Source organism: Xenorhabdus griffiniae, from assembly GCF_037265215.1.
Taxonomy (GTDB): domain Bacteria; phylum Pseudomonadota; class Gammaproteobacteria; order Enterobacterales; family Enterobacteriaceae; genus Xenorhabdus; species Xenorhabdus griffiniae.
Map to the genome: position 1 here is coordinate 4,211,065 of NZ_CP147737.1, position 57,671 is coordinate 4,268,735.

At 42.8% G+C, this 57,671-nt stretch carries 47 protein-coding genes, 1 tRNA gene and 7 pseudogenes (2 of these 55 only partly in view); 17 read left to right on the top strand and 38 right to left on the bottom strand.

Going from position 1 to position 57,671, the window contains the following annotated elements:
* The 8 genes from cas3 to WDV75_RS19220 all read right to left on the bottom strand — a co-directional run.
* Positions 1-1,107: the beginning of a CRISPR-associated helicase/endonuclease Cas3 gene (gene cas3, locus WDV75_RS19185; protein ID WP_273558497.1), read on the bottom strand. Its footprint begins 1,578 nt before the window's first position; only the first 1,107 of its 2,685 coding nucleotides appear in the window; its start codon is at positions 1,105-1,107; its stop codon lies beyond the left edge, outside the window.
* A gap of 305 nt (positions 1,108-1,412) precedes the next feature.
* Positions 1,413-2,057 carry a bifunctional 4-hydroxy-2-oxoglutarate aldolase/2-dehydro-3-deoxy-phosphogluconate aldolase gene (locus WDV75_RS19190; protein WP_273558499.1) on the bottom strand — a complete coding sequence of 215 codons (645 nt, stop codon included), beginning with the start codon at positions 2,055-2,057 and terminating at the stop codon, positions 1,413-1,415.
* Positions 2,023-3,033, bottom strand: coding sequence for a sugar kinase (locus tag WDV75_RS19195; protein ID WP_273558501.1), 1,011 nt, complete (start codon positions 3,031-3,033; stop codon positions 2,023-2,025). The genes WDV75_RS19190 and WDV75_RS19195 overlap by 35 nt, the downstream gene beginning before the upstream one ends.
* A gap of 3 nt (positions 3,034-3,036) precedes the next feature.
* A complete protein-coding gene (gene uxaC, locus WDV75_RS19200) occupies positions 3,037-4,470 on the bottom strand; it encodes a glucuronate isomerase (protein ID WP_273558503.1) in 1,434 nt (477 codons plus the stop codon).
* A 17-nt stretch (positions 4,471-4,487) separates the two neighbouring features.
* Positions 4,488-5,951, bottom strand: coding sequence for a fructuronate reductase (locus WDV75_RS19205; protein WP_273558505.1), 1,464 nt, complete (start codon positions 5,949-5,951; stop codon positions 4,488-4,490).
* A gap of 66 nt (positions 5,952-6,017) precedes the next feature.
* Positions 6,018-7,202, bottom strand: coding sequence for a mannonate dehydratase (gene uxuA / locus WDV75_RS19210; RefSeq protein WP_273558507.1), 1,185 nt, complete (start codon positions 7,200-7,202; stop codon positions 6,018-6,020).
* A gap of 8 nt (positions 7,203-7,210) precedes the next feature.
* A complete protein-coding gene (locus WDV75_RS19215) occupies positions 7,211-8,515 on the bottom strand; it encodes a TRAP transporter large permease (RefSeq protein WP_273558509.1) in 1,305 nt (434 codons plus the stop codon).
* 24 nt (positions 8,516-8,539) lie between these two features.
* The gene (locus WDV75_RS19220) at positions 8,540-9,046 is read right to left on the bottom strand and encodes a TRAP transporter small permease (RefSeq protein ID WP_273558511.1); all 507 of its coding nucleotides are present in this window, start codon (positions 9,044-9,046) and stop codon (positions 8,540-8,542) included.
* 261 nt (positions 9,047-9,307) lie between these two features.
* Here WDV75_RS19220 and WDV75_RS19225 point away from each other — a divergent pair, with 261 nt between their 5' ends.
* The 3 genes and pseudogenes from WDV75_RS19225 to WDV75_RS19235 form a co-directional block, all read left to right on the top strand.
* Positions 9,308-10,291 carry a TRAP transporter substrate-binding protein gene (locus WDV75_RS19225; RefSeq protein WP_273558513.1) on the top strand — a complete coding sequence of 328 codons (984 nt, stop codon included), beginning with the start codon at positions 9,308-9,310 and terminating at the stop codon, positions 10,289-10,291.
* Positions 10,292-10,411: 120 nt separating this feature from the next.
* The gene (locus WDV75_RS19230; protein WP_273558515.1) at positions 10,412-11,161 is read left to right on the top strand and encodes an FCD domain-containing protein; all 750 of its coding nucleotides are present in this window, start codon (positions 10,412-10,414) and stop codon (positions 11,159-11,161) included.
* Positions 11,162-11,474: 313 nt separating this feature from the next.
* Positions 11,475-11,618, top strand: a pseudogene (locus tag WDV75_RS19235) (IS1 family transposase); the annotation flags it as partial.
* Positions 11,619-11,746: 128 nt separating this feature from the next.
* Here WDV75_RS19235 and WDV75_RS19240 read toward each other — a convergent pair.
* Together WDV75_RS19240 and WDV75_RS19245 are read right to left on the bottom strand one after the other, a co-directional pair.
* The gene (locus WDV75_RS19240) at positions 11,747-12,274 is read right to left on the bottom strand and encodes a GTPase (protein ID WP_189760355.1); all 528 of its coding nucleotides are present in this window, start codon (positions 12,272-12,274) and stop codon (positions 11,747-11,749) included.
* 267 nt (positions 12,275-12,541) lie between these two features.
* Positions 12,542-13,438 carry a WYL domain-containing protein gene (locus WDV75_RS19245; RefSeq protein WP_273558517.1) on the bottom strand — a complete coding sequence of 299 codons (897 nt, stop codon included), beginning with the start codon at positions 13,436-13,438 and terminating at the stop codon, positions 12,542-12,544.
* Between the two features lie 523 nt (positions 13,439-13,961).
* On the opposite strand from WDV75_RS19245, the gene WDV75_RS19250 reads away from it, so the two are divergent.
* The 6 genes and pseudogenes from WDV75_RS19250 (at position 13,962) to WDV75_RS19275 (ending at position 20,658) form a co-directional block, all read left to right on the top strand.
* Entirely contained in the window at positions 13,962-14,240 is a 279-nt protein-coding gene (locus WDV75_RS19250) for a DUF3375 family protein (RefSeq protein WP_273558519.1), read from the top strand.
* Positions 14,240-15,457 (top strand): DUF3375 family protein, encoded by a 1,218-nt coding sequence (locus tag WDV75_RS19255; protein ID WP_337927170.1) that lies wholly within the window; start codon positions 14,240-14,242, stop codon positions 15,455-15,457. The genes WDV75_RS19250 and WDV75_RS19255 overlap by 1 nt, the downstream gene beginning before the upstream one ends.
* Positions 15,458-15,462: 5 nt before the next feature.
* On the top strand, positions 15,463-16,227 hold the full coding sequence (locus tag WDV75_RS19260; RefSeq protein WP_273558520.1) for a DUF4194 domain-containing protein: 765 nt from the start codon (positions 15,463-15,465) through the stop codon (positions 16,225-16,227).
* A 17-nt stretch (positions 16,228-16,244) separates the two neighbouring features.
* Positions 16,245-16,379: pseudogene (locus WDV75_RS19265) on the top strand (ATP-binding protein); the annotation flags it as partial.
* 1,734 nt (positions 16,380-18,113) lie between these two features.
* Positions 18,114-19,508 carry an SbcC/MukB-like Walker B domain-containing protein gene (locus WDV75_RS19270; protein ID WP_420497506.1) on the top strand — a complete coding sequence of 465 codons (1,395 nt, stop codon included), beginning with the start codon at positions 18,114-18,116 and terminating at the stop codon, positions 19,506-19,508.
* Between the two features lie 4 nt (positions 19,509-19,512).
* Positions 19,513-20,658, top strand: a complete 1,146-nt coding sequence (locus tag WDV75_RS19275) for a Wadjet anti-phage system protein JetD domain-containing protein (protein ID WP_273558524.1) — start codon at positions 19,513-19,515, stop codon at positions 20,656-20,658.
* Positions 20,659-20,950: 292 nt separating this feature from the next.
* On the opposite strand, the gene WDV75_RS19280 is transcribed toward WDV75_RS19275, so the two are convergent.
* The 19 genes and pseudogenes from WDV75_RS19280 to WDV75_RS19360 form a co-directional block, all read right to left on the bottom strand.
* Positions 20,951-21,490 carry a YopT-type cysteine protease domain-containing protein gene (locus tag WDV75_RS19280; RefSeq protein ID WP_273558526.1) on the bottom strand — a complete coding sequence of 180 codons (540 nt, stop codon included), beginning with the start codon at positions 21,488-21,490 and terminating at the stop codon, positions 20,951-20,953.
* A gap of 705 nt (positions 21,491-22,195) precedes the next feature.
* Entirely contained in the window at positions 22,196-23,008 is an 813-nt protein-coding gene (locus tag WDV75_RS19285) for a hypothetical protein (RefSeq protein ID WP_273558528.1), read from the bottom strand.
* Positions 22,998-23,423 carry a hypothetical protein gene (locus tag WDV75_RS19290; RefSeq protein WP_273558530.1) on the bottom strand — a complete coding sequence of 142 codons (426 nt, stop codon included), beginning with the start codon at positions 23,421-23,423 and terminating at the stop codon, positions 22,998-23,000. The genes WDV75_RS19285 and WDV75_RS19290 overlap by 11 nt, the downstream gene beginning before the upstream one ends.
* A 153-nt stretch (positions 23,424-23,576) precedes the next feature.
* Positions 23,577-23,799, bottom strand: a pseudogene (locus WDV75_RS19295) (hypothetical protein); the annotation flags it as partial.
* A gap of 10 nt (positions 23,800-23,809) precedes the next feature.
* The gene (locus WDV75_RS19300; protein ID WP_338860325.1) at positions 23,810-25,075 is read right to left on the bottom strand and encodes an IS4 family transposase; all 1,266 of its coding nucleotides are present in this window, start codon (positions 25,073-25,075) and stop codon (positions 23,810-23,812) included.
* A gap of 360 nt (positions 25,076-25,435) precedes the next feature.
* A pseudogene (locus WDV75_RS22230) lies at positions 25,436-25,773 on the bottom strand (restriction endonuclease subunit M); the annotation flags it as partial.
* 112 nt (positions 25,774-25,885) lie between these two features.
* Positions 25,886-26,203, bottom strand: a pseudogene (locus tag WDV75_RS19305) (TA system toxin CbtA family protein).
* A 195-nt stretch (positions 26,204-26,398) separates the two neighbouring features.
* Positions 26,399-28,066, bottom strand: a complete 1,668-nt coding sequence (locus WDV75_RS19310; protein ID WP_273571000.1) for a hypothetical protein — start codon at positions 28,064-28,066, stop codon at positions 26,399-26,401.
* A gap of 48 nt (positions 28,067-28,114) precedes the next feature.
* Positions 28,115-29,212 (bottom strand): DUF4297 domain-containing protein, encoded by a 1,098-nt coding sequence (locus WDV75_RS19315; protein WP_273570999.1) that lies wholly within the window; start codon positions 29,210-29,212, stop codon positions 28,115-28,117.
* A gap of 153 nt (positions 29,213-29,365) precedes the next feature.
* A pseudogene (locus tag WDV75_RS19320) lies at positions 29,366-30,398 on the bottom strand (tyrosine-type recombinase/integrase); the annotation flags it as partial.
* A 700-nt stretch (positions 30,399-31,098) separates the two neighbouring features.
* The gene (locus WDV75_RS19325; RefSeq protein ID WP_338860326.1) at positions 31,099-31,386 is read right to left on the bottom strand and encodes a hypothetical protein; all 288 of its coding nucleotides are present in this window, start codon (positions 31,384-31,386) and stop codon (positions 31,099-31,101) included.
* A 56-nt stretch (positions 31,387-31,442) separates the two neighbouring features.
* Positions 31,443-31,742: a hypothetical protein gene (locus tag WDV75_RS19330; protein ID WP_273570997.1), complete on the bottom strand. Its 300-nt coding sequence runs from the start codon at positions 31,740-31,742 to the stop codon at positions 31,443-31,445.
* A gap of 234 nt (positions 31,743-31,976) precedes the next feature.
* Positions 31,977-32,339, bottom strand: coding sequence for a DUF7079 family protein (locus WDV75_RS19335; protein WP_273570996.1), 363 nt, complete (start codon positions 32,337-32,339; stop codon positions 31,977-31,979).
* Positions 32,324-33,103: a hypothetical protein gene (locus WDV75_RS19340; protein WP_273570995.1), complete on the bottom strand. Its 780-nt coding sequence runs from the start codon at positions 33,101-33,103 to the stop codon at positions 32,324-32,326. Before WDV75_RS19340 ends, WDV75_RS19335 begins: the two co-directional genes overlap by 16 nt.
* A gap of 4 nt (positions 33,104-33,107) precedes the next feature.
* Positions 33,108-33,662 (bottom strand): PAAR domain-containing protein, encoded by a 555-nt coding sequence (locus WDV75_RS19345; RefSeq protein WP_337927180.1) that lies wholly within the window; start codon positions 33,660-33,662, stop codon positions 33,108-33,110.
* 586 nt (positions 33,663-34,248) lie between these two features.
* Positions 34,249-35,471: pseudogene (locus WDV75_RS22235) on the bottom strand (DNA primase family protein); the annotation flags it as partial.
* A gap of 27 nt (positions 35,472-35,498) precedes the next feature.
* Complete coding sequence (locus WDV75_RS22240) at positions 35,499-36,548, bottom strand: toprim domain-containing protein (protein WP_420497546.1); 1,050 nt, start codon at positions 36,546-36,548, stop codon at positions 35,499-35,501.
* Positions 36,549-36,683: 135 nt separating this feature from the next.
* Positions 36,684-37,958 (bottom strand): tyrosine-type recombinase/integrase, encoded by a 1,275-nt coding sequence (locus WDV75_RS19355; protein WP_273570994.1) that lies wholly within the window; start codon positions 37,956-37,958, stop codon positions 36,684-36,686.
* Positions 37,959-38,122: 164 nt separating this feature from the next.
* A tRNA-Leu gene (locus tag WDV75_RS19360) sits at positions 38,123-38,207 on the bottom strand.
* Between the two features lie 386 nt (positions 38,208-38,593).
* Between WDV75_RS19360 and ampH the strand changes: the two genes are divergently transcribed.
* The gene (ampH, locus tag WDV75_RS19365) at positions 38,594-39,799 is read left to right on the top strand and encodes a D-alanyl-D-alanine-carboxypeptidase/endopeptidase AmpH (RefSeq protein WP_273570993.1); all 1,206 of its coding nucleotides are present in this window, start codon (positions 38,594-38,596) and stop codon (positions 39,797-39,799) included.
* A 68-nt stretch (positions 39,800-39,867) separates the two neighbouring features.
* Here the strand turns inward: ampH and lptG are convergent, their stop codons facing one another.
* Positions 39,868-40,944 (bottom strand): LPS export ABC transporter permease LptG, encoded by a 1,077-nt coding sequence (gene lptG, locus WDV75_RS19370; RefSeq protein WP_273570992.1) that lies wholly within the window; start codon positions 40,942-40,944, stop codon positions 39,868-39,870.
* Positions 40,944-42,041, bottom strand: coding sequence for an LPS export ABC transporter permease LptF (gene lptF / locus WDV75_RS19375; protein ID WP_189759780.1), 1,098 nt, complete (start codon positions 42,039-42,041; stop codon positions 40,944-40,946). The genes lptG and lptF overlap by 1 nt, the downstream gene beginning before the upstream one ends.
* A gap of 280 nt (positions 42,042-42,321) precedes the next feature.
* On the opposite strand from lptF, the gene pepA reads away from it, so the two are divergent.
* From pepA to WDV75_RS19390, 3 genes are all read left to right on the top strand, one after another.
* The gene (gene pepA, locus WDV75_RS19380) at positions 42,322-43,830 is read left to right on the top strand and encodes a leucyl aminopeptidase (RefSeq protein ID WP_273570991.1); all 1,509 of its coding nucleotides are present in this window, start codon (positions 42,322-42,324) and stop codon (positions 43,828-43,830) included.
* Positions 43,831-43,911: 81 nt separating this feature from the next.
* The gene (locus WDV75_RS19385; protein WP_189759778.1) at positions 43,912-44,373 is read left to right on the top strand and encodes a DNA polymerase III subunit chi; all 462 of its coding nucleotides are present in this window, start codon (positions 43,912-43,914) and stop codon (positions 44,371-44,373) included.
* Between the two features lie 13 nt (positions 44,374-44,386).
* Entirely contained in the window at positions 44,387-47,284 is a 2,898-nt protein-coding gene (locus tag WDV75_RS19390; protein WP_273570990.1) for a valine--tRNA ligase, read from the top strand.
* Between the two features lie 74 nt (positions 47,285-47,358).
* On the opposite strand, the gene WDV75_RS19395 is transcribed toward WDV75_RS19390, so the two are convergent.
* The 7 genes from WDV75_RS19395 to WDV75_RS19425 all read right to left on the bottom strand — a co-directional run bounded on the left by WDV75_RS19395 (position 47,359) and on the right by WDV75_RS19425 (position 54,510).
* Positions 47,359-49,557, bottom strand: coding sequence for a peptidase domain-containing ABC transporter (locus tag WDV75_RS19395; protein WP_273570989.1), 2,199 nt, complete (start codon positions 49,555-49,557; stop codon positions 47,359-47,361).
* Positions 49,529-50,800, bottom strand: coding sequence for an HlyD family secretion protein (locus WDV75_RS19400; protein ID WP_273570988.1), 1,272 nt, complete (start codon positions 50,798-50,800; stop codon positions 49,529-49,531). The genes WDV75_RS19395 and WDV75_RS19400 overlap by 29 nt, the downstream gene beginning before the upstream one ends.
* Positions 50,781-51,683 carry a hypothetical protein gene (locus WDV75_RS19405; RefSeq protein WP_273570987.1) on the bottom strand — a complete coding sequence of 301 codons (903 nt, stop codon included), beginning with the start codon at positions 51,681-51,683 and terminating at the stop codon, positions 50,781-50,783. The genes WDV75_RS19400 and WDV75_RS19405 overlap by 20 nt, the downstream gene beginning before the upstream one ends.
* A 17-nt stretch (positions 51,684-51,700) precedes the next feature.
* Positions 51,701-52,879 (bottom strand): cyclophane-forming radical SAM/SPASM peptide maturase XyeB, encoded by a 1,179-nt coding sequence (xyeB, locus tag WDV75_RS19410; protein ID WP_273570986.1) that lies wholly within the window; start codon positions 52,877-52,879, stop codon positions 51,701-51,703.
* Positions 52,880-52,946: 67 nt separating this feature from the next.
* On the bottom strand, positions 52,947-53,102 hold the full coding sequence (gene xyeA, locus WDV75_RS19415) for a XyeA family cyclophane-containing RiPP triceptide (RefSeq protein WP_273570985.1): 156 nt from the start codon (positions 53,100-53,102) through the stop codon (positions 52,947-52,949).
* A 371-nt stretch (positions 53,103-53,473) separates the two neighbouring features.
* Complete coding sequence (locus tag WDV75_RS19420) at positions 53,474-53,809, bottom strand: AzlD domain-containing protein (protein ID WP_273570984.1); 336 nt, start codon at positions 53,807-53,809, stop codon at positions 53,474-53,476.
* A complete protein-coding gene (locus WDV75_RS19425) occupies positions 53,806-54,510 on the bottom strand; it encodes an AzlC family ABC transporter permease (RefSeq protein WP_273570983.1) in 705 nt (234 codons plus the stop codon). The genes WDV75_RS19420 and WDV75_RS19425 overlap by 4 nt, the downstream gene beginning before the upstream one ends.
* 213 nt (positions 54,511-54,723) lie before the next feature.
* On the opposite strand from WDV75_RS19425, the gene WDV75_RS19430 reads away from it, so the two are divergent.
* The 4 genes from WDV75_RS19430 to WDV75_RS19445 all read left to right on the top strand — a co-directional run.
* Positions 54,724-55,491, top strand: a complete 768-nt coding sequence (locus tag WDV75_RS19430) for an amino acid ABC transporter substrate-binding protein (protein WP_273570982.1) — start codon at positions 54,724-54,726, stop codon at positions 55,489-55,491.
* A gap of 163 nt (positions 55,492-55,654) precedes the next feature.
* Positions 55,655-56,362 (top strand): amino acid ABC transporter permease, encoded by a 708-nt coding sequence (locus WDV75_RS19435; protein ID WP_273570981.1) that lies wholly within the window; start codon positions 55,655-55,657, stop codon positions 56,360-56,362.
* Positions 56,340-57,104 (top strand): amino acid ABC transporter ATP-binding protein, encoded by a 765-nt coding sequence (locus tag WDV75_RS19440; protein WP_273570980.1) that lies wholly within the window; start codon positions 56,340-56,342, stop codon positions 57,102-57,104. Before WDV75_RS19435 ends, WDV75_RS19440 begins: the two co-directional genes overlap by 23 nt.
* A gap of 37 nt (positions 57,105-57,141) precedes the next feature.
* On the top strand, positions 57,142-57,671 hold the 5' portion of the coding sequence (locus WDV75_RS19445) for an amino acid ABC transporter substrate-binding protein (protein ID WP_273570979.1). 244 nt of this gene lie beyond the right edge of the window; only the first 530 of its 774 coding nucleotides appear in the window; its start codon is at positions 57,142-57,144; its stop codon lies off the right edge, out of view.

Sequence of the window (57,671 nt, forward strand, 5' to 3'; positions counted from 1 at the left end):
GGCAGTAAAGATTATTTTTGCTAACTTGTTCATACGTTCCAACATCTCGTTAGCCGTAGCCTGGGTCGGTAATGCAAAGATAATGCTATCGGCCAGATTATGCTCCAGCAATCGCCAGGCATAAGCGAGGGCAGCTTCCGTCTTACCGGAGCCTGTGGATGCTTCGATCAATGTTAGCCCAGGAGCAACAGGAAGATTATCAACCAGAGTCTGTACTTGCCGAGGCTGATAACCAGAATCAAGCAATGCCTGTACTGAAGCCCCCTGTTTTACCTGACCTATTAATCCACTATGTGTCACTACACGCATAGCGTCTTCTTGGTAACGTTGCTCGAAGTAAGCCCGTAACTCTGCCACATCAGAAACAGCCGCCGCACGGTAGTTAAAAGTATCTTCGGTTGACCTAGAGCCTAGCCAGTCCGCTATAGAACAAAACCCAGCCATCAAAACGGAACAGTCAGGTGGCGTATCTTGTAATGAAAGTCCAACAGGCGCTAAAAACAATTCCGCTGCAACATCTAACCAAGCGAGCCGGGCTTGTTTATCACGATCTTCATGGTGGTGTAATGAAAATAATAATGAGTAGACATCATCACGTTGGATCACACTCTTTTTTTGTTTGATAGTACCATGATGACCAAATACGGCTTCTACCCAGGGGAGCCAATCTTGGTAAGGCTGTGTTTCTGGCTCAGAAAACCCATCGTCATCTTCAGATGATTCTGGCTGATGATCCTTAATAAACCAGTAAAGCCCAGAAGCACCATGATCGTAACCTTTACAGTCATTGATTGAAGGCAGGAGGGATTGTTTATCTTCTGGGTTTAAAAACAGCCAAATTTGGGATGACTTACATTGAAAGCGGATTTCAAATTTACCCAGATCATGCAGTGCAACAAAAAAGAGCACCCACGCTCTTATTTCTCGCTCACTTCTGTCTTGATGGATACAAAACAGGCGCCTTAACCCTGGGCTATGATCCCACCAGTACGCAGCTACACTGACCACATCCAGACTGTGGAAAGGTAACAGATGATATTCAACACTTTCTGTATATTTTCGCTTCCGTGCTTTTCCCCAATATCGAAATATTATCGTAATATTCATATTTATTTATACCAATCTAACTTCAGGATGCGTGTGATTTCTCCCCGCAAAGTGGGGGAGAAATCAAGCTTCATACAGTGTTGTAAATTGCAACTTGAAGTTTAATGCGTATAAATGTTATTAAACCACCCTTTAGAGATTAAATGATTATCTTTAATATGCTAATAAATCAAAAAATAATGAAATATTATTATCTTAAAAGTTGTCCATTATCATAAAAATCTAAGAAATTGTGACATTAATCACAAAGCAGATAATGATGTGGTCCCTTTCGATGACTAACACATTAAGTCATAAAGGGTTATCTATTGTGAAATGGATATTCCCTTAGCAAGCTCCACCGCTTCCCTCACCAATCTACCAACCTCCTTCCAGTCCTTACCTCGAATCAACTGTGGGCTGACCATCCAGGAACCACCACATGCCACAATTTGTGGGACAGCAAGATAATCGAGAATATTCTTCACGCTGATCCCACCGGTTGGCATGACTTGCAACTGTGGGTACGGTGCAAGTAGTGCTTTAATCATCGCAATGCCACCAGAAGGCTCAGCCGGGAAGAATTTGACAAAATCGGTGCCTAATTCCAGCGCTTGTTCAATAGTACTGGGATTATTCACGCCAGGAATGATAGGAATACCAATTTGCTGACATGCTTGTACAGTGTTTGGATTAAGCCCTGGTGAGACGACAAACTCTGCCCCCGCGGCTTTTGCCTGACGAACATGTTCACGATGAAGCACGGTTCCTGCACCGATCAACATATCTGGCCGCTCAGCCTTCAGTAGACTGATCGCTTCGGCGGCACTCTCGGTACGAAACGTGATTTCAGCCACAGGCAGGCCGTTGTCTGCTAATGCATGACCAAGGGGAATGATATCTCTGGCCTCTTCAATAGCTATCACAGGCACAATTTTAATCTGACGCAGACGCGCCATTATCTCTTGCATTATCATTCTCTCCGATTTCGTTCGAATTAAAAAAACGGGCGGTAACTGGCTGTGTCGCTGTCTGCGGAATAATCGCACCTTTATGCTGGATCACAACCCTTGCGAGCTGATGCCCCATTAATGCTGAATCATAAATGGATTTCCCATTTAACAGCCCCGCGATAAAACCCGCATTAAATGCATCGCCTGCCGAAGTGGTATCAACGACAGGTGTAACAGGTTGAGTCTCAATATGTTGCGTGGCATCGCAGCCGCTTGAGTCACGATAAAAACAGCCCCGTTCACCCGCTTTGATAATGGCTTGTTTAACCCCCATTCTTTTCAGGCGGTTAAAGCTTTCCTCAATTGATGAATCTCCCCAGAGACGCGCTTCATCATCGTCAGTGACTAACGCGATATCAGTGATGGCATACATTTGCTGATAACACTCACGGGCTTGTTTTTCGTTTTCCCATAAAGCGGGACGATAATTACTGTCAAAGAAAATCAATTTCCCTTCAGCAGCCAACTGGTTCAAATCAATGAGCAGCAATTGACGATCATGCTCAGGCAAAATCGCCAGGCTGATCCCACTGAGATAGAGTACGTCCATATTCTGCAATTGCTGGCGCAAGAAAGGATAATCAGGATGGCGCCAGAGATAACGCGCCGCCGAGTTATTGCGCCAGTAAAGAAACGTGCGCTCACCTTTTTCATCAAGTTGGATTAGGTATAAACCGGGCTGATGGGTGTTATCACTTAACACGAGCGAAGTATTAATGCCCTCTTGCTGCCAGCGTGAGATCATGCCTTCGCTCAAAGGATCTGTACCCATCGCTGTGACAAAATGGACATCAAGTATATCGCCGCCAGCGCGAGCCAGATAAACTGCACTATTTAGCACATCACCGCCATAGCTTTGTGTCATGGCACCAAATGGAATGCCATTTAGCTCAACCATGCATTCGCCAATCAGGGCAATTTTCCGCATCTGCATTCTTTAATCCTTTATAGCCTGAAAATAACGTTCTGCATTATTAAAGCAGATGTCCTGGACTATCTGCCCCAGCATCTTCTCATCATGGGGGATTTCACCATTTTCGACCCAATTTCCCAGCATATTGCAGAGAATTCGCCGAAAATATTCATGACGGGTATAAGATAAGAAACTGCGTGAATCTGTCAGCATACCGACAAACTGACTCAATAAACCTAATTGGGAAAGTTGCTCCAATTGACGCTGCATACCGTCCTTTTGATCGTTGAACCACCAGCCCGATCCAAATTGGATCTTACCCCGAATACTTTTATCACCCTGATCCCCGCCCTGAAAATTGCCAGTCATAGTTGCGATCACTTCGTTATCTCGGGGATTTAAGCAATACAGAATGGTCTTCGGTAATTCATCTGTTTTATCCATCTCATCCAGCAAGCGAGATAATGGGTAAGCGATAGGGTTATCCCCAATGGAATCAAAGCCGCTGTCTGCCCCTAACCGCTTAAACATACGCGTGTTGGTATTGCGTAAGGCGCCAATATGCAGTTGCATGACCCATCCACGTTTTGCGTACTGTTTACCTAACCAAACCAGTAGCGCTGTCGTAAATTGTGCTATTTCTAATTCACTGAGTAATTGCCCTTGTCTGCGCTTTTGCAAAATGATGTCTAACACTTTTTCGTCAGGTATCGGCGCATAACGCAACTGTTCAATACCATGATCCGATGCCACACAACCGTGCTCTTGAAAGTGTTCAAGTCGGCGCTCTAATGCCTGCAATAAATCAGCAAAACACCCGATCGCGACATCTGCGACTTCTCCTAATCGTTCGAGATAGTCACAAAAACCCGATAACTCAATTTTGCAGACTTTGTCTGGACGCCAGCTTGGTAATACTTCGATGGTAAAATCTTTATCTTTGGCAATCTGTTGATGATATTCGAGAGAATCGATGGGATCATCCGTTGTTCCTGCCATGCGTACCTGCATTTGCTGCATAATGCCACGGGCAGAAAATTCATCTTGTGAGAGTTTCTCGTTCGCTTCATGCCAAATAGCCTCAGCAGTATCAGGCGCAAATAGTTTTCCGCTAATACCAAAAGGGCGCCGCAATTCCAGATGAGTCCAGTGATAAAGTGGATTGCCAATCGTCAGAGGAACCGTTTCCGCCCATGCGAGGTATTTTCCATAATCACTGCTTTCAGCACCGGTAATTCGTGCCTCTTCAATCCCTGCCGCACGCATCGCGCGCCATTTATAATGATCGCCCTCTAACCAAATTTGACCAAGATTGTGGAAACGGCGGTTTTGCGCTATCTCTTTGGGATTGAGATGACAGTGATAGTCATAAATAGGCATCAACGCCGCGTAATCATGATAAAGGCGGCGGGCAACGTCATTATTTAACAGGAAATCTTCACACATAAAGGTTTTCATGGGATTTTCCTCTATGGTCAAAGGGCCGCGACCGCTTGGCGGGCGCCAACATTGAGTAAGTTTTGGTAGGCTTTGGTGACGTTATCGACAAATTCACGGTTGTTGACCAGTTTCTTGCCAAAGATCGATTCAATTGCCAGTAATTCTTTCACCACCTCGACCGACTGACCATATTTGGCAAAAATCGTCACAAAGGTTTCTTTTAATGGATCACGCACATCAATGGGTTGGCCTTGTTCATCCACGCCGCTGATATAACGCATCCAACCCGCTACACCAAGCGCTAAATGGCGATAATCACTTCCCCGCAAAAGATGCCATTCAATGGAATCAATCATGCGCTGCGGCAATTTCTGGCTGCCATCCATCGCAATTTGCCAGGTCTGGTGTTTTAACGCTGGGTTAATGAATCGTTCGAGCAATTTATCCGCATAGGCCATCAGGTCGATATCTTCTGGCATTGATAGCGTTGGGGCTTGTTCATTTAACATCAGTGCATACACCGCCCGACGATAATCAGCATTTGTCATGGTATCGGAGATATGCGCATAGCCACCTAAATACCCCAGGTAGGCCAAAAATGAATGAGCGCCATTTAACATACGCAATTTCATCATTTCAAAGGGCACCACATCGTCCACAAATTGCGCACCGGCCAGATCCCAATTTGGGCGCCCATTGACAAAGTTATCTTCAATCACCCATTGACGAAAAGGTTCGCAGGCAATAGCACACGGATCGGCAACACCCAGCTGTTGGGCAATTTCAGTTAACGTTTCTGGAGTGGCGGCCGGCACGATGCGATCTACCATCGTACAGGGAAATGTCACCTGGTTTTCTATCCATTGCGCCAATTTTTCGTCCTGCAAACGCGCCAGACCTAATACAGCCTCACGGGCAACTTGTCCATTTTCCCGCACGTTATCACACGACAAAATCGTCACAGCGGGTAGGTTTCGTTCAAAACGCAATCTTAGCGCCGCCGTAATATAGCCGATAGCTGATCTTGGCACCGCGGGATTAGCAATATCTTTAATAATCAACTCATTATTTGGATCTAACCGCCCTGTCACGGCATCGGTACAATAACCTTTTTCCGTGATTGTCAAAGAGATGATGGCAACATCAGGATCAGCCATTTTTTCGATAATCGCCTGAACGCCATCAATTAATGGGTGCATACCTTCTTTCATCGAACCAATAATTTTTAATCTGATTTCTTCCTGCCCTTTTTCTGCAACGGTATAGCGCATAGATTGTTTTTTCAGATTTTCAATCAGTGAAGCATCATTTAGCATCAAATTAACTTCACAAAATCCCCAATCACTGTCTGTCTGTTCTAATACGTAATGTGTATAAAGCGCCTGATGCGCCCGATGAAATGCACCGCAGCCTAAATGCACCATACGGGAAGTCAGACGTTCGGTTGTCCAACCAGGGTATGGGACAGAAGTTATCGCATTGACAAGATTTTTTTCCATAATGGACTCACCAATAAGCGGTAGTGGGTGATATTCATCCACCACCATGTAGGGTTAGCTCAGAAATTATTTTTGGTAAAATGCGCGATGAATACCCAACTCAAGGCCACGAATTTCAGCCAGCCCTTTCAGGCGGCCGATTGCCGAATAGCCAGGGTTCGTTTTCTTTTTCAAATCATCAAGTATTTGATGACCATGATCAGGCCGCATGGGAATCAGGTGATTTTCACCCGCCGCCAACCGACGGTGTTCTTCTTCCGCAACCGCTTTGATCACTTCATACATATCCACATCACCCGCAAGATGTGCCGCTTCATGGAACGTGGATGGGTTTTCTTCACGCACGGTTGAGCGCAAGTGGAGAAAATAGATACGGGAACCAAATAATTTGATCATCTTTACCAAATCATTATCCGCCCGCACACCGTAAGATCCGGTGCACATCGTATAGCCATTGGCATTGCTGTCTACCGTTTCAGCTATCCAACGCATATCTTCTAGCGTAGAAACAATGCGTGGTAGGCCTAAGATCTCACGCGGTGGATCATCAGGATGAACCGCCATGTTGATACCGTACTCTTCCGCTACCGGAATGATCTTTTGCAGGAAATAAGCAAAGTGCTCACGTAATTTTTCCTTATCAATTCCTGTATAACGTTTCAGGTGTTGGCGAAATTGTTCCAAGCTATAGCCTTCCTCAGCGCCAGGAAGGCCAGCAATAATCGTATCTGTCAGTTGTTGTTTTTCTTCTTCTGTCATTGCAGCGAAGCGTGATTGTGCTTGCACAATTTCATCTGCGGAATAATCTTTTTCTGCACCACAACGTTGCAAGATGTGGATATCAAAAACAGCAAATTCGATTTGATCAAAGCGCAGCGCTTTTGATCCATCAGGCAATTCATACGCGAGATCTGTCCGTGTCCAATCCAGAACCGGCATAAAGTTGTAGCATACTGTTTTAATCCCGCAGACAGCGAGGTTACGCAAGGTTTGTTGATAGTTTTCGATCCACCGATCGTATTCCCCAGTATACGTTTTGATATCTTCATGAATGGGAACACTTTCTACCACTGTCCATTCAAGTTGATTAGCTTCAATCAGTGCCTTACGTTGCGCTATCTCTTCGACAGGCCAGATTTCGCCGTTGGGAATGTGGTGCAACGCCGTCACAATCCCAGTTGCTCCCGCCTGACGGATATCCGCTAATGAAACAGGATCTTCCGGCCCATACCAACGCCAGGTTTGTTTCATAACTCCCCCTATAACTTATTCAAGACTAATTCAGGTAACCACAAACTTAGTTGCGGCAGGTATGTCACCAGCGCTAATGCCGAAATCAGCGCAATGTACATCGGCAACAGCGGTTTCAGTACCTTATCGATACTCACCTCCCCCACAGAACACCCCACAAATAACGCGCTGCCTACAGGAGGAGTACAAATCCCAATCGCCAGATTAAATGTCATGATGATGCCAAAATGCACAGGATCGATACCCATGCTCGTCGCAACGGGTAAGAAAATCGGCGTGAAGATCAAAACGGCAGGTGTCATATCCATAAAGACCCCCACTATCAGCAGGATGATATTGATGACTAGCAAGATGGTCAGTGGATTATCAGAAACCGCCATCAACGCATCGGCAATTAGATAGGGTAGATCAGCATTGGCCATCGCCCAGGACATACCCATTGATACGCCAATCAGTAGCAAAACAATAGATGTGGTAATAGCTGAATCAAGAATAATTTTGGGCAGTTGTTTGAGACTCACTTCACGATAAATCACCACTGCGAGAATAAAACTGTAGAGAACAGCAATGGCTGAGGCTTCTGTCGCCGTGAAGATCCCCGCAATAATACCGCCCATAATGACCACAATGAGCATTAATGAGGGTATCGCTTGCCACGCTGTAACAAAAAATGCGCGCCACGTTGGCCGAGGTGCAACAGGATAGCGCTTCCTCTTGGCAATAATGGCAGACACAAACATGAGTGAAATACCCATAATAATGCCTGGGATATAACCCGCTAAGAACAAGGCAGCAATAGATGTTCCCCCTGAAACCAACGAATACACAATCAAGGTATTACTGGGTGGGATCAGCAAACCAGAAGGACAAGAAGCGATGTTCACAGCAGCAGATAAGTTAGGATCATATCCTTCTTTTCGCTGCATCGGTGCCATTGTTCCCCCAACCGCAGCAGCGGATGCCACTGCCGAACCTGAAATTGCCCCAAACAGCATGTTCGCCATGATATTGACGTGCATTAATGATCCCGGCAAACGGCCGCCAATCATTTTGGCCAGATTGATCAAACGGGCAGCTATCCCACCTTGGTTCATAATATTTCCGGCCAGAATAAAGAACGGGATCGCCAATAGAGAGAAGTTATCGACTCCCGCAGCCATACGTTGTGCAACAACCGTGATCGCGGATTCCAGCGGCAATGTCATCGTAATAGCAACTAACGAAGATAAGCCGATTGCAAAAGAAACGGGAACACTCAATGCCAGCAATATTGCAAATGTGCCAAAGAGTGCGGCAATGATATACCAATCCATACTCTAACCCCTTATCTCCACAAGTTAATCATTCTCAGGCACCACGGGTGGTTGACCAGAAAAATGTTGAATAATCGAGATCACATCAACGGACGCATAGAAAATCATCAATATTCCGCTAATCGGCAGACACAAATAGATGTACCCCATTTTCCAGCCTAATACGGGGGTGATTTGGCCATTTTCCAAGGTCGATGAAACCAGCAGGCCGCCACCATAAAGCAGCACAATGGCAGAAAATAAAATAATGGCTGCCTGAATAATCAGGTTGATAACGCTTTTCTTGACTCCGGTTAATTTCATCATCAGCAGATCGATAGCAAGATGCCGATGCTGTCCGGTTGTGTAGGCAGCACCAATTAAGGCGACCCACATAAACAGATAACGTGCTAATTCATCTGTTTCTGTGCTTGGTGTACCTAAGACATAACGTGAAATGACTTGCCATGACACGCATAAAACCAGAAAGGCCAGCAGGCAGATGGTAAAAAATGCCAAACTTTTATTGGTCATCGCCAGAAGGTTTTTCATTTATCCGATCCCCATCATTTTGGTTTACCAATTAAAGCCCGTCCAAAAATGAGAATCTATACTGATCGTACTAAAAACCCTGAAATAACTTCCGAAAGAGAGTGAGGCAGATCACAAACCCAAAAGGTCAACCAATATCGACGTTTTTTGCGAGTAAGATCGACCAATTGAATTTTGCCCTTTGCCCAGTCAATAAAATCTGATTATGGTTTGCCCACAAGAAAATAACAAAAACCGACCCTCACCTCTGGAGAACCAAACATGCAGAACAATAAACGACAGGTTTCAGGCATAGCGGCTGGCATCATATTGATGATAGGGGCATCTCAGGCTTTCGCCGTGACAACGCTGAAACTTAGCCATAACCAGAACCGGGCTCATGCAGTCCATCAGGCCATGACCCAGTTTGCTAACGAAGTGAAAGAAAAAACCAATGGGGAAATTCGCATTCGCATCTATTCTGATTCTCAATTGGGCAACCAACGTGAATCCATCGAATTGATGCAAAATGGCGCCTTGGATATTGCTAAATCCAATGCAGCAGAATTAGAAGCCTTTTCTCCCGCGTATTCCATTTTTAACCTGCCCTATTTGTTCCGCGATAAAGAGCACTACCAACAAGTCATCGATAGCGATATCGGCAAAGAAATCCTCGCTTCAAGTCAAAACATGGGATTTATTGGTCTCACTTACTATGATGCGGGGGCACGCAGTTTTTATGCGAAAAAACCGATTAGAACGCCTGAAGATCTAAAAGGCTTGAAAATTCGCGTACAACCCAGCCCAACCGCTATTGCCTTGGTGAAAGGGTTGAAAGGAAATCCAACACCACTCGCTTATGGTGAACTTTATACCGCCTTGCAACAAGGGGTTGTGGATGCGGCTGAAAACAACATCACCTCTTTTACGCTAAGCCGCCACAATGAAGTGACAAAATTCTTTTCTCTGGATGAGCACACGATGATCCCTGATGTCCTGTTAATATCTAACAAGTCATTGAATAAATTAACCACTGAACAGCAAGAGATTGTGAAAAAAGCAGCGCTGAACTCCTCAAAATACATGATTCAACTGTGGGAAAAATCAGAAAAAGAAGAGCGGGCAAAAGCAGAAAAACAAGGCGTTGAGTTTATTACTGTGGATAAAACCCTCTTTCAGGACGCGGTTAAACCCATGTATGACGATATCGCTAAAACCCAACCGGCATTATTCGAAATGGTAAATCGAATACGTAAAATAGAATAATTTTCTCTCAAAACCACCTATTGTAACAAGAATAGGTGGTTATATTTCTGGCATTGATGCCTTAGAATAACATCATTTTTAGTCGATCCATTTAAGTATATGACCTTACGGCGGCATTAAATGATGAACTTTGCAGACTCCAGACGTCCCTATCACGAAGTAGCCCAATCATTACGTCAGATGATTATAGAGATGGATTATTCTCCCGGTGATCGTCTACCGACAGAACGTGAAATTGCAGAAAAATTCAGCGTTTCGCGCACGCTTGTTCGTGAAGCGTTAATTGTACTGGAATTGGAAAACCTCATTGAAGTACGCAAAAGCTCAGGCATTTACCTCATCCAATTGCCACGCTCCTATTCAAGTGATACGACCATCAATGCCGCAGGGCCTTTTGAGCTGTTACAAGCGCGCCAATTATTGGAAAGTAATATCGCTGAATTTGCAGCGCTCCAGGTGACTCCAGCCGATATTGCTAATATGCGCAACGCATTGGAAAAGGAGAAAAAGGATCTGATTTCGGGGGAAAGTGAATCCGGTGACAGAGAATTTCATTTAGCTATCGCACAGGCAACGCATAACAGTATGTTAGTTGAATTGCTTAAACAGTCCTGGACGTGGCGTGAAAATAATCCCATGTGGATGAAACTGCATAGCCGAATTACCAATACTGATTACCGTAAAGCGTGGCTGAATGATCATCAGGCAATTTTGGCAGCGATGATAAAAAAAGATCCCGCAGCAGCGAAGCAAACAATGTGGCAACACTTAGAAAATGTGAAACAGAGTTTACTGGAATTATCCGATGTAGATGACCCTAATTTTGACGGGTATTTGTTTGAGTCGTATCCGGTTGGGATTGGGAAGTGAGTTTTGGGGATTGGGGAGTTGCGACTATTTGCAGCTCCCAAAAACTCACTCATCAGGCCGATCTCGCCTTTCATGACATAAACAAAAACCAAGAATAAATAAAAACACTGGCTAATGACTTTCAGTATTATAAGGAAGGAAAAAACTTATCCGGTCACGTATTCAATCCGTTGCTGATTATAAATAAGTTTTCATAATACTGAGAGTATCAGATGTTGGAGTTCCTTACCCCGCGCGGAGCGCGGGGTAAGGAATACGCCTATCATTTTGAAACACTATTTATATAGTCGTTATTTTTTCGGGAGGAAATAAAATGGCAACGGTTGAAGTAAAGTGTCAATTTTGTCAGCAAACGGAGTTTATTAAAAAACACGGCAAAGGCGATGCGGGTCACTAACGTTACCGCTGCTTATCCTGCAAACGCACGTTTCAACTTGAGTACGCCAACAGAGCATACTAGGCGGACATAAAAGAACAATTTGTTGATCTTACCATGAATAATTATAGTGTTGCGCTTAATATGTGAATCCGAAAATATATTCTCTTATGATATTGATATATTATGAAAATAATTTACAAAAGTAACTACCTAGTAAGTTCCCATTTATCAAATTGATCCTTAATTTCTTTAATAGATGTCAGTTTGATTTTGGGTATGGTTAATTGTTCAAACAAACCCGCATAGCATTTTCTGCTGTTGGGGGTAACAACAGAAATATGATGGATCATTTTCCATTTGATACTATCTCTACTACCTTCCAGACCACCATAGCGCTTGCGTTGAAATAATGTTCTGTTTACATAACGTAGCAAGCTTGATGACGTTGAAACATCTAATAAGATCACTCCAGTTGCCCTGAATAGGCGTTGTGATAGACATTTTCTATAATTCCCATCTATAACCCAGTTATCTTCCTTTATTGCCATATCATGCAATGAGATGAATTCATCTACGGAACGTTCCTGCCAGTTTGTATTGGGTAAATGAAAAAGCTGATCCAGATGAATTACCTTCAAGTTACACTTCCTTGAAATTGCATTAGCAAGTGTGGACTTACCACTATTTGATGGCCCCATAATGCAAATTCTATTTCCTAAATCTGAAAGTTTCATGACATCCTCCAATGGTAATAGTGGCAGTTTTTGTTATCGGAATGACTATAAGTTCACTGACCTTAATTGAGTTATGGTATGGGTAAATTATAATGGTATAGGTGATCAAAGTTCTGAGAAAAATTTCATAATACTTTAAGCTCAAATATATACCTTTTCATCATAGTGAGACACTGATATTTATGAATATCACTTACTTCTCGCGCTGCGAGAAGTAAAAGAAGTGTCCTACGATATTGAATTTTTATTTATTACGCCATGGACAAATCAACCACTTGTCAGCTTGAAGTGGCATCCTAGATTAACTAAATCGGATCGGTTGGCTAATACCAGTGGATGTAGTAGAGGCTTCTCATTATATTCCCCGTCAAAATTCACTTGTAAAAGCCCAAGAGCATAATGGAGTAAAGGGATACGCTGAGTGATCAGCAATTTTCCATCATTCATCGCGTAATCACTGGCGATAATTTTTTGCTGAGTAGTGCTGAGCTTGGGGTTAGGCACTACTATAGCAGTCACCAGAGTATTCCACTCAACATCTTGCTCTCTTCCATTTTCGGAAGCATCCAGCAAATCAGGCACACCACGAAATCGACTCATTACAAAGTCCAGGTAATCTTTTTTCTTCTCACAATATGCACGTACATGCCAACGGATCCCATCATAGACCAACGTATGAGGTACGATATTGCGTCCACTTTGTTCTTCCGAGCTTAAGGATACATAGTCAACATCTACCCTCAACTGATAACGAGCCGCTTGCACCAAACCCCGAACGATCTCTGGATCGATATGGCGGGCTGGCACATTTAAAATCTCAATATGACCGTAACGTAAATCCATTAAAGGGAGAGCCATTCCCCGTTCTAGATGCCGACGCACCTGCTGTTTTTCCTGATGCAGGAGTGTCAGATACTCATCAACCTTACCTTCACTAAAACGGGGAATAAAAAAAGCGGTGGGTTTATAACCCCTGAGTTTACTATCGTATTCTAACCCATTAGGAGAATATTTCTTGATGTAGCGATTGATGTCTTTAGATGCCTGCTGACGACCAATATTAAAAGCAGAGCAAAGGTGGTTTGTCGTTAAACGCCCTTCCCACTGCAACACTATTTCAAGTAAACGAAAGCGTAAAGTTTGATCCCAAGTTAGCTCACCCATTGCCTTTATGTGCTCCAAAATGCGACATGTTCATGTAACCAGTATCGGAATATTATTCCCTGCCGAATATACTGAACTCATTCATCACATGTAGATAAGAGAAATCAATTGCCTGTGACTTTCCACCACTACTTGTTCACTTTAACCCATATAATTTTAAATAAAAAATAAAATACCAAAATCGAACATGACGGTGGAAATTACTCTGTGTTTTAAGAATGAATCTTTTCAAAAGAAAAAGGGGCGATATTTAAACGGGAGGCATAATGAAACTGAAGCAGGCGCGTAGTCTAGAATATAGGAAAAGACATCACAGCAGAGGAAGCGGATAAACTTTTTTCTGAGGGACTCCTAACCTCAAAATATCTTTTTGAATACCCAGAACCGAATTGTCAAACTCAGGTGACCTGCGCCAATCTGGATAAACCGAAGTATCTTCGTAAGCGCAAGCCATACTTCAAATTTGTTTCTGAGCATAACCCAGACTGTTACCTTAAAACCGAAATAGATGAAGGTCTGCGATATGAAAGAAAATATCAAGCAACGCACAGACAGTTATATTTCAGCAAGAAATCAACATCCAGCTTGGTTACTCCTTGCCACCCGACGCGCCCCACTCGTATTAAGTTGCCTGAAAACCTTGTTTGAGGAATCAAACGACGGTATTCCTCTTGAACATGCTATTCAGCATCTTGCCAACATTCTTATGGATCACGTAAACCACGAACAATATGAAATTAAACAGGATAACCCCATCTTCAGGCAAGCCGTGAACTACGAGAATGGATTAAACGTCGCCTAATTGTCGAGCGTGATGGACGTATATTTGCAACCGATGCACTTGAGATTTCCATCACTTTTGTTGAAACGCTTGATAACCGCTTTATGACTTCCACCGCTTCTCGCTTATCCATTGTACAAAGAGAAATCGAAAACCTGGAAACCAGTCTTAATCCTAATCCGGCTAACCGAATTTTTGTGTTACGCCGCCGAATAGCCGAGCTTGAACGCGAGTTACAAAAGGCAGAAGCCGGACATATTGAAATACTAGAAACACATCAGGCAATTGAACATATTCGCGAAGTCTTCAATCTGGCCACGAGTCTGAGAGCCGATTTTCGGCGTGTTGAAGATTCTTGGCGTGAAGCCTATCGTGTTCTCCGACAATCGATTATTGGTGAGCAATATCATCGAGGGGAAATCGTTGATCGTCTGCTTAACGATCAGGAAGCGCTACTCAATACTCCTGAAGGAAGGGTATTCGACAGTTTTCAACAACAACTTCGCCAGTCTGCTGAACTGACCACAATGAGTAAACGATTAAGCGTTATTCTTAGTCACCCTGCCGCTGCTAATGCATTAAGCCGTATACAACGTCATGAACTGCGTTGGCTAGTAAAACGCCTTGTAGATGAATCGCAAACGGTACTTCAGGCGCGAGCCCGCAGCGAACAAGATGTTCGAAGCTTTATGAAAACCGGCCTCGCCGCGGAACATCATCGTGTCGGACATTTGCTTAATGAATTCTTTAACTTAGCATTAAAACTTAATTGGCAGCGCCAAGCTGTACGCAAAAAGGAAGTGCCATTTCCCGCTGTTGGAGTAGCCGTAGGGGGGATCCCTGTCATTGAACGCCTTCGTTTCAAAGAAGTCGATGATGAAGCAGAGCAAACGCTCGATCTTAGTCATCATGTCGCCGATCTAGCACAAATCGGTGATGATTTCTGGGATGCTTTTCATGGGTTAGATCGTGAAACGTTATTCTATCAGACACTACAGCTATTGAAGGAGGAAAATAGACCCATTGGCCTTGCTGAACTGGCGACATTGCTGCCGCCTGTTCACGATCTCGAAACTTTTGCCTTCTGGATTGGAATGGCAAGAGAAGCAGGCATCGACGTGAGAGACGATCAACGTGAGTATGTTGAACTTAGTGAGGACGAAGATCACCTCTGGCGATTCAATCTACCTACCACTAGGCTGGAAAGCCAGGCACTGGAAGATATTGACTGGGAGTGACAAGCATGGCGGGATTTTTTGACAAATTTATCAATCAGCATAATGCAATAGATTCTGACAATAATTCGGCTCAGCAAGGCAATGATGTAACCGAGCATAACGATGTAACCGAGCATATAGAGGAAAACATCGCTGGCAGCGAAACGCGAACCGTGAAAAAAATACGAGAGGCCGCCCAAGAACTGCTTAAGTATGGTCTGCTAGAAGAGGCAAATAAACCCAAACTGTACCGCACTGTGTTGACCCACCCTGAAGAAATCATCCGAATTTTAGAACCACTCGATCTAGATATTGGTATAGATGAAATTCGCGGTGTGCTGTATGTCAAAGTCAAGCTTGATGAGGTTCAGGAGCAGAATGAATGGTCACATCCACTGGTGCGGCGGCAGAGGTTAAATCTAGAACAATCGTTGTTGGTAGCTATTTTGCGCCAGCATTTTATCGCCTGGGAGCAAGAGAGTGGAATCGGAGCTAACCAGGTGCAGATAGCCATAGACGATCTTCTTCCACAATTACAGGTCTACCTTGGCGATCCGGGAAGCGAGTCAAAAGAGCGAACACGGTTGATTAATCTATTGGATCAATTGAAAGTCCATGGATTAGTGACGTCGCCAGATGACCATGAGCGAATCACTATTCGTCCAGTCATTGCCCATCTCGCTGATCCGGTAAACCTTCAAGCATTACTAACATGGCTACGGGAACAGGTCGCACACCAGACTCCCTTTGATGACACATCTAAAAAAGATAACAGCGAGGAGGAAGCATGAAGCAAGAGACTTTCCTGATGAAAAATGACTCTTTTATTCTCACCAGTATCGAACTATTTAACTGGGGGGGATTTCAAGGATTGCATCAGGCGGCCATCAATCAGGCAGGTACGGCAGTGATTGGCCCAACCGGAAGTGGTAAAACGACTCTAGTAGACGCACTGATGACACTGCTTTGCGCTAATCCTCGCTATAATCTGGCCTCAACGGGTGGGCATGAAAGTGACCGGGATTTAATCTCCTACGTACGGGGAGTGTCTGGCCCTGGTGATGGAGGAGAAGGACAATCACATATCGCCAGATTAGGGAAAACTGTGACAGGTATTGCTGCAACACTGGAGCGTGAGGGGCAACTGGTACGCCTGGGGGCGCTGCTGTGGTTTGACACAACCAGCTTCAGTGCAACGGATATGAAAAGGCTTTGGTTATTCAGCGATAGTCCAGAACAGACACTTGAACGCTGGCTGAACATCTATCATGACGGCGGCACACGGTTGCTAAAGCAAATGGAAAAAGAGACGACCGGACTCTGGACATGGTCGAATAAAAAACAATACCTGGCTCGTCTGAGGGACTACTTCGATGTGGGAGAGAACGCCTTTACTCTGCTCAACCGTGCTGCAGGATTAAAGCAGCTAAACAGTATCGATGAAATTTTCCGCGATCTGGTACTTGACGACCATTCCGCTTTTGAGCGAGCAAAGGAAGTCGCCAACAGCTTTGATGACCTGACCGAGATCCATCAGGAGCTGGAAACCGCTCGCAAGCAACAACAATCCTTACAGCCTATTGCCCTAAACTGGGCTAAACATCAAGAACAGCAAATACAGCTTGCTGACAAGCTGGTACTGGAATCGTTGTTGCCCATCTGGTTTGCAGAACAGGCAAGCCATCTCTGGCAACAAAAAATCCGTCATATTGAGACGGCGCTTGATGAGGCAGAAACCAAAGAAGCTCATCTTCGGGTGCAGCTTGAATCTCAGAAAAAAGTCATTACCGACTGCATGCAGCGTTATCTACAGGTTGGTGGTGCAAATATTGATGAACTGAACGACCGTATTAACGACTGGCAGAGCACCCTCACCCAACGAGAAACACTAGCGCACCAGTACCAGCAACTGACACATAATCTTGGATTTTCATCTGTACTGACTCAACCACAGCTGGAGGAGAACCAGCATGAAGCTGAGGCCAGATTGGAGCAACTCACCCACGAGATAAAGCTTAAACAAGATGAGGTGTATCAAAAAGGCGCTCTCAGGCACAACGTGGCCGAGCAACTTCGTCAGCTGGAGTTGGAAAGCACCGAGATTTCACGACGTCCGGACTCTAACCTCCCCGTTCATTATCAGGCATTCCGCAGTGAGTTAGCACAAGCACTAAATATTGATGAAACCAACCTTCCTTTCGTGGCAGAACTGATTCAGGTTAAGCCGAAAGAAGCTCCATGGCGTGGTGCCATTGAACGCGCTATCGGTAGCCATCGGCTGCGTATCCTTGTCTCACCGGAATCTGCACCAGTAGCGTTACGCTGGGTAAACCAACGCCATAATCGTCTGCATGTGAGATTACTGGAAGTAAAATTACCGCATTCTCCCGCCAGATTTTTTGACGATGGTTTCACCCACAAACTGCTGTGGAAGGACCATCCCTGGATAGAGGCAGTAAAAGTGCTACTAGCAAATATTGATCGCCATTGTATTGACAGCCCCGAACAGTTGCGCAATATCCCCCATGCCATGACCGTTCAAGGACTAATGTCTGGCAAGCAACACTTTTACGACAAACAGGACCAGAAACGCCTTGATGAGGACTGGTTGACAGGGTTTGATAATCGGGATCGCATGACCTTCCTGGCGAAGGAAATTTCCAGGCTTCAGGAACAGATGGTGATCGCAGATCAAGAACTAGAGTCGGTAAAAGGTGAGGCAAGCCAGCTCCAGCATCAGGTTATTTTACTCCAAAAAATTCAGCAAATTGACTTCCATAATATCGATGTTCAGGGCGCCATGAGACGGCTAGCTGAACTAAAGGAAAAACTGGAAAACTTAACCCACCCAGATTCTGATGCAAGTGCTGCCAAGTTACTGATGACCCAGGCACAACAAGTTGAAAATGAACTAGAAAAGCAGCTTCAGAAAGCCAATAAAGACTCCGGCAGACTGGAAAAAAGCCTCGAAACGGCTTTAGCTACAGAGCAACAGGCACAGCGGGTTGCACAACAAGGAATATCGGCGGAAGATCGGCAATTAAGCGCCCTACACTTCCCAATAATAACAATAGAACAACTGTCTGATATTCATGAGCTGGAACGCCAACATATGCGCAAACTCCAGGATGAAATCGAAAAGCTTAAAGAAAAACTGCACGACTTGAACATGGAACTGACTCGGCGCATGTCCGAAGCCAAACGCGTGGATACTGGGGCACTTGCTGAAATAGGCACAGTTCTGGAAGATATTCCAGCTTATTTGCAGCGCTTGCAGAAACTGACCGAAGAAGCCTTACCAGAAAAACTCCACCGTTTTTTGGACTATTTGAACCGCTCGTCCGATGATGGCGTAACACAATTGTTCAGCCATATTGAACATGAAGTGTTAATGATCGAAGAGCGTCTAAGCGAACTAAACGCCACAATGTTCAGGGTTGATTTTCAGCCAGACCGCTACCTACGGCTGGTAACAAAGAAAGTAAACCATGAAAGCCTACGCACGTTTGAAAAAGCTCAGCGTCAGTTAAATGCCGCACGGTTTGTTGATGATAACGGTGAAAGCCATTATAAAGCCTTACAAGAATTGGTTGCATTGCTTCGGGATGCCTGCGAGAGAAATCGAACTCTAGGTGCAAAAACGTTGCTGGATCCACGTTTTCGTCTGGAGTTCGCCGTGTCGGTGATGAACCGCCATACTGGTAATGTGATTGAATCACGCACTGGCTCACAAGGCGGTAGCGGCGGAGAAAAGGAGATTATTGCTTCCTACGTGCTTACCGCATCGCTCAGTTATGCACTTTGCCCCAAAGGTAGTAGCCATCCGCTTTTCGGCACTATTATTCTTGATGAAGCTTTTTCCCGTAGTTCTCATGCGGTTGCAGGCAGGATCATTGCCGCACTCAAAGAGTTTGGTCTGCACGCAATATTTATCACACCTAACAAGGAAATGCGGCTGTTGCGCCATCATACTCGCTCGGCTATCGTCGTCCATCGACGCGGCCAGAATTCAAATATGGTTTCCCTGAGTTGGGAAGAGCTTGAAAAACACGATCAACGGAGAACACACTAGCAACATGAACTCCCCTGACGAAATCGCTAAGAAACTTTCCAACCAATGGTACAACTCAAAGCTCCGTGCTGAACGCCTACTCCCCCCAGGTAACTGGCCATTGAGTATCCCCATTGGTAAACCCACCTCAAGGGAATTTACTAAAAATACTCAACAAGTTTTGGAACATGTTCAGGCATGGAGGAATGTGAAGATCGGACGAGTCGAATGGGAGTTAGTGAGTTATCGGGCAAGTAATATGCCAATATCCATGCCATTGCGTTGGGTTTTACAGAAGCCTTCAGAATGGATTAATGCCACCAAGGATCCAGTGGTCAGCTGTGAGTTCAGATTACTTGAGGAAATTATCGAACATGTCAACACAGTTTTTCATCCACTATTGATCAAGAATCGTTCGCTTTGGATATATCGAAATCCTCAAGAGGTCATTACGGCAGCCAAGTTGGCCAACCGCTTAACACCGGGATACGCAAATGGACTACCATTGAGATTATTGTCAGGGCTAGGGGTGGATACAAAATTTATTGAAAATAATACATCATTACTAACCAGGCTCTTGGACGAACGTTTTATGGGAGAAGCCAGTAAACAAGGTTTAACAGATTTTCTGAATGCTCTTGATGAAAACAACCATTGGGTACTAGTAATACCGCTGTCACCAGAATTATTACCCTTTAAAAAAAGTAAAGTCACCACGGCAGAACTGGCTGAAATTAAACTGCCTGCTCCACGCTTGCTCATCATTGAAAATGAACAATGCCAGCATCAACTACCAACTTTACCTGACACTATCGCCATCTTAGGCACAGGACTTGATTTGCAATGGTTATCTAACCCTGCTCTGAAAGAAAAATCCGTTGCCTACTGGGGAGATATGGATACCTGGGGACTTTTGATGTTAGCAAGAGCCAGAAAATATCACCCAACTCTTTCTGCATTACTAATGCATCGAGAGTTGTTTGATGAACATGCCAGTCATAAGGCTGTTCCTGAGCCGGTAAAAGCACAAGACACCATTCCTGATGGTTTGCTGAACGAAGAAGCTGATTTTTATTACTATTTAGCTAATCTACAATGCGGACGCCTTGAACAAGAATTCCTCCCGATAGATGTAGTAACTTCGGCATTAATGAGCTGGGGAACGGATTAGTACATATAAAAGCCGAAAAATTAAGTGGCGAAGAATGATATTTGGGCCAATCCTTATAACACGCACTGTTGCCCGACATCCCATTAATGGCCATTGCTTATGTGTGCCAGGATAACATGTGGTATAAACAAATTTCAGTTGCCAAGGATGACGGAAAGTGTACTCCAAATAGGCATACTATGTACGATTCAATAAATTGATGTCATACCCACTTTCACTATTCATCAGATTAGCAGACTTATGAAGTGTCCGAGATCCTGATACCACTATAGTGCGATCACGGCTTGTAGATTTATACAATTGAGTACACAAGAATGTCATTACATGGCCTTGCAATCGCCCCTATTCCATCACGGTTAGGCCAATATCTTTCCTTAAACCATTCTCTAAGATGACAACGTGTCGGGAAATGAACGCAACCAAAATTAGGATCAAAAAAGTCGACACCATAGAAAGTTACTGCTAACCCAATAGCATGATCTTCATAAGCCAAAGCTTCATAACCTTCATTGATAGTTGCCAAGTTTTTTACAATATTGTTTTCATCATAACGGCTTAAATGTATATATAATAATCCATTTTCATTAAGAAATTTAATGCTATCCATACTTTTAGCTTTAAGATTTTCAACTATTTTTATGTAACTAGGAAATTTTATATTTCCTGGAAATAGGTGAGACTTTCCTGATTTGTGCATCTTTACCCAAGCCATTACTAAACTACTACAGGCTCCATTTTGCATAGTTGAAGAGAAATTAAGGGGAAAATGCAGAGTTTGATTGAAGCGAAATACCCAATTTCCTCCAAATTCATTAGCATCTAATAACGACATTTTTAAATCCCCCCCATTCACTATAAGTTTGGTTTACGAAAAAAATTAAGGGCAAAAATATGTTAAAAACAGGATATATTGGTTTTGCCTAATGTAAAGGTTTTTAAAAAGCATTTTAGTAAAGATTCTGAACAAGCTTTATATGCCAGTAAATTAAGTCGATTCCACTAAAACGCCGGAATTAAACTCAACTCATTGATATTCTCAGAATCCTCCAATGAAGGAAGCCGAACGATGTGCAGCTTTACATATCGCTCCAAACTCTGCGCTTCAGGGTATTTTAGCTTTATCAATGGGTTATAAGGTCAGGTGAAAGTTTTACGCAATTTTGTGAGTTAAGTCCGCTAAAGGGCTTTGCATTGTCCGCAGCACCTGGGCTTTGTACCCTGTGAGCTGGTGGAGCCGTTCGCTGGTAATTGAGCGGGCAGTAATCCCCACAGACACCTTTCCTTATTTCAGTTACGTATATTAGCTTGAACATCTATACCAATCTAACTTCAAGATGCGTATGATTTCTCTCCGCGAAGCGGGGAGAAATCAGGCTTCATATCGTGTTGTAAATTGCAATTTGAAGTTTGATGCGTATATATCATAACGGAAAGGTATTTTTCTTGGTATAACCTCGGGGCTCCACCTGCATAAATAATAAAATCGCCTGAATCGGCGCTTTTATTATAATTAACGATTGAGCCATATTATTTGTGATTACTCTTCTTTCGGGGTGTAATTCCAACCGGACGAACCACCAAAAGTAGCACCACCGTAACCACTACTTTGAGTGCCTAACGTATCCGAAGATTTAGCACCAACACCAAGTACTCCTTGCACTTTCCCCGCTCCATTTAAAGGAACTAATCCTTTAGTATTCCTCATCTGTTGCTTAAAACTCCATGTAACATCAGTGATAATCATACTTTTTTTAAGTGTATCAATATCATTCATATATATTCGCAATGAATATGGGATGGTAAAATCCTCAGTATAATTGATAGAAAATATATTTTTTCTTTTAAAAACTACACTGCCTGCGAAATTAAGTGCTTTAACGGAGTGAGTTGTACAGTTCACTCCAGTTACATCATAAGTATCAATTATTTTTCCAAATCTCTGAGTGGATTCGGGCGCGGAAGTTTCACCTATATTTTTACCTGTGTACCATAGTCCTTTAAAATATCTAGTTATTGCAAAAATATCAGCATCTCTAATATTATAAACTTGAGCTTCCATTCTATAAAGCTCGGTTGACATATATTCTATTGCTTCATTATTTTGCAACCAAATTAAAACACCATCCCCAGTTATTCCTAACGGCCCAGTATCAGCGTAACGACCATAGGTAAATACACTTATTCCACTTTCTGCATGAACAGAAATAAATGTATGGCCTGTTCCCTTTGTTTCCACCCATAAAAAAACATCCTTAGGCAACCATCGACAGGTAGTGTCATACATATTTAATGTATGTGAATCAAGTTCATCTAAGATTCTTGACTGCCTAATTATCTCTCTATTGTTCATATGTTTTCTTCCTTGCAAGGATATAAATAATAACTATTGATATAGGAAATGAAATTAATATAAAATGTATGTTATGGTTTTTAATAAATTTAAAAAAAGCCGAAAAGTTTAAAACATAGATAAATATGTTATTTAATGAGGCAATTAAAAATATAAAAAAAATCATTCCTAAACTGTTTTTTAATTTTTTTCGTAACAAAAACAGAATGGTACATAAAACAAATAAAAAATTATTAGTCAGCATTATATAATCAGTAGCACTAATAAAAAAAGACAATTCAGATGGAGTGTATTCTTTGCTTGCCCGTAGAGTTATTACTTCTTTTATAGTTAAATCAATAGAAATAAACCCTATGTTGCTAAAAATAAATAATAACATTATTATCAGCATATTAAATAATGACTTAATCCACATTTAACTCTCCCTATCATTTCGTTTCTAAAACTAACCTAGCTGAAAAATTCTTTATCTTGCCCATGATAATTGCATGTTTTTGATATACCGCAGGACAGGATATACCAGAATTATTTATATATTCTAGTATAGGTGACAATAAAGCAGGAAAAATTATTCTTCTGGCAGGCTATTCCTTGTCAGTTTCAGCATCCATTCGATAGCACTATCAAGATTCAGGCTCAGGTTGCTACGAATACCTTGTTTACTTTTCTTACGCAAGTAATGCTGACCATACTCCGCAAGCGCCACCGGCATATCCATGCCAAAACGAGTTACAGAAACGGGTTTATTCAGATTATTGCCTTTCATAATAAGCAAGATAGGAGTGATACATAGACAGGATCTTAAGAATTAAGCCTTTCAAAACACGCATCCAATGTCTTGTTTTTGCATGATTTTCTTTGTTGCGTTTTACAGGCATTCCGAAATAAATATCCTCTCGCCTTTTCGAGAAGAAAGTCGGTTTCCGACCAGGCTCGTTGGAGCAAATTTTCTATTATCGGCCGTAACCATGTATCTGTATTTTGGGCGGCTTTAAGCAAAGCCACCTCTGGAAATAGTCGTCTTGCCATTGTTCGCCTGACCAGCAATGCGAGCAAACTTGACCAGATAAGCCCGGTGACTAACGACGCTTTTCGGGGGGTAAATCCTTGCCAGTTGGTGTGTGATTTCAATTCCTTGAATAACAATTCGACCTGCCAGCGGCAACGATAAATGTCCATGATGTTATTCGCGGTAAACTCCTCTGGCGGTAAGTTTGTCAGCCAAATGCAGAACCGTTTCTTTTCTGCAAACCAGCGACGGATGATCCGGAATTCATAGCCTTTTCTCCTACAACATAGGTCTAAGACTTCTGACCGGTTAGTTCTGCGGGTGACTTCTTTTAAGGTTTTTCCGGCCAGTTTTCGCAGTGGTTTCCCTTGTCCATTATGCGCGGCGACAATCTGAGAATTCAGAGATTTGCTTCCTCTGACAATAAATGAAGCGCCAAAATGGGAGAGTTGTTCAAAATAATCAAAATCCGGATATCCTGCATCCGCAAGCAAGAGTTGCCTCCGTAATGTTGCCGGCGCAGGCAAATAAGCCCGTTCAGACGCGGTATCCGCCGTCACCGCCATGCCCGTTGGTGTCTGGCTCAATAACGACATCGTCATATGGCATTCAATGGCGGCAGAGGTTGTTTTGAATCGAGAGGGGAAAACCTCCGCGAGAGCAGGATGCACGTTGAATGAACTGCCATCCTGCAAAATAACATTTTGAAATTGAGCTAATTTTTTAGGTATCGACACTTGTTTTTCAACCCATTGTGCCATGACAAACCTAACGATAATTTTTACAAATTCCTCAAAGGCCGGTTTACGTAACTGATTGTAAAACGGTCGGTAACTGACTTGTTGCTGAGCCTCAGGGCACAGGCCATTAAACTTCTGATGTAATTGGGCAATAGAGGTGATTTTACCTGTGCTGAGCGCTGCAATCAGGCTAAGAAGCAAGGTACGGGGTTCAATATTTCTAATGCGTTGGGTAAATCCACAGCCAAACGCTATCTTTTGCAAAGAAACGTCACTAAAAAATTGCATTAACTGGTGTTTTATAGCGATAATTGTCACAGGCTTCATCCGTGGTTTTGATATGAATTTGGCGACGATTATCAGATCATAAATGAAGCCTTTTTTCTATCTAAAATATACAGTTAATGCTTAAGATCTTGTCTATGAATATTAGCATAACAATCAACCCCGAATTAAATATAATAAAATCAGTTAATTATAATCAACTCCATTCATGAAAAACAATATTGCTTTCCTGAATATTTGCACTCTACAAGGGTCCGCTTTGGTACGAAGCGGGCTTTAAATCATAAGCTTACAATCTTCTTATTAAAGCCCTGCGACGATAACGGCTTAACTTGAGAAGTGTGATCAAACCGATAGGCAACAGAGAGGGGACTCATCCTCCCGAAGGCTCTATGCCCGCTGACTACGGACCTCTACATCTATTAAAGCTAGCATGCTTACGACAACATTAGATTACGCCAGATACTGCGAGCAATATTACGGGTGATGACTGTCATCGTTTTGTCCAGTGGTTGAAACAACCAGCAATCGAAGGAATGTTCCTGATGTATTGCTCAATACTTATCTACATTGCCATCGAGCGAAGGAAGGAAAATGAGAAAACTCATCAAGCTATTGGAACAAGATTTCTATCTGGTTTAACACGGCATCGGGTCCCTTCGCGATACGTTCAATATTGGTCGAGCAAGTTAGCTCATTATGATCGGTTAAACTTCAGTTTCTTTTTGCATGATATTTTGTCCGTAATAAACAAACGCGCCTGCAGGGAATAGCAGGCACATTTTGAAAGGAGTAAACACGGAAGAAATATTAAGGATGTAATTCGGGTGGCTGCTCGGAAATTCAGGGAATCGCGAGATTGCGGCTATGTCGCAACAAACCAGTTATTTGTCGCGCTCGCAGAATATCGACAGCCCGCAGGTATGGCGACTGCTCTTGCCAGCTGAATCCCCTGCGATCAATACGAACCAGCTCGTACTTTTCCACCAGAAAATTAACGGCATCGGCCAAAGAGATACCCGCATCGATATGTTCCTTAATAACAGTTTCATCACTGAATGGCGTGTCGTTCAGTGTCAGACCATAGTGCTGCTCCAGCAAGCGTGTCAGTAGCATTTACCAGACAATAATTGGTGACGGGCATGGTTTAGCCGTCCGCAAAGTGTAGTGATGTGATGGACGTCCCCTTTTTCAGTGGCAGTCGCGGCGCGGCCTGAATCCACCTTTTCACCTGCATTAAAAGCGCCTCCTTAAGCGGGCAGGCGTGGCGGGGAGAGAATTGCGCGCCAACCTGTTTCAACAATTAATCTCCATATCGCCATGTATTGGATATAAAAATTTTTCAACCTAAGATAATCAAATAAAAAGAAATACCTCTTCAAGGTCTTTTGCTTCTTCATACTCAGAAGATGTAAGTATTTTTCTTTCGTCCAGACGAATGACTTTTGCATCTTGTGAAAGAGTATCCAATGCACTATGTTGCATTGCACAAATAATATATTGTTTGTTCTCCGTAACCCCTCTAGTAATGGCCTCAACTATTTTATTATAGTTCTCGGTAGATTGTTCTTGTTGATTAGGGGTATCAATAACAAGAGGCGGAACAACTTCGCCACAATGCTCTGAAATATGCTCATATAAAGCCAAGTAATATCCTAAAATCGCTCTTGCATCTTCAGCAGCTCCCCCCACTTCATAAATTTTGTTATAATCAAGAGGGCTCTTTATAAAAGAAGCATCAATATTAACCCTCAATTTCGTTATATACTTAAAGAAAGTATCTGCAAAATTCTCTTTTATTTTATTTTTTTGTGCCTTTGTGACTAGATCTCTTTGCGTCTTTTTCAACCCCTGTTCTTTTACTTTTTTGGTTTCAAGATCAACCGATTTCTTTCCGACAATGACCTCGACTTGCTTGTCGACATTATTAGTTGTAAACTCGGAGAACTCCTTCGAATTGCTTTTTTCAAATGCCAATTGTACATTTGTTAATTTTTCTTTAAGCTCTAAAAGCCCTTTATTCAAACTAGTTAAATTATTTTGAAGAAGTGACTTTTCATTCAGTAATAAAGACAATTGTCTTTCGGCAGTTTCTTTGTCAATAAGAATGCTACTTCTGTGAGCTATTGAATTTTCGTGAATTGTTCCACATGTAGGACACTCAATGCTTCCTTCATTCATATTCTCAACAGAAAAGATGTAATCTTTGTCTAATTCGCTGATTATGGACTCAGCAAGTTTTAATTGCGAATCAAGGCCAACAATATCGATTTTTAAGTTAGAAGATTCTTCCAAGTTGAGTTTAATTAACTCTTCATATTTTAATATCTCACTAACCAAACTTTCAGAGTCGGCAGTGTAATCTTGCTGAGTAATATTGTTTTTTAAAATCGTAACGGCATTAGTTAATTCATTGATATTATTTTCAACTTCATTCACCTGCGCCTTAACTTCATAGATATCCTCTTCAATAGCAAAGTGCTCCTTAGAAATAAGGCCGCTATGAAAAGATATAACAGGCTTTGCCCACTTACTATACTGTTGCAAATTTGCAAAGGAATCCCATGCTTTCACCCATGTTCGTTTCTGGTCAATATAGAATGGCAAAAAATAATAAGCAGGAGGAGGGACCTCTAAATTAAAAGTGTCTTTTTTAGGCAATAAGACATCAAATTTGACTAACTCTGCAAATATCTTTGAAAAAGCATCTGTGATTTTATCATAAACCTTCAATAGTTGGCCGCTTTTGCGAAGGCTCATTTGATTTTTATAACGGTGAAGAGCGAATGACTCACCATCAATACTAAAGCTAATAATCGATGAGCAATCCAGTTCTTTCCAAACTTTGGAAAACAAAGGCTCACAACCAAATGACCAAAAAATCATTTTAGCTAACGTCGATTTACCAACGCTATTACCATCATTAGCTGTTATTAGAGTCAGATTCCTTCCGAACTCGAATTGCCTCGCGGATTTTGTTGAATGAGATATTATTATTATTTTCTCTAAGATTAATTTTCTCATGTAATTTTGCCCTTAAATTCCTAATCAACAATTTATAGTTTTTTTCCATTATATTTCACTCGATATAACTTCGTATATAATCGCTGCAACCAATGATCTTTCCGAGTCAAATAAAGATTTTGTTTTCTCTGGTATTTCATTGCTGAATCTTTCGAGTAAATCGTACATTATAGCACCACCTAACTCGCAACGGTTTTTAATAATGACTTCATGGATGCTCTTTCGGGCTTCAAGCATAGCTAATGAAGGAGATAAAACACGCAAAGAGTATGTATTAATCTCTTTTAATAGCTTAGCTTTTTCTAAACCACTAACAGTTAAGTCATCAATAATATATTTAGCGGCTTCAAGATCGACTTCTGAATTATCTCCAGATATACCTTTTGTTACTACCTTATGCAGGTCATCATAAGTTAATGCCTTTTTAACAAGCACTTCATCCCATTTTTCATAATCAAAAGTATCTTTGCCCCGAATTCTAAGTGCATCCATTAAAACCCTATAAATATCTTTTGGTTTCAAAAGATGTTTAGGAAATACGACTTCAACACTATCTGTAATTCTTGTTATCGTATGCTCATAATAACTCTGAAGTGGTATATCAGAATAAACAAACCTAATTATCCCCTTCGGAAAGGAAGCGAACTCATCGACCTCTTTATTTAGATGGTTTGTAATAGAAGTTAAATCACCGGAATTCAGATCAGACAACCCAATGGCTCTCAATTTTAATCCATCTTTAGGCGAAAAATTGAAACCTATTGTGCTCACGAAATTTAACTCAGTCACTTTCCCTAAATAACCTTTCTTATTAACGGAAGAGCATAATTTTCCTAAAAGAGAAGGTTTCTCACCCTTTTTCCCCTTATCTCTCTTAGTAAGCTTACTAATCGTATAACTACCAGAAGAGTTAGCTTTAACTTGGTTAAACTTAAATTTAACTTTTTCTTTATCGAGAGAATCAGCAATAATCACATCTTCATGATATTCCATGAATACAGCGAAGTCTTTAGCATCTTTGTATGCCGAAAAGGCCTGACATAAAGCCCAATGATATTGATATTCAAAACGGTCATAGGAGTCAGCGCCAGCGGACTCTCTCTGAGGTGATGCAAGTGGGTTATCCATTTCTATTTCGCTATCCATCACATTTCCTCGAACGTCTAATTCAATGCGTCAGTCAAAAAGATTATCAAGAAAAACTGGATTTGGAAGTAAAAAGAGAGCATTTATCAATCCAACTCACAGCAAATCTTCTGAAACTTTCATCAAGACCGCTAACTTACTGATGAAGAAGGGTCATAATTTATCAATCTGTGCAAACTCATATGGTGCGATCTGACATTGACTACAGCCATCAAGATAATCAGCCCACCACTGCACCATTAATCTACGTTCATCCAAATGCTCAGAAGTATGAAGATATGCCGCTCTCACATTATTGCGCTCTGTGTGACTCAACTGACGCTCAATAGCATCATCGCTCTCAATGCACTGTTTACCGTATTTTCACTCATAACCTTAGTTGCATCGTGATCCCCCGGGAACAGCAGCTCTTTATCACCACTAATCTGCTTAAGCTGCTGTAACAAAGTCATCGCCTGGCGACTAAGTGGAACTATATGTTCCTCTTTCATCTTCATGCCACGGTACGAGTAACGCACGCCCTTAATTTCTTCCCGTTTCGCAGGTACACGCCAAAGAGATTTATCAAAGTCGAATTCATCCCAACGCACGAAACGTAACTCACTTGGACGCACAAAAGTGAGTAATGAAAGCTCAACCGCGATCCGTGTCATCACGCGGCCACGATATGCCGCAAGATGTGCGAGAAACTCAGGGAACCGGCTAGAGGATAGAGCTGGATAGTGTCGCGCTTTGGTTGTCGATAAAGCACCTGCCATATTACTGGCTGGATTAGAGTCGATGTAATCTTCTGCACGGCATAACGCATAATGGCCGTGACGCGCTGTTGCAGGCGCTGAGCAACGTCGTGTTTACCACTGGCATCAACTTTTTTAATAGGGGCTAACAGGTGGCTGGTTTTGAGCTGGCGAATGTCGGACGAACCGATATGAGGGAAGATATAAAGCTCAAGATAGCGTAGAACGCGCGATCGGTGGTCTTCACTCCAGCGCTTGTTACTGGCATGCCATTCACGAGCGATAGTTTCGAAAGTATATGCCCCCGAATTCTCAGCTTGAGCTTCTTTCTGTTCGGCTTTTGGATCGATGCCCTGTACTAAGAGCTTTTTAGCTTCATCGCGCTTTGCTCTTGCCTGAGCAAGCGTCACAGTAGGCCAAACACCAAAAGATCTATCACACCGATCTTCTATACGTTTGATATGGAGAAAGGGTAAGTTAGAAATATATTCATAATTTTTACTATCATAAATAGCTATTCCGCGATACTCCTCTTGCTGGAACCGCTGGTAATTGGATGTATCCCACCATATTGCTGGAACAACATCGACCTCTCTTGGTAGAGAGCCACCTGTGATTTTAAGGGATTTAGCTCCTGATCTATCTCCCCTTGCCGCTGGGAATGCGGCATCCAAGACATCAGCAGCTTTATTACGTAGTGTTCTGAGTACATCGAGTGCTGATCTAGTCGCTGCCGGATAGCTTGATGCTTTTATACCTTCTCGGTCAACCAGCAGTAATGCTTCATCAATAGTGATCAAATCAACATCACTCACGCCTTTGATATGAATATTGAGAGGTACAGAACCTTGCAGGTGGAATGATGCATTAATTCTTTCTTTAGAAAGCCCTGACTTGAGCTGATTTTCAACTCGTTCAGCAGTCTCATAGCAGATTCTAGTATAATTAAGATCCACTTCCTGCATAGCTCCTAGGGCATAGCGTGTTGCTGAATCGAGCTTTCCTCGTGTTTCCCACTTTTCAGTAAAAGCAGCTTTATTCAGATTAGCTGTAATACTCTCAAAAGCTGCGATACTCTCAGCAGAGTCATAAGTCGCAGTATAAGATCGGGGTAATTTACGGCGCTCGCTAAGCCGCTTAATCTTCTGACTATAATCCGCCATTTTTGTTTTTTCTCCTCAAAGTCATGGTACCGTATGTATTTCTCCCTCTACCATTGAAATACTCTCCTATGGCAGAATTAAGATCCTCAGAAAACTCAAGATCCACAAATCCCACATGAGACTGCATCTCATCATTACCCGCCAATGGTCTGTTGGTATAGTTGTAAAGCAGGCGGTAACTGATACCCTGATCGTTAATCACGGATGCAGTAATACTATCAGACTGCGAGGTGTTCGTTGTCTGCCGGATGCGTACTTTATCCCAAGTTTGCACTATGCGAATGACTCCTTTCCACTCGCATATACGCTCTTCAGGGTGAAGTGTCTTACCTATACCTCCCACTCACCACTAAGGTTCGGCATGCTGATAAGCTGACCAACAAAAGGGCGTTTCCAAAGGTACTTGTTTAGAACATGGTATAGCAGAAAATAAATCATTCCTGCACCAGCAAGCGATAAGACAGACGGCGGTAATGTGGCATCGATTCCCCACCACAATTGCGACAGGTCAACCAGTTTGAGGAGGAAGTAAATAGTAAAAGCAGATAGCACTGAGGCAGCAATGGACAATATACGCCCCATATTGCTGCGACTAAAACCATCAATGACGATATATTCATGATGCTTCATGGGACTTCCTACTATAATCTATAGATATTTAATGAGTTATATGTATGTTATCGTGCTGGTGTGACTAACATAGTAACTCACAAAATTCTTATATTTTGACTAAGCTATATGTTTAAGTGTCTTGTGCAAACATATTAATAATGTTTACCGTGATGCAGCGTAAGATAGTAGTTGATTTTAATTTATTAATCATATAATTATATAATTTTTATACGAAAAGTTTTCACTTTCTGCTTAAAAATGACTTGTCAATTTTTTCTTCAAATGTTGCCACTCTTTTTTAAGATACCAGCGTAAAAAACACCACCTAATATTTACTTGCATTTTTCCTATCATCCCTGCTGCCATCTGTTTTCTCCGTAATTCCTGAATATCCTCCCAAAGTTGCTCACGTTCAAAAAAAATCCATACAGGGGGTGTGGGTGTAAAACCATTGGTATAACACACCGGAGCTACCCACTCGAAAAGAACCATTTCAACATGTTCAAGAGGGAAATTTTTCGCTACAGAAGCGATATACTCATAATCCACTTCATTATCTACAAAGATACTAGATAGCGCTTCACATAAATCTATATCAGTTAGTTGATTGCCCAACGGGTAAATTCCTCTATTTCTTCATCTAAAGTATCAGCAACCACCGAACCAACAATTGCCCCTGCTGCGCTACCCACTAATACCAGAACAACAGCACAGACAGGAGCACCAGGCCCACATACCGGAGATACAGCTAAACCAGCAAGTGCTCCACCAGCAGCACCGCCTCCAATTTGTATTCCTTGTTTAACCGCTTCTTTAGGTTTATTTTCAGCATTCAATATTTCATGTGTTGCCAATACTGCCGTAAAGATAATTCCAACTTTTCCTATAACCTTTAATCGTTTATTTGCCGTTGTGAATTTAGGGTTATCTCTTGCTGAGGCTTCTATGATCTCATAGTAAATTGTACTTTTTTGATCTGGAGTAAGGCTACCAAATACTTTTCCAAATTTTTTCTGAGAATATTTATCAATAAGTTTTTCAAAAGATGGAGGTGTTTTTTTATGTCTCTCAGCAAAGGCCAACCCTTGTGCTGACGTGAATTTTCTATGCTCTGCCATAATTTGGTTACGCATTTCGTAACAAAATTCAGCGGCTTCTTTCACTGATATTTTTTTTGTATTCACCATCTGCTTAATTTCAGAAACCGTTCTTTTAATATTTGAAGTATAGCTTTGTCTGACATTAGCATCGTTAATTACATCGGTAGAAAATTTAATTGAAGCACCTTCTAACGCTGCCACTGCCTTATCTAAAATAGGATCTTCAATAGGATGTTCTTGCTTTCCTACATAAGTCCCTTCTACCACTTCATATGCCATGATTTCACCCAATAATTTTATTTAATAAGATTTCTGTCAAACTTTGTGGAGAACTTTCTTTTTCAAAATGTTCTATTTCAAGTTTTACACACTTATGGCCTGTTATTGATGTAAACATGACTTTATTTTCTTGGTTAAATTCACCATTAAGAATTGAGCCATCATCAAGCGTCGCAATACATTTTATGCCGCAATAATCAATTTCAGGGGAAACACTAAAACCAATCCATTTTTTGGTTTCTGAGAGTAATTCCTGTGTTTCTGTCTTTCCAGGAGAGAGGACTGTATTTTGGTAACTATCTGGAATAGAGTGAATAAGATTTGCTCCGCAAGGGCAAGTGCTCTGGCTATCTAACGTTCCAGCCAGTTTAGTTCCCATATCAAAAAAGCAATTCACACCACCTACGATAGAAAAATTACCCGAATGATTTCCACAAGTAACAAGAGATCCTTCTGTTGCAGCCTGTCGCCCATAAAACGTGATGTTGCTGATTCCTGTAAGGATTATTCCTCCACAACTTGTTTTATCTCCTACAGTCAAAAAGTGTCCTATAGCCATACTCCTTTCTCCCTATGCCGATACAATTTTACTGATAGAACAATTTATAATCTCCATGATATACCAGAAAATTTTAAGCATTCCACTATGAGCAAAGATCATTCAATAAAAATGTGACAAATGTCATTTCCAATCCAAAATCAAGTGATTACCTACCTTAAATTTAACGTAGTTCAATAGCTTAAAACCACACTGACGCGCTACGCTTTTCTTCTCCGTGTTACCAGGCTAATAAATTAACCCAGTAACACGGAGAGCTGAAAGATCACCTGCCAGAGAAAAAATTTTTATCTACCCCCCTATTAAAGAATTAGTAATAAAACTGTTCACCCTGTTCACCTTTAAATATTTTTATTTAAGTTCATACTATTAAGTGGTGATGACTTGAAATCAAACTCATCACCACTCTTCACCCAACCGTTCACCTTGAACCGGAAAATAAGGTGAACAGTGATGAATAGTTGTGAACAGTTTTAAAATAACTATTCACCCTGTAATGTTTTGATATATCTGATTTAAATTATAGGGTGAATAGTGGTGAACACTTTTTTATATTTCTTTGGAAAACGATTATAATCAGAAGAAATTATTCTTCTGGCAGGCTATCCTTTGTCAGTTTCGGCATCCATTCGATAGCAGCATCAATATCTAGGCTCAGATTGCTACGAATACCTTGTTTGCTTTTCTTGCGCAGGTAATGCTGACCGTACTCCACCAGTGCGCCCGGCATATCCATACCAAAACGAGTTACAGAAACAGGTTTATTCAGGTTATTACCTTTCATATAAGCAAGGTAGGCGTGATAAAGATATTTACGGGGATTGAACGGCATAATTTCTGCATTGCCGATTAACAAACCGTCAGTTTCATGGGAAGCTATAAGATAACCGCAGAAATCGACCAGTGAATCTGTGCCACGCTTAATATCCAGCGCTTCTGCTGATTTCTGTTGCTCTGCCAATAAGTGCCTTGCAGCTTGTGGATCATCGAACCGATGCAACAAATGCCGGATAATAACAGGCAATTCTGCCGCGATTTTATCCCGTAGGAGTGGATCACGCTCGTTTTCTGGCACAACTTCGGAAAAGTTGAAAATCACACGGCGGCGCGATACTCCACCACTGCGATCACTGAAACTCATGGCATTATTGTTTACTGCCAATACCACCGCTGGAATACGAGTTGAATAGGGCTGTTTGTGCTTCGGATCGATAGCAACTTCATCACCACCCGTGATTGCCTTGGTGCCGGAACCATCGCCCACATAGCGAGTTTGGTCTGGCAGGATAATCAGCGAATAACCGACAATCAACGCCCGTTCCCGTGAGTTTTCCAGTGCTGCCAGCACTCTATTTGTTTTATTTTCACAGTTGGCTGTTGCCTGATTGAGCCAGCGCCAGAACTGTGGCGCGTGATCTTGCAGGATTTCCCCCGAAATAGGGGAATTAAATTCAACGTCATTGGCAAGCAATAACCAGTCATTTTTGCGATGAGGCCGAAACTGGCTAGTTTTCAGGTCAAATACGCCGTTACTGAATCCGATTAAGTGGCGTTTTGGTGGTTGCATCATGGGAAGCTGTAATTTCAGGGCATCCACGGCAGAGCTGATACCATGTGGTAAGTACGGTAGTTTCTCTTCCATAAAAGCAGCGACCATTTCCCGTTTTAAATCGCGTCACTGACTGGACGCCAGACAATGCCGTCATAGTGATGTACGGTTTCCGAAGCGCCATCCAATGCTAAATCTCCATCATAGCGCGTCAATAATACTTCTCCGCGTTGGCTGGCTCCCATCTGACATAATGTCAGCTTTGAAGGTTCGGTATCATTATTAAGCTAAACGGCTGCTTTTTTCTTGATTAGTGTTGGTTGATAAAGCTCCTGAGTAAAGGCTTTCCGTGCTATTCCCACTCCATGTTGCTGGCGATAATCGTCCCAGTCGGTTTTGTACTCAGTTGGTGGTAACGTTACCCATCCATTGATCGCTTTGGCGGCCTTTTCTGCCGCAATTTTGCCAACATTCTTTTTCGGTTTACCGTTCTTATCCAACTCATCGGGAAGATACCAATCATTATCTGCGGCAATAATGATTTTCGTATCAGGCCAGTGTTCCCGGACTGATTGAGCTACAGAGAGCAAATTACCTGCATCTATTGCAGCCAGAACGGTGCCTTGATGTAATTGGCTAACGGTCAATGCCGTGGCGTAACCTTCGGTAATGATCACTGTGCCTGGATGTTCTCCCAACTTTGATAATGCAATAAAAGCACTTTTCTTTTGGCTACCAGACAGTAATTTCTTTGTTCCATCCAGTTTGATGATCTGCGCACCTGTAACTTTTTTATCCAGTGTTACCAATGGCAATAATAACGAACCATCTTTCAGTAATCGCTGGTTAGAACAATGCAATCCTTTTGCAGTCAAATAGGGCGATTCTCCGGCGACAGTTAGCGTCATTAGTGCCGCTACTTTTTCGGCAATTGGCTGTGTTGTTTGAATGGTTTCTTTGGCTGGTTTGGATTCTGGCAAAGGCAGCGCCAGCACGTTAGCCACAACTTTAGCAGCTTCCGTAATCGAGATCCTGTTGGTTTTTGCCACTAAATCCAGTCCATCGCCATAGTTTGGAGCGTCACACTGGCGGCAATGCCAGTTGCCGTTATGGTGATCATCAATAAAGTGAAAACGGTCAGTTCCGCCGCAAATAGGACAGGTGCCATGTTTGCCTTTTGCGGGAATATCAACACCACAGGCAGGTAGAAGATTTTCCCAATGATACATAGCAGATTTTTTCACGGATTGGATTAGGTCGAGCGGTTTTTGTCTGCCTGTTTTATCTGAATATGTAAATTTAGGGTGAGTTTGGGTATGCTGTATATCAGCCATCATCGTTACTCCTAATAACGGTCATTGGTTAGACGCCTCAGATGTGTATCAGCACACTGGGGCGTTGTTTTTTTATGTCATTCTTTTATGCAATATGTAATTGGTTATCCCATAAGTAAAAAATTTTCGTTGATCGAGCTACTGATTTTTTCTATCACGAAACGGTTTGGCAAAATCATAAGGAGTTACAAATTGCTCCTTGTTAGCATCTAGGTAATCCGCCCACCATTGCACCATCAGCCGCCGTTCATCCAAATGTTTGGATGTGTGAATATACGCCGCCCGGACATTATTTCTTTCTATATGGCTTAGCTGGCGCTCGATTGCGTCATCACTCCACAGGCCAGATTCGCCCATTGCTCCGCGTGCCATTGTGCGAAATCCGTGTCCGCAAACTTCTGTTTTGGTGTCATAGCCCATCGCTCGCAACGCATTATTAACGGTGTTTTCACTCATCACTTTCTTTGGATCGTGATCACCGGGAAACATTACCTCACTCTCTCCGCTCAGTCTGTGTAAGGTTTCGATAAGCGAAATAGCCTGATGGCTCAACGGTACAATGTGTTCTGTTTTCATTTTCATACCACGTTGAGAATGCTTAACACCATCAATGGGTTTTCGTGTCGCTGGTATATGCCAGACAGCCCTTTTAAGATCGATTTCTTCCCAACGGGCGAATCTCATTTCACTGGAACGAACAAATGTTAATAAAGTCAGTTCTACTGCAATTTTGGTCAGCAAGCGCCCGCGATAACAGGAAAGACGAGCCAAAAATTCAGGCAGACGTTCATGAGGCAATGCAGGGTGATGTTTGGGTTTTACTATGGTGAGAGTGCCCGCCATATCATTGGCAGGGCTATATTCAAGAATGTCATTTTGAACTGCGTAACGCATAATGGCAGCTACACGCTGTTGTAATCTCTGGGCTATATCATGTTTACCATCAGTATCAACGGCTTGGATTGGTGCCAACAGTTGACTGGTTCGTAAAGCGCGAATATCGAGAGTACCAATATAAGGGAAAATGTATTGTTCAAAACTTCGCATAATCCGGTCTCGATGGTCTTCACTCCACCGTTTATTGCTGGCGTGCCATTCACGGGCGATCCGTTCAAAAGTATATGCCCCCTTTGATTCGGCTTGTGCGTCTTTTTTCTCTGCTTTGGGATCAATCCCTTGAGCGAGCAATTTTTTAGCTTCATCCCGTTTAGCGCGAGCATCAGCTAATGAAACGGCAGGATAAACACCAAAGGCCAACCGATCTTCTTTTTTGTCGGTGGGACGGTGATACTTCATGCGCCAGTATTTAGAACCGCGCGGCGTGATTTCGAGATATAAGCCAGCGCCATCCGCTAATTTATAGGATTTCTCTTTAGGTTTCGCAGTCTCGATTTGTCGGGCGTTTAGTTTCATTTTTGGGGCACATTTAAAATCGAAGTGTCGGTGCCCCAAATTATGCCCCTTGCTGCGTGTTGATTGCAACAGACCACAATAGACATCAAAATAACAAACTTTATTGATTTATTGGAGTTTTTTGGGAGTTTGTAGACTTGGGTAGACGTTAGGAAACTAACGAATGGTGCCGAAGGCCGGACTCGAACCGGCACACCCGAAGGCGGTTGATTTTGAATCAACTGCGTCTACCGATTTCGCCACTTCGGCACTGAAATGATTCGGAGAACGGGGGCCATTATACCTGTCAGAAGCGCATTCGCAACACTTATCCTTTCGATTTTGTTCAAGTGACGAAAAAAGAATCGCTTATTCTATTTTTTCACCAGATTTTACCAGCAACACGTAAAAACCAAACCGCTATTCCACCAATTCCTCCTCACACAATTCTTTTCAGCCAATAGACAACCTCTAAACTCCTTATATAATTCAAAACAATACACTGCTATGAGGTAAATTATCATGACTATTATCAGTTGGATTTTTACAGGTATCCTGTTAGGTATCGTTATTGGTGCCATTATGGCGATATTTAAGAAAAACAAATAACAGCTTTATTCTTCCACTTGAATGCCCCCTGATTGGTTAATCCAAAAATGAAAAAACGGCTATATAAACTGTGTGCAGTTTCCGTCATGACATGGGCGATTTCAGCTTGTGCAGATTCTGGTTATTCACACCAGAAAAAATTTCAGCAATCTAATGCGCAACCAGCAAAATGGGAAGTGTTCGAGAGTAATGACAAGATTAAGAACATAGCTACGGCATTGGTCAATCAGTATTCCCAATCCATCTTTGCAGAAGGCAATCCTTTGGGAATGGCGATGGTGGTGATCGATAATAATCAGATTATCCATCGCAGTTTTGGAGAAACCTATCCAGGCAGCGGTATTAAGCCACACCAAGACTCTTTAATTCGTATTGCTTCTATTACCAAATTGATGACCAGCGAGATCATGGTTAAGTTGGCACAAAAGAAACGTCTCAAGATCACTGATCCGTTGCAGAAATACACTCATTACGGTGTCCATGTGCCGGATTATGACGCTAACCAACCAATCCGGTTATATCATCTGGCGAGCCATACCAGCGGGTTACCACGGGAACAGCCTGGTGGAAAATGGGGGCGCCCTGTATTTATTTGGCCAACCCAATCGAACCGCTGGACCTGGCTGAACACCGCAGGAATAGATGCTGCGCCTGGCACGACAGCTTCGTATTCCAATCTGGCCTATGATTTATTAGCTGATGCCCTTGCTAAAGCAACAGGAAAACCCTATTCCCGTCTGCTGCAAGAGGAAATTACCCACCCTTATCGCATGAAAGATACAACACTGACGCCCACACCATCCCAATGCGCCCGTTTGATGGCTGGAATTAAATCCAGCCCTTGCGTAAACACCATTGCCGCCGCGGGCAGTGGCGGGATTTATTCTACTCCCGCAGATATGCAGCGCTGGATGCAACAGTTTTTATCTTCCCATAATCAGTTAAGGAAACAGACTGCCAGTCGTGAGCAAGGTATCTACTTTAAGCGTGCCGATCTGAAATCAATCAAAGGAATGGATGTTGCAGGCTTGGCGGATGGTATAGGGCTTGGCTGGGTATATATGGATGCCAAAGGTATTTATCAGAAAACAGGCGGTGGCGGTGGATTTAATACCTATATGGCAATGATCCCTGAAAACAATATCGGCGTATTTGTGGTAATGACACGCAAAGAGCAAAGCAAATTTAGTCGTGTGACGAGTGGAGTTAATGAATTAGTTGCAGCATTAGCGAGCAATCATAAGCAAATTTAGTTTTACAAGAAATCGCCTCCACTTTTGAAGGTGGAGGCGACGGATAAGTTTGCTGAGATATCAGATTATTATTTTCTATATAAAAGTAAGTAAACACTTACTGAAAAAAACAACAGACTTGGCAACAGTGCCCCTAATATCGGCGGCATACTATAAACCAAACTAAGCGGGCCGAATATTTCATTCAAAACATAAAACACAAAGCCCATACTGATCCCCACCACAACCCTGAATCCCATCGGTACGCTACGCAGTGGCCCGAAGATAAAGGAAAGTGCCATCAGCATCATCACCGCAACCGATAAAGGTGCAAAGATTTTCTTCCACATATTAAGCTGGTAACGTCCGGCATCCTGTTGGCCCTGTTGCAGGTAAGTAATGTATTGATGCAGGCCGCGTATAGAAAGCGCTTCAGGATCAAGAGAAACGACGCCTAACTTTTCTGGTGTCAGCCGACTTTTCCAGTCCGCAGAAATACGCTGTGACCCCGTGATCCGCCCATCTTGGGTTAAATCGGATTCTTCAACCTGAGATAACTTCCATTGATGGTTATCTTTGTCATACACCGCAGAAGCCGCATACCTGATGGATAACAATTTTTTGTTGTCATCAACATGATAGATGTTGACGCCATTTAAAGCGTTATCCTTCCCGACACTCTGGATATAGACAAAATCATAGCCATCTTTCGCCCAAAGTCCTTTGGTCGTGGACATCAATGAGCCACCATACATTTTTTGCGAGCGATAATTACGGGCAAGCTGCTCTCCTTGCGGAGCAACCCATTCGCCAATCACCATTGTCAGCAAGACCAGCGGGATAGCGGTTTTCATGACTGATCCCGCCACTTGCAGGCGGGTAAAGCCAGAGGCCTGCATAACCACCAGCTCACTACGTGTTGCTAGTGCTCCCAAGCCCAATAAAGCCCCAAGCAGAGCAGCCATTGGGAAGAAGATCTGAATATCTTTGGGAATGCTCAGCAGGGTATAAATACCAGCGGAAAATGCAGTATATTCCCCCTGCCCGACTTTGCGGAGCTGATCGACAAATTTAATAATGCCGGAAAGCGATACCAGCATAAATAAAGTCATCAGGATGGTTTGCAGGATGGTCCGGCCAATATATCTATCCAATACCCCAAACATTATGACGCTCCTTGAATCTTAAAGCGTGAACGTAGTTTGCGCATGGGTACGGTATCCCACAAATTAATCGTCATAGCCAACGCAAAATACACTCCGTTGACCAACCACATCCAGAACAGAGGATCAAGTTTACCTTTACTGCCATTGGAATGCAGGGAGCTTTGCAACAGGAAGAAAATCAGGTAGAGCAACATGGCTGGCAACATACTGAGTATCCGCCCCTGACGCGGATTCACGACACTTAACGGCACTACCATCAACGCCATGATCAGCACCGAAGCGACCAACGTCAGGCGCCAGTGAAATTCTGCGCGGGAGTCATTGTCGGTGTCATGCCAAAGCTGTTCAATCGATTTTTGTTCAACTTTGTTATCGATATCTGCCTTTTGGTGTCCAATCACAGCCTGATAATTAGTGAACTCAGTAATGCGGAAATCACGCAATAATGCCGTACCTTCATAGCGCATTCCTTGATGGAGTACTGCCACCTGATTTCCATTCGGGCGTTCTTCCATATGTCCGCCATCTGCAATGACCACAGAAGGACGCTGATCATTCGCTGGGCGGAGCTGGGCCAGGAACACATTTTCAAAAGAATTGCCCTTCACATTACCGATATACAGCACCATGTTGCCATCACGTGAAGGCTTAAACCGCCCTTCCATGATCGCCGCAAGGCTTGGATTGGCTTTTGCATCCGCCAGGACTTGCGCTTTATATTTGGCAGACCACGGCGTGATCCAGATAACGTTAGCTGCCGCCAACGCTGATGTGAATAGAGCCAGAATAAGGGCTGATTTCACCAATACACTCTTGCCCAATCCGCAGGCATGCATGACGGTGATTTCACTTTCGGTATAGAGTTTGCTAAACGTCATTAATACCCCAAGAAATAAACTCAGGGGCAAAATAAGCTGCGCCATCTCTGGCACACCTAAACCTAACAACGATAAAACCAAATTTGCGGGAATATTCCCTTCTACCGCCGTACCCAATACTTCAACTAATTTCTGGCTGAAAAAGATCAGCGATAAGATGAACAGTATTGCGATTTGGCTTTTCAGGGTTTCCCGTACTAGATATCTAATGATGATCACGCTTATTACGCCTGTGAAAACTTGTCTTTTTGCAGGAAAGTCGCTAACTTCGTCGTATATCTACCATTTATATGAATCAGTTTGGCTTCCCCATCGCTAAAATGATACCAAAGCATTCCATATATTGGTTCCCAATTAGAACATAGTTATCGTTATCTAAGTATCAAAAAATAATATGCTTAGCTTAACATAACCGTTAATTTTCTTTGGGATGAATGAATGCGGAACGCGGTATTTTAGCGATTGTATCCGTCTTTGTCTTTAAGATTCAGGAGAACGCATGGAGTTTAGTGTAAAGAGCGGTAGCCCGGAGAAACAGCGCAGTGCCTGTATTATTGTCGGCGTGTTTGAACCCCGCCGTCTTTCCCCTATCGCAGAGCAACTTGACAAAATAAGTAATGGCTATATCAGTGCCTTATTGCGCCGTGGTGAACTTGAAGGCAAGGTAGGTCAAACCTTGTTGCTACATCATGTTCCAAATGTACTGTCAGAGCGTATTTTGCTGGTAGGCTGTGGGAAAGAACGTGAACTGGATGAGCGCCAGTATAAGCAAATTATCCAGAAAACGATCAATACCCTCAACGAAACCGGCTCAATGGAAGCAGTTTGTTTCTTGACAGAGCTGCATGTGAAGGCACGCAATAATTACTGGAAAGTACGTCAGGCGGTCGAAACAGCCAAAGAGTCATTGTATGTTTTTGATCAGCTCAAAAGCAGCAAAAATGAGCTACGTCGCCCGCTGCGTAAAATGGTGTTCAATGTACCGACCCGCCGCGAATTGACCAGCGGTGAACGCGCTATTCAGCATGGTCTTGCCATTGCATCGGGTATCAAGGCGGCGAAAGATCTCGCCAATATGCCACCCAATATCTGTAATGCTGCGTATTTGGCATCACAGGCGCGCCAGCTTGCTGACAACGTGGCTAATCTGACCACCAAAGTTATTGGTGAAGAACAGATGAAAGAGCTGGGTATGAATTCTTATCTGGCGGTTGGTCAGGGTTCGCAGAATGAATCTTTGATGGCCATTATGGAATATAAAGGCAGCGCAGACGCCAATGCGAAACCGATCGTATTGGTGGGTAAAGGGCTGACATTTGATTCCGGTGGCATCTCGATCAAACCAGCTGAAGGTATGGATGAGATGAAATATGATATGTGCGGTGCAGCTTCCGTCTATGGCGCCATGCGTGTTGTTGCCGAACTGCAATTGCCAATCAATGTCATCGGTGTCCTGGCGGGTTGTGAAAATATGCCTGGCGGACGCGCCTATCGCCCTGGAGACATTTTGACTACTATGTCCGGCCAGACCGTTGAAGTGACAAACACCGATGCGGAAGGTCGTCTGGTACTGTGCGATGCGCTGACTTATGTTGAGCGTTTTGAACCAGAATCAGTCATCGATGTCGCCACCTTGACCGGCGCTTGTGTTATCGCACTGGGCGGTCACTATACTGGCCTGATGTCCAACCATAATCCCCTGGCGCATGAACTGCTGAATGCTTCAGAGCAAGCGGGCGATCGTGCATGGCGTCTGCCGTTGGCTGATGAGTATACCGAACAGTTAGAATCCAATTTTGCGGATATGGTAAACTCGTGCGGACGCTCTGGTGGTGCCATTACCGCAGGTGCTTTCCTGTCCCGTTTTGTCAGCAAATACCACTGGGCACATCTGGATATCGCAGGTACAGCATGGCGTTCAGGTAAAGCGAAAGGGGCAACTGGCCGTCCGGTTGCGCTCCTGTCACAATTCCTGTTAAATCGTTCAGGTTTAAATTCTGATGATTAATGCGCCTGCCGCTTAATGGCATTAAGGGTATTGCAACTGCAATACCCTTACTGTTTCCAGTAACCTTGCAACCAAGAAACTATGAAAAACGCCACCTTCTATTTATTAGAAAAGCTGTTATCGGAACAATCATCGTCAGATGATCTACAACCACATGAATGGCTGGCATGTCAGCTTGCTGCTGATCAATGGCGTGCAGGGAAACGGGTTCTGATTGCTTGTGAAAGCCAGCAACAAGCCGAAAAATTAGACGAAGCATTATGGCAGAGAGAGCCGAGCCAATTTGTACCGCACAATCTTGCCGGCGAAGGCCCTCGATACGGTGCTCCCGTAGAGTTATGCTGGCCACAAAAAAGAGGCAATGTCCCCCGCGATGTGTTAGTAACACTGCTTCCTCATTTTGCAGACTTTGCCACAGCTTTCCATGAAGTGATAGACTTCGTTCCTATTGATGAAAATCTGAAACAGTTAGCGCGCGAACGATATAAATCCTATCGTAGCGTCGGCTTTAATTTGACCATGGCAACCCCGCCAACCTATTAAATATCAAGACACAATGGAAAAGACACCCGCTACTCAAACGCAATCTGAGCCATCTCTCGATAAAACGTACAATCCGGCAGAGATAGAGCAACCCCTTTACAACCACTGGGAACAGAGTGGTTACTTCAAGCCGAATGGCGATACCAGCCGCGAAAGTTTCTGCATCGTCATTCCACCCCCCAACGTCACCGGCAGCCTGCATATGGGACACGCATTCCAGCAGACTATCATGGATACCATGGTGCGTTACCAACGTATGCAGGGTAAAAATACTCTGTGGCAAGCAGGGACTGACCATGCGGGTATCGCAACCCAAATGGTTGTTGAGCGTAAGATCGCGGCAGAAGAAGGCAAAACCCGCCATGATTATGGTCGTGAAGCTTTTATCGACAAGATTTGGCAGTGGAAAGCAGAATCGGGTGGCAATATCTCCAACCAGATGCGCCGTCTGGGTAACTCCGTAGATTGGGAGCGTGAGCGCTTCACTATGGATGAAGGTTTGTCCAAAGCGGTTAAAGAAGCCTTTGTTCGCCTGTATCAGGATGATCTGATTTACCGTGGCAAACGCCTGGTTAACTGGGACCCGAAATTGCGCACGGCGATTTCTGATCTGGAAGTTGAAAACCGTGAAGTAAAAGGTTCCATGTGGCACCTGCGCTATCCGCTGGCTGACGGCGTTAAGACTGCAGAAGGTAAAGACTACCTGATTGTTGCCACAACCCGTCCCGAAACCATGCTGGGGGATACCGGTGTTGCCGTGAACCCGGAAGATCCACGTTATAAGGATCTGATTGGCAAAGAGATCCTCCTGCCACTGGTGAACCGTCGTATTCCTATCGTTGGCGATGAACATGCTGACATGGAAAAAGGCACTGGCTGCGTGAAAATCACCCCAGCCCACGATTTCAATGACTATGAAGTCGGTAAGCGCCACAGCCTGCCAATGATCAATATCCTGACCTTCGACGGCGATATTCGTGAAGCGGCAGAAGTCTTCGACAGCAACGGCGAAGTTTCCGCTATCTACTCGACGGATATTCCTGCCGAATACCGTGGCATGGAGCGTTTCGCTGCCCGTAAAGCGATTGTGGCGGAATTTGAAAAACAGGGCCTGCTGGTTGAGATCAAACCTCATGACCTGACGGTCCCCTACGGCGACCGTGGTGGCGTGGTTATCGAACCCATGCTAACCGACCAATGGTATGTTCGCACTGCACCACTGGCAAAAGTGGCGCTTGAAGCAGTTGAGAACGGTGATATCCAGTTCGTGCCAAAACAGTACGAAAACATGTACTACTCCTGGATGCGTGATATTCAGGATTGGTGTATTTCCCGTCAATTGTGGTGGGGCCACCGTATTCCGGCGTGGTATGACGCACAAGGCAACGTTTATGTTGGTCGCGATGAAGAAGAAGTTCGCCGCGAGCACAATCTGGGTGCAGATATCACCCTGACTCAAGACGAAGACGTACTGGATACCTGGTTCTCCTCTGGCCTGTGGACATTCTCTACCCTTGGCTGGCCTGAGCAGACTGACGCGCTGAAAACCTTCCATCCAACGGATGTTCTGGTCAGTGGCTTCGACATTATCTTTTTCTGGATTGCCCGCATGATCATGCTGACCATGCACTTCATCAAAGATGAAAACGGCAAACCACAAGTGCCATTCAAAACAGTCTACATGACTGGCCTGATCCGCGATGAAGAAGGCCAAAAAATGTCAAAATCCAAAGGGAACGTTATCGACCCTCTGGATATGATCGATGGTATCTCGCTGGAAGAGCTGCTGGAAAAACGTACCGGCAATATGATGCAGCCACAACTGGCAGAGAAAATCCGCAAGCGTACCGAAAAACAGTTCCCGGAAGGCATTGAAGCCCACGGTACTGACGCCTTGCGTTTCACTCTGGCCGCACTGGCTTCTACCGGTCGTGATATCAACTGGGACATGAAGCGCCTGCAAGGTTATCGCAACTTCTGTAACAAACTGTGGAACGCCAGCCGTTTCGTGCTGATGAACACAGAAGGCCAAGATTGCGGCCAAAACGGTGGTGAAATGTCGCTGTCACTGGCAGATCGCTGGATCCTGGCAGAGTTCAACCAGACCGTTAAAGCCTATCGTGAAGCGCTGGATACTCACCGTTTCGACATCGCCGCTAACATTCTTTATGAATTCACCTGGAACCAATTCTGTGACTGGTATCTGGAGCTGTCCAAACCGGCAATCAACAAAGGGACAGAAGCCGAAGTCCGTGCGGCTCGCCATACCCTGATTGAAGTTTTGGAAGGTTTGCTGCGTTTGGCACACCCAATCATTCCATTTATCACTGAAACCATCTGGCAGCGTGTGAAAGTGGTCAAAGGTATTGATGCGGATACCATCATGCTGCAACCGTTCCCTGAATTCGATCAGGCGAAAGCAGATGAATTGGCCCTGAACGATCTGGAGTGGATCAAGGAAACTATCATTGCCGTGCGTAACATTCGTGCCGAAATGAACATCGCACCAAGCAAGCCACTGGAAGTTCTGCTGCGTGATGCAAATCATGATGCACAACGCCGTGTCGCTGAAAACCTCAATTTCATTCAGGCAATGGGGCGTCTTTCTTCTGTTACTGTGTTAGCAGCAGAAGAAGAAGCACCTGTTTCTGTCACCAAACTGATCAATGGGGCTGAAGTGCTGATCCCAATGGCTGGTTTGATTAATAAAGATGCAGAACTGGCGCGTCTGGATAAAGAAATCGAGAAGCTGGATAAAGAGATCAGCGGTATTGAAACCAAACTGGCTAACGAAGGTTTTGTCAGCCGTGCACCCGAAGCCGTTGTTGCCAAAGAGCGCGAACGCCTGGCGACCAACAATGCCGCAAAAGAAAAACTACTGACGCAGAAAGAGACTATCGCTGCACTGTAATTTTTCTTAGTTGAAATTTGTTCATATAAGCCACTGTGATTAAGTTTGCAGTGGCTTTTTTGTCATCCGTTTTTTCAATTTTCGTCATATTCAAAATGATCCTGTCTTACGTGCCCTGTTCCAGTCTTTCTTTCAAATTTGATAAAGGCTTTATCTTTTAGGTTATATATTCGATCCGCGACAGCAATCGTTTCTGGTCGATGAGCTACAAAAATGCGAGTAATGGACATCTGTTTTACAGCTTCGTTTATCTTTCGTTCGTTAAAAACATCAAGGTCGCTGGTAGCCTCATCAAGAAAGAGGATCCGCGGTCGCTTATAAAGAGCTCTGGCAAGAGACACACGTTGCTTTTGTCCTCCTGAAAGAATACTTCCCATATCACCTATCATAGTTTCATACTGCATAGGCATAGCCATAATCTCGTCGTGTATTGCTGCTGCCTTAGCGCATTCATATATCCATTCAAGGTTGGGCTGAGAGTCAAAGGAGGAAATATTATCCATCAAGGAAGCAGCAAAAAGTTTATCATCTTGCATCACAAATGCTGTGTGTCGGCGATATTCGTCAATACCAATCTGTCGTATGCTGATACCATCAACCAGCACATCCCCTGACTGAGGAATAGCCAATCCGGCCATTATTTTGAGAAGAGTTGATTTACCACAACCCGACGAGCCTATTATCGCTATGTTCTCGCCGGCATTAATCTCCATATCGATGTCTTTAAAAATGAATGGTTCAGCTTCTCCATAACGATAGGAGAGACTATTAAGTGTTATCCGACCCGCTACGTTATCAAGAGATACTGAATTTTTCGGGTACCAAACACTTTCGGTTTCTGCTGTTGCAACGTCTGTAAGGCGATCCGAATGTATTGATATAAGACGAAAGTTAAAAAGCGAATTTACCACCTTAATAGAACGGGTTAGGAACATATCAGCGTAAAGCATAAAGGCAAATAGAATACCTGTTGTTATTGTACCTTGCTCCATAAGATTACCCCCAAAAAATAAAATCACCGCTGATGAGAATCCTGTAAGAAACCCTGATAAAGTTTGATTTATGAGGTCTATCTTAAATAAATGAGTCCGAGCATTAGCCGTCTCGATCACCTTATTAAGCCACGCCATACGACGATTTTCTGTCAGGGCAAATACCTTGACACATGCCACATTTCGTACTGTCTCAAGGAAATGAGATGACTGCCGTGCCTCATTGGTAATTGCTTCGACTCTTGCGCCTTTGTATGTGTCATAAAGGGCAAGTTTTACTCCGAGATAAATAGAAGCGATGAGCAGTGAAATAATGGCTAAGAACGTACTGTAACAGAGCATCAGAGCAACCAACGCCAACAGGATAAGTACATCAAGTAAAGAAGTCAGCATCTCTGCTGTGAAGGCTTCCTTGATCTCATTAAGTGACGTCAGTCGTGAGACGATATCTCCCACGTGACGCTTTTCAAAAAAAGTTAACGGTAGGCTGAGTAATCGGTTAAAAAAACCAATACTCCACTGTATTCCCAACGAGTAACGCATTGCCATTAACGTCCAAGCTCGGATGATACTGAGAACCGCTCGGAGGATAAGTAGAAAAATAACACCAATGACAATCAAATTTAACATTTCGAAATCACTGGATCGCAGAACAATATCAATAATAAATTGAGAGCTGAGAGGGATTGAAAGGGCCAATGCCTCAATAAAGAGCGACAACAAAATGGTTTTTAACAACGTGTTTCTAAGTCCTGCCACTTCTTTGAACATATCTGTGATTTTTATGCTCTCCCCCATTTTCCGCTTTTGAAAATCAAGTCGTGGCCATACTTCCAGAACTATCCCTGTAAATTTATTTGATAATTCTTTCAGAGAGATCGTCCTTTTCCCTAAGGCAGGATCATGAATGACAGCATTTTTCTTTGTAATTTTTTTTAACACCACAAAATGATTAAAAGACCAGTGCAGGATACATGGGCACCTGACGCATCTAAGTTCCTCAAGCTCAAGACGCATAGCTCTGGCATTCATATTTATTCTTCCTGCTGCCGTGATAAGCTGCCTTAATGACATACCATTACTCGACACATCGAAAATCTTTCTCATACTGTAAACATCAGTCACTCGATCGTACCAAGTCGCAATCATGGCCAGACATGCCAATCCACATTCTGTTACCTCTGTTTGCATGATTACAGGGAGTTTTTTGGTAAAAGACTCAAAAAAGCCACTGATTTTATATTGCATATTTTTATTGCGTCCTGTCGTTCGCTCGTTCATATATTCTCTTAACTGGCATAAAAAGCCATTCGTAAATCTTTCTGGTTTTTACATATATCTCTGTCTCTACTTTCATACCCGGCAGAAGAGACATACTTTTTTGCCGCCCAACCATAATCGGTTGAACCATTATCCGAAAAAGTCCCTTATCTTTACTTTCGCCGTTTGCCTGAGTGGATGGAGAGATATTTATTGGTGCTTCTGATATTGTCTCTATGACACCTAAAATTTTTCCATACCATTGATATGGGTATGCAGCTACTCTCATCTTTACTTGTTGTCCATCAGCTACATCACCGAGAGAATCAGATGGAGAAAGCAGCTCAATTTTTGGAATTGCGTTCTGGGGAATAAGTACAGCAATTTGCTGGCCTGCTTTTACCCTCTCACCTTTATGAACCGTCACGCTGGTTATCATTCCATCAAATGGTGCGGCAATTAAATATTTTCTTTGTCTTTCTGTATTCAGAATCTTTTGCTCTATGCCAGCAATTTCAGCTGTAATTGATTTCCTCGTGGAGTCTGATTCCTCGTCGATGGTCGATATTTTTTTTCTCAAATCCAACAACTCCCCTTGCAAGGTCATTAGCTTTACTCTTGCAGAGGAAAGATTCACCGTAGCGAAGTAATAATCTTTCTTCCTATCTATAAATTCGGCATCAAGTGCTAGACCTTTTTTTTTCAACTGTTCATAAAAGCTGAATTTCTTTTCGAACCATTTCTTCTGCTCCTCCGAATTTTTTATTAAGATATTCACGTTTACTATTTCTTGCTCTTTATTTTTTATCTTTTCAAAAAGATAGCTCTTATTTTCCTTAGCTTCGCTGGTAATAAAATTAATCTTTTCCAAAAATATATCTCGTTGCTTTCTCAAACGCTGTTCTATTTCAAAGTTAGTCGCACCAAGATTAGTTTCAGTTTCATTACTCACAGAAAAAATGACTTCACCTTGCTTAATTAATTTGTTTTCTAAAGCTGCTGATTGAATAATTACACCATCATTTTGCGCAATTAATGCTACCGCCGGAGGATCATAAACGACAGTACCGGTGACATTTACTCTTTCGCTATAAGAGCCAAGTGTGATTATTGAGATAATAAAAGTGAAAGTTAGCATACCTGTCAGAAGACACATGGAGAGGTTTGATGAAATATCCAGACAAGATGCACCAAGCCATCCTTCTTTTTTATGTTGCAGAGCTTCGGAACGATAGATTAAATTTTCATTCTTTTCTGTACTCATCAGAAACAAAAACCTTCTTATTTTTAAAATCTATAATTATTTTTCTATTTCTAAGGAAGCTGTTTCCTATAATGCCATCAATTTTTCCCATATGTTGAAAATTTCCATCAACAATGACTGCGCTAAACTGCTCCGATTTTCCAGTTGTCGATTTCATTGTTAGCATTGTAGCTTCACATCCTTTGTTATCCATTTGCGGATTAACCGAGAGACAGCTTATAGGTGTATAAGACTTAAGTCTCTCACGCCATATTATAGATACTGTAGCTCCCGTATCCAGAATCACATGGTATTTATGGCCGGATTGTTCGACATAAAACATCATTCCTTCAGAGGATATTTGGAAAGGAAATTCTGTAAAACCTTTTGGAGTCTTCTTCTTTTTACCAGTAAAACTATCCGCTATAGTTAATGTATTAGATATATAATCCAGTGTTATCTGTCTATCTTTAAAAGCACCAAGACCTACAACAGGTGTATTTGGTAATTTTCCTTTGTTATAAACCAATAGCCCCCATTGCTTAAATGGAGTTACGATCACATCTTTAAAGATCATATTATTTACGTTCAGAGAGCGAGCAAGATACTTTATATTATCCTGAGTTTTTCCAGTCAAATCTTTACTGTGATAAGTATTTTCTTTTTTAAGTCCTTTTATTTTATTTATCTGAAATTCATAAAGGTGAAATCCCATAGAGGAGCCGGTATCAACCATTGCATATACTGGCTGACCATCAACTATAAATGTTGAATAAGGAACAGAATATTCATCAAAGTTCAGTTTTAATGTTACGGATTTTTTTATATTAGCAAGGGAACTTTCTGAAAATGTGGCAAGAGAAAAAAATGAAAGAATTGCTAACCAATAATTAAATTTTACCATTGTTGGATCTCACTTTTTTATTTTTGGATATTTTCTATTATTGTCTCTTCACTGACACCAGCCGCAATCAGGTGTGATGCAGCGCGACTAAGAAAAAGCCTCATTGATAGACAAAACACGGTCTTATTATGGAAACGATTGGCTCGTGAGAAGCGATTTACCAGACGACCACCATGACAAATTTTACTCCACACACAACCACAACAAGCATCAGGTAGTTCGTTGCTCAGCAAAAGATATTCTTTGACATTAGGTGATTCGAGTACACTTGCCAGAGTCAACTCGCTGACATGACCAATAGCACTGAATATCTGATCAGAGGTTGAACGCAAAGTATCATCAACACGGAGTTGGCCGTCTGCAGTTACTGTGAAAGCATAAGCAGATTCGACATTAGCGCTCATGCCAAGAACACGGCTAAACTGATTATTGAGCATCGTACCAAGGTATGTATTAAATATTCTAATGAAAATTTTTGGCTGACCATCAGCAAACCATGCATCAAGTGCCTCATTAAGGAATCGACCAATACCCTCGACGTCAATGCTATCTGCGTGTTGATCATCGGGTATGAGGAAATCGAAGCGCTGGCATTTGAGTTCCTTCGTGAAGTGGCGATAAATTTCCTCCCCATTTGCTTTAGCGTTTGCTACAGAAAGAATTCCTGGCTCTCCCGAAAGGCGCCCCTGTGTCCACGCATTCTGGAGCATACGCAGACCGTTAACTGTACCTTCATAAGTGCTTTTCCCTTTTCTATCCAGCCGATATCGATCATTTATATGTTTTGGACCGTCTATCGATACACTTACATGTATTTGGTGTTTTTCAAAAATTGAGATCCATTCATTATCAATCAGAGTACCATTGGTCTGTAATGCCAGCACTAACCGAGAACGGCCATAGTTGCCCTCACGAAGAATTTCACACATTCGGTTGAAACGTTCCTTTTTCATCATCAGAGGCTCACCACCATGAAAATCAACTTGAATGACTTCGATCTCGTTTTCTACTACGGAACGCTCAAAGAATTCTCTCAGTGAAGCAACCGTATCGAGAGATATAACTGGAGCACTATCGGCAGCCAAAGTGTTCCCCATGTTGAATACATAGCAATAAGTACAGTTGATATTGCATCTTTCACTAATTTTAAGAATTACCTCAAGATGCTTGACTTTCCCATCTTTTACAATCGCCATTATCATTCTCTCTATGTAGAAAAAGGAGGGGGAAATTTCCCCCTACTATGATTTACTAAAAGCTTTATTAAAAAGATTTAGACCAGTTTGCAAAAGCATTCACCCAACCACCTGAAACTGTATCCAGCAGACTATCGACAAGTTCTTTGCGCTGTGCTTTATTCTTATCTGAATTAGTTAATTGGGTTTTGTTTTCTACTATTTCACGTTGTAATTTGCTCATGATATCTCCTTATTTTTAAATTAGATGTCATGCCGAAACTCGCGATGACTCTGGGAGTATAGCCCCAACAACTTACACAAATATTAAACAAAATGTTAACCATTGATATACCATTTAATTACAATAACAATTATTTTATAACATAAAGGCATTAAGTTTCACGGTGACGCACTATCCTGTCATTTTTTATTGCCTTAAAAAGAATAAACTGTCACTAAATATTGCTCACTTAGAAATGAATACTTTGGTGATAGTTTAAATAGGTTTTCATAATACTAAGCGTATCAGATGTTGGAATTCCTTACCCCGCACGGGGTAAGGAATACTCCTATTATTTTGAAACGCTATTTAACCAGAACTCAGATACCCTCTCAGGAATAAAACAACCACTGCATCAACATAAAAAACAGCAGAGAAAACCCTAAACTCTTTAAGATTGAATGCGTATATTTACTGATAAAATAAGCCAATACTACCGTAATCAATGCAAATAGATATTTAATATTAAATTGTGCAATTAATTTACTTAGAGTCAGATTATTCAATGAAATATTAACGATAATCGTCCCCAGAATAAAACAGATGGCATAATCCAGCGCAGTAATGAGAAAACGCTTTCCCTTTAATAAGCGATTATCATTCATCAAAAAAGGGGCAGCCCTTAATATAAAACTGATTAATCCCATCAATACGATCAACAGCATCATAATCTTCTATCCTGTCTGATTTTCTGTTCAATGAACGCAATCCCTATCCCACATAAAATTGGGACTATCAGATCGATTAATTTCATATCCACTTCATTCAATAACGGTGCACATAACCCACCCATGACCGTTGCCAGAACAGACATATCCTTGCCTGAACGCCTGGCAGTCAAGGAGGAGAAATGGACAGGAACCAACATCACGAGGAACAGCGAAAAGGAATCATAATCCAGATATTCGGCTGAAATATACCCCAACAACGTGGCACAGAAGGTGATCACAAAACAGGGTACAGCAACGCCCAGATAAAAATGAAATTGGGATTTCCCATCCGTGATATTTTCCGCAGAGAGATGTGCGTGCGTCACCGTATAAGTGCTAGCGCTAAATCCTAACATCGACAGCAAAATATTTCGCTTAGGGATGCCACGAAAATATTGCGACATCACCATCGCCATCAAGAAAAAGCGGAAGTTAATCAGCAATGCCAAAACGATAACAGAAAGTATCGCCCCGTCAGTCAGATAACCAACTGCAGCCACTTGTAACGGTGCGGCATATATCAACAATGATCCGACCAACGTTTCCATTAATGGGATACCGTGACTTTGATAAAGCGCACCAATTGAAGTAAAAATAAAGAAAAAAGAGATACAAACAGGTAAAGCATCAACCATGCCTTTCCGAAAGAGTGAATTCAACACTTGGCACCTATGTTAGCGTTATATTTAGGGTAACTGAGAAGCTGATATAGCTTATGATAAATATAATTAAACGATAATCAATATGCCCCTAATTTATCAGCAGTAACATCAGGATATGATATAACTTTATTTTATATATAAGGCTTATGATATTACCGCTATAGTAAAAATAATTTAAAAAAATAATTCCCTTTTGGAGAAATAGATAACATGAAAGCCGTACTAAATATATTATTAGCGGGCATTATTCAATTGGGTTTCACCCACTTCTCTTATGCACAATCCACCCTTGATAACATTTATTCCACAGACATATTCAGGATTGGGACTGAAGGCGCTTATGCCCCATTCAGTTATCATGACACCTCTGGAAAACTGACCGGATTTGATGTGGAAATCGGCCGTGAAATCGCATTTCGCATGAAAGTGCAGCCCGAATTTATTGAAGGTAAATGGGATGGCTTGATTGGTGGGCTTGATGCTGGACGTTTCGATGCCGTGATGAACCAAATCGCTATTACACCGGAACGCGAGAAAAAATACAGTTTTTCCCTGCCTTACGTTATTTCAGAAGCTGTACTGATTACCCGAAAAGATAACAACGATATTAAGACATTTAGCGACTTAAAAGGGAAAAAATCGGCACATACCTTGACCAATAACTTTGCCCAGATCGCCAGACATTATGGCGCCGACATTATCGGCACGAATGGCTTTAATCAGGAAGTCGATTTGGTGAGCACAGGCCGTGCAGATGCAACAATCAACGATAAACTTTCTTACCTCGATTACAAAAAACATCGCCCGGATGCTCCGGTAAAAATTGTTGCCGCAGATACCCAGGCAGCACAATCTGCTGTGTTATTACGTAAAAATGACATTGAATTAAAAACCGCAGTAGATAAAGCGATTACTGAGATAAAAGCGGATGGGACTTATCAACGTATCTGGGATAAATATTTCGCCGAAAGCGACTAATCAATAATGAAAATAAGAGCCTAATGGAATAGGCTTTTAAAATAAATCTTAGGTTCTAAGCTATAACTTTATTGTATATAGAGTTCACCTTTTCTTACCATATCATCATTAAAACAACCCTATAAAAAATAAACATATTTTTAATATCTATCAGGAAGGTTCTATGACCCCATCATGGCTCAATTTAGCGTTGGATTCTCTATGGCCGATGATTTACGCCGGCCTGACATTCACTATTCCCCTCACGCTGATTACATTCGTACTTGGGATCTCATTGGGGTTTATCGTTGCTTTAATTAGGCTATACGGCCCTAAACCACTGGTTGCTATCGCTCGGTTTTACGTCTGGTTGATTCGCGGTACGCCTCTGCTGGTTCAGTTATTCTTGATCTTCTACGCCCTGCCCAGTGCAGGCATTACTTTGGACGCGTTCACCTCTGCCATTATCGGCTTTACCCTAAATGTCGGTGCCTATACCTCAGAAGTGATCCGTGCCGCACTAATTTCGGTTCCCAAAGGGCAATGGGAAGCATCTCACTCTATCGGCATGAGCTGGTGGCAATCACTGCGTCGGATTATTCTGCCACAGGCGGCGCGGGTTTCGATTCCTCCCGTGTCCAATACCTTTATTTCGCTGGTAAAAGACACCTCTCTGGCTTCTGTTATTACCGTGCCAGAAATGTTTCTGGCGGCACAGCGCATCGCTGCTGTCACCTATCAACCGTTAATCCTGTATACCGAGGCCGCCATTCTTTATCTCCTTTTGAGTTCGGTATTATCGGCACTGCAAGTGCGGTTGGAAAAGAAATTCGCTCAGCAAAACAGCAGCAACCATAAGGAAGCCAAAAATGATTCAGCTTACCAACATTGAAAAAAGTTTCGACGGACAGAAGGTGCTGAAAAATATTAACCTGACGATTAAAGAAGGCAGCCTGACGGCACTGATTGGCCCTTCCGGTAGCGGTAAAAGTACCTTGCTGCGTTGCATTAACCTGTTGGAGATCCCACAGGCTGGCAAGCTGGAAATTGGCAAAGAGCAGATCACTTTTACGGGTAAGGAGAGATTGCCGCATCGAGAAATTCAGCGTTTTAGCCTGCAAACCGGCATGGTATTCCAGAATTTTCAGCTTTTCCCGCATCTGACTGTGATTGAAAACATTATGGAAGGGCTGATTTGGGTACAGAAATGGCCCCGCGAACGCGCCAGAGAACGGGCGTTGGCGTTGCTGGAAAAAGTCGGCTTATCCCACAAAGCGGATGTTTGGCCAGCCACACTGTCAGGTGGTCAGCAGCAGCGTGTGGCCATCGCCAGAGCAATGGCTCCTTCCCCCAAAGTGCTGCTGTGCGATGAACCGACTTCGGCGCTTGATCCCGAATTATCGAAAGAAGTCGTCTCGGTTTTGAAGCAATTAGCAGGAGAAGGCACGACCATGTTAATGGCAACGCATGATCTGCGCCTGGCTGCTAATCTTGCTCATGATGTCGTATTTCTGGAATCTGGTGAAATTATTGAATCGGGTACGGCAAAAACCCTCTTTACCCGCCCCAGTAAGGTGCGAACTGTCGAGTTTATCTCAACCCTGACAGAAACCTTACCGGATTGGGAAATATAGCGAGCAGTCACGTACATTATTTATTCGGAGAAACACGATGAAAAAAATTTTGAATTTATTACTGGCGAGTGCGACTGCCCTTGCTATTTCTGCCCCTGGCTATGCCGGCGAAGATTTTGATGCCATCAAAGCCTCTGGCATCTTTAAGATTGGCACGGAAGGCACTTATCCTCCTTTTACTTACCACGATGCCAGCAATAAATTAATCGGCTTTGACGTGGATATCGCCCGGGAAATTGCCCGACGTTTGAACGTCAAACCTGAATTTATGGAAGTTAAATGGGATGGCTTGATTGCCGGATTAGATGCTAAACGTTTTGATGCGGTTATCAACCAAGTCGGCGTCACCCCCGAACGGGCAGCGCAATACAGTTTTTCCATTCCTTATACGACTTCTCAGGTTGTGTTGATAACCCGTAACGATAACAGTGATATTAAAGCCTTCGCAGATATTAAAGGTAAACGCTCAGCCCAATCATTGACCAGCAATTACGGGCAACTGGCAACGTCTTACGGCGCAAGTTTGGTCAGTACAGATGGCTTTAACCAGGCCATTGATCTGGTCGC

Coding starts and splice junctions, on each gene's coding strand:
- WDV75_RS19190 (WP_273558499.1), bottom strand. CDS start 2,057: ATGCAAGAGATAATGGCGCGTCTGCGTCAGATTAAAATTGTGCCTGTG.
- WDV75_RS19195 (WP_273558501.1), bottom strand. CDS start 3,033: ATGCAGATGCGGAAAATTGCCCTGATTGGCGAATGCATGGTTGAGCTA.
- uxaC (WP_273558503.1), bottom strand. CDS start 4,470: ATGAAAACCTTTATGTGTGAAGATTTCCTGTTAAATAATGACGTTGCC.
- WDV75_RS19205 (WP_273558505.1), bottom strand. CDS start 5,951: ATGGAAAAAAATCTTGTCAATGCGATAACTTCTGTCCCATACCCTGGT.
- uxuA (WP_273558507.1), bottom strand. CDS start 7,202: ATGAAACAAACCTGGCGTTGGTATGGGCCGGAAGATCCTGTTTCATTA.
- WDV75_RS19215 (WP_273558509.1), bottom strand. CDS start 8,515: ATGGATTGGTATATCATTGCCGCACTCTTTGGCACATTTGCAATATTG.
- WDV75_RS19220 (WP_273558511.1), bottom strand. CDS start 9,046: ATGAAAAACCTTCTGGCGATGACCAATAAAAGTTTGGCATTTTTTACC.
- WDV75_RS19225 (WP_273558513.1), top strand. CDS start 9,308: ATGCAGAACAATAAACGACAGGTTTCAGGCATAGCGGCTGGCATCATA.
- WDV75_RS19230 (WP_273558515.1), top strand. CDS start 10,412: ATGATGAACTTTGCAGACTCCAGACGTCCCTATCACGAAGTAGCCCAA.
- WDV75_RS19240 (WP_189760355.1), bottom strand. CDS start 12,274: ATGAAACTTTCAGATTTAGGAAATAGAATTTGCATTATGGGGCCATCA.
- WDV75_RS19245 (WP_273558517.1), bottom strand. CDS start 13,438: ATGGGTGAGCTAACTTGGGATCAAACTTTACGCTTTCGTTTACTTGAA.
- WDV75_RS19250 (WP_273558519.1), top strand. CDS start 13,962: ATGAAAGAAAATATCAAGCAACGCACAGACAGTTATATTTCAGCAAGA.
- WDV75_RS19260 (WP_273558520.1), top strand. CDS start 15,463: ATGGCGGGATTTTTTGACAAATTTATCAATCAGCATAATGCAATAGAT.
- WDV75_RS19270 (WP_420497506.1), top strand. CDS start 18,114: ATGGTGATCGCAGATCAAGAACTAGAGTCGGTAAAAGGTGAGGCAAGC.
- WDV75_RS19275 (WP_273558524.1), top strand. CDS start 19,513: ATGAACTCCCCTGACGAAATCGCTAAGAAACTTTCCAACCAATGGTAC.
- WDV75_RS19280 (WP_273558526.1), bottom strand. CDS start 21,490: ATGTCGTTATTAGATGCTAATGAATTTGGAGGAAATTGGGTATTTCGC.
- WDV75_RS19285 (WP_273558528.1), bottom strand. CDS start 23,008: ATGAACAATAGAGAGATAATTAGGCAGTCAAGAATCTTAGATGAACTT.
- WDV75_RS19290 (WP_273558530.1), bottom strand. CDS start 23,423: ATGTGGATTAAGTCATTATTTAATATGCTGATAATAATGTTATTATTT.
- WDV75_RS19310 (WP_273571000.1), bottom strand. CDS start 28,066: ATGAGAAAATTAATCTTAGAGAAAATAATAATAATATCTCATTCAACA.
- WDV75_RS19315 (WP_273570999.1), bottom strand. CDS start 29,212: ATGGATAGCGAAATAGAAATGGATAACCCACTTGCATCACCTCAGAGA.
- WDV75_RS19330 (WP_273570997.1), bottom strand. CDS start 31,742: ATGAAGCATCATGAATATATCGTCATTGATGGTTTTAGTCGCAGCAAT.
- WDV75_RS19340 (WP_273570995.1), bottom strand. CDS start 33,103: ATGGCATATGAAGTGGTAGAAGGGACTTATGTAGGAAAGCAAGAACAT.
- WDV75_RS19345 (WP_337927180.1), bottom strand. CDS start 33,662: ATGGCTATAGGACACTTTTTGACTGTAGGAGATAAAACAAGTTGTGGA.
- WDV75_RS22240 (WP_420497546.1), bottom strand. CDS start 36,548: ATGATGGCTGATATACAGCATACCCAAACTCACCCTAAATTTACATAT.
- WDV75_RS19355 (WP_273570994.1), bottom strand. CDS start 37,958: ATGAAACTAAACGCCCGACAAATCGAGACTGCGAAACCTAAAGAGAAA.
- ampH (WP_273570993.1), top strand. CDS start 38,594: ATGAAAAAACGGCTATATAAACTGTGTGCAGTTTCCGTCATGACATGG.
- lptG (WP_273570992.1), bottom strand. CDS start 40,944: ATGTTTGGGGTATTGGATAGATATATTGGCCGGACCATCCTGCAAACC.
- pepA (WP_273570991.1), top strand. CDS start 42,322: ATGGAGTTTAGTGTAAAGAGCGGTAGCCCGGAGAAACAGCGCAGTGCC.
- WDV75_RS19385 (WP_189759778.1), top strand. CDS start 43,912: ATGAAAAACGCCACCTTCTATTTATTAGAAAAGCTGTTATCGGAACAA.
- WDV75_RS19390 (WP_273570990.1), top strand. CDS start 44,387: ATGGAAAAGACACCCGCTACTCAAACGCAATCTGAGCCATCTCTCGAT.
- WDV75_RS19395 (WP_273570989.1), bottom strand. CDS start 49,557: ATGAACGAGCGAACGACAGGACGCAATAAAAATATGCAATATAAAATC.
- WDV75_RS19400 (WP_273570988.1), bottom strand. CDS start 50,800: ATGAGTACAGAAAAGAATGAAAATTTAATCTATCGTTCCGAAGCTCTG.
- WDV75_RS19405 (WP_273570987.1), bottom strand. CDS start 51,683: ATGGTAAAATTTAATTATTGGTTAGCAATTCTTTCATTTTTTTCTCTT.
- xyeB (WP_273570986.1), bottom strand. CDS start 52,879: ATGGCGATTGTAAAAGATGGGAAAGTCAAGCATCTTGAGGTAATTCTT.
- xyeA (WP_273570985.1), bottom strand. CDS start 53,102: ATGAGCAAATTACAACGTGAAATAGTAGAAAACAAAACCCAATTAACT.
- WDV75_RS19420 (WP_273570984.1), bottom strand. CDS start 53,809: ATGATGCTGTTGATCGTATTGATGGGATTAATCAGTTTTATATTAAGG.
- WDV75_RS19430 (WP_273570982.1), top strand. CDS start 54,724: ATGAAAGCCGTACTAAATATATTATTAGCGGGCATTATTCAATTGGGT.
- WDV75_RS19435 (WP_273570981.1), top strand. CDS start 55,655: ATGACCCCATCATGGCTCAATTTAGCGTTGGATTCTCTATGGCCGATG.
- WDV75_RS19440 (WP_273570980.1), top strand. CDS start 56,340: ATGATTCAGCTTACCAACATTGAAAAAAGTTTCGACGGACAGAAGGTG.